This is a genomic window from Acinetobacter sp. V104_13, from assembly GCF_031798995.1.
GTDB classification, from domain to species: domain Bacteria; phylum Pseudomonadota; class Gammaproteobacteria; order Pseudomonadales; family Moraxellaceae; genus Acinetobacter; species Acinetobacter pittii.
This window is the reverse complement of sequence record NZ_JAVQNP010000027.1, coordinates 1-57671: the sequence shown is the minus strand read 5'-3', so window position 1 is coordinate 57671 and position 57671 is coordinate 1. Positions and strand designations below refer to the sequence as shown.

At 37.9% G+C, this 57671-nt stretch carries 48 protein-coding genes and 1 pseudogene (1 of these 49 running past the window's edge); 16 read left to right on the top strand and 33 right to left on the bottom strand.

Going from position 1 to position 57671, the window contains the following annotated elements; translation table 11 throughout:
• From RMB06_RS13065 to RMB06_RS13055, 3 genes are all read left to right on the top strand, one after another.
• On the top strand, positions 1 to 151 hold the final stretch of the coding sequence (locus RMB06_RS13065) for an SMP-30/gluconolactonase/LRE family protein (protein ID WP_032052115.1). Its footprint begins 773 nt before the window's first position; only the last 151 of its 924 coding nucleotides appear in the window; its start codon lies off the left edge, out of view; it ends in the stop codon at positions 149 to 151.
• A 44-nt stretch (positions 152 to 195) separates the two neighbouring features.
• Positions 196 to 1467 carry a CitMHS family transporter gene (locus RMB06_RS13060; RefSeq protein ID WP_032052114.1) on the top strand — a complete coding sequence of 424 codons (1272 nt, stop codon included), beginning with the start codon at positions 196 to 198 and terminating at the stop codon, positions 1465 to 1467.
• A gap of 165 nt (positions 1468 to 1632) precedes the next feature.
• Positions 1633 to 2394 (top strand): IclR family transcriptional regulator, encoded by a 762-nt coding sequence (locus RMB06_RS13055; RefSeq protein ID WP_032052113.1) that lies wholly within the window; start codon positions 1633 to 1635, stop codon positions 2392 to 2394.
• 31 nt (positions 2395 to 2425) lie between these two features.
• Here the strand turns inward: RMB06_RS13055 and RMB06_RS13050 are convergent, their stop codons facing one another.
• Both RMB06_RS13050 and RMB06_RS13045 read right to left on the bottom strand, forming a co-directional pair.
• On the bottom strand, positions 2426 to 3007 hold the full coding sequence (locus tag RMB06_RS13050; protein ID WP_014206801.1) for a recombinase family protein: 582 nt from the start codon (positions 3005 to 3007) through the stop codon (positions 2426 to 2428).
• A gap of 193 nt (positions 3008 to 3200) precedes the next feature.
• Positions 3201 to 3656, bottom strand: a complete 456-nt coding sequence (locus RMB06_RS13045) for an Lrp/AsnC family transcriptional regulator (protein WP_014206802.1) — start codon at positions 3654 to 3656, stop codon at positions 3201 to 3203.
• 161 nt (positions 3657 to 3817) lie between these two features.
• On the opposite strand from RMB06_RS13045, the gene RMB06_RS13040 reads away from it, so the two are divergent.
• Positions 3818 to 4444 (top strand): LysE family translocator, encoded by a 627-nt coding sequence (locus RMB06_RS13040; protein ID WP_014206803.1) that lies wholly within the window; start codon positions 3818 to 3820, stop codon positions 4442 to 4444.
• A gap of 72 nt (positions 4445 to 4516) precedes the next feature.
• Here RMB06_RS13040 and RMB06_RS13035 read toward each other — a convergent pair whose 3' ends face one another.
• Both RMB06_RS13035 and RMB06_RS13030 read right to left on the bottom strand, forming a co-directional pair.
• On the bottom strand, positions 4517 to 5284 hold the full coding sequence (locus RMB06_RS13035; RefSeq protein WP_050675381.1) for a tetratricopeptide repeat protein: 768 nt from the start codon (positions 5282 to 5284) through the stop codon (positions 4517 to 4519).
• Positions 5285 to 5364: 80 nt separating this feature from the next.
• Entirely contained in the window at positions 5365 to 5883 is a 519-nt protein-coding gene (locus RMB06_RS13030) for a GNAT family N-acetyltransferase (protein ID WP_032052109.1), read from the bottom strand.
• A 168-nt stretch (positions 5884 to 6051) separates the two neighbouring features.
• Between RMB06_RS13030 and RMB06_RS13025 the strand changes: the two genes are divergently transcribed.
• Both RMB06_RS13025 and RMB06_RS13020 read left to right on the top strand, forming a co-directional pair.
• Positions 6052 to 10665 carry a hypothetical protein gene (locus RMB06_RS13025; RefSeq protein ID WP_032052107.1) on the top strand — a complete coding sequence of 1538 codons (4614 nt, stop codon included), beginning with the start codon at positions 6052 to 6054 and terminating at the stop codon, positions 10663 to 10665.
• 35 nt (positions 10666 to 10700) lie between these two features.
• A complete protein-coding gene (locus RMB06_RS13020; RefSeq protein ID WP_311079806.1) occupies positions 10701 to 11495 on the top strand; it encodes a hypothetical protein in 795 nt (264 codons plus the stop codon).
• Positions 11496 to 11698: 203 nt separating this feature from the next.
• Here RMB06_RS13020 and RMB06_RS13015 read toward each other — a convergent pair.
• Positions 11699 to 11818, bottom strand: a pseudogene (locus RMB06_RS13015) (TetR family transcriptional regulator); the annotation flags it as partial.
• Positions 11819 to 11947: 129 nt separating this feature from the next.
• Here RMB06_RS13015 and RMB06_RS13010 point away from each other — a divergent pair.
• Positions 11948 to 12682, top strand: coding sequence for a hypothetical protein (locus RMB06_RS13010; RefSeq protein WP_002064743.1), 735 nt, complete (start codon positions 11948 to 11950; stop codon positions 12680 to 12682).
• A gap of 88 nt (positions 12683 to 12770) precedes the next feature.
• Here the strand turns inward: RMB06_RS13010 and RMB06_RS13005 are convergent, their stop codons facing one another.
• Positions 12771 to 13319 (bottom strand): TetR/AcrR family transcriptional regulator, encoded by a 549-nt coding sequence (locus tag RMB06_RS13005; RefSeq protein WP_032052105.1) that lies wholly within the window; start codon positions 13317 to 13319, stop codon positions 12771 to 12773.
• A gap of 793 nt (positions 13320 to 14112) precedes the next feature.
• Here RMB06_RS13005 and RMB06_RS13000 point away from each other — a divergent pair.
• Positions 14113 to 14553, top strand: a complete 441-nt coding sequence (locus RMB06_RS13000; RefSeq protein WP_032052104.1) for an HD domain-containing protein — start codon at positions 14113 to 14115, stop codon at positions 14551 to 14553.
• Between the two features lie 35 nt (positions 14554 to 14588).
• Here the strand turns inward: RMB06_RS13000 and RMB06_RS12995 are convergent, their stop codons facing one another.
• The 14 genes from RMB06_RS12995 to RMB06_RS12930 all read right to left on the bottom strand — a co-directional run bounded on the left by RMB06_RS12995 (position 14589) and on the right by RMB06_RS12930 (position 30818).
• Positions 14589 to 15233, bottom strand: coding sequence for a hypothetical protein (locus tag RMB06_RS12995; protein WP_068555757.1), 645 nt, complete (start codon positions 15231 to 15233; stop codon positions 14589 to 14591).
• Positions 15234 to 15245: 12 nt separating this feature from the next.
• Positions 15246 to 16217 (bottom strand): 5'/3'-nucleotidase SurE, encoded by a 972-nt coding sequence (gene surE, locus RMB06_RS12990; protein ID WP_311079804.1) that lies wholly within the window; start codon positions 16215 to 16217, stop codon positions 15246 to 15248.
• Positions 16218 to 16449: 232 nt separating this feature from the next.
• Positions 16450 to 17613 (bottom strand): hypothetical protein, encoded by a 1164-nt coding sequence (locus tag RMB06_RS12985; RefSeq protein WP_032052102.1) that lies wholly within the window; start codon positions 17611 to 17613, stop codon positions 16450 to 16452.
• Positions 17606 to 18934 carry a TolC family protein gene (locus tag RMB06_RS12980; protein WP_311079802.1) on the bottom strand — a complete coding sequence of 443 codons (1329 nt, stop codon included), beginning with the start codon at positions 18932 to 18934 and terminating at the stop codon, positions 17606 to 17608. Before RMB06_RS12980 ends, RMB06_RS12985 begins: the two co-directional genes overlap by 8 nt.
• Positions 18931 to 20517 (bottom strand): GH3 auxin-responsive promoter family protein, encoded by a 1587-nt coding sequence (locus RMB06_RS12975; RefSeq protein ID WP_311079801.1) that lies wholly within the window; start codon positions 20515 to 20517, stop codon positions 18931 to 18933. Before RMB06_RS12975 ends, RMB06_RS12980 begins: the two co-directional genes overlap by 4 nt.
• Positions 20514 to 21302 carry a hypothetical protein gene (locus RMB06_RS12970; RefSeq protein WP_311080710.1) on the bottom strand — a complete coding sequence of 263 codons (789 nt, stop codon included), beginning with the start codon at positions 21300 to 21302 and terminating at the stop codon, positions 20514 to 20516. The genes RMB06_RS12975 and RMB06_RS12970 overlap by 4 nt, the downstream gene beginning before the upstream one ends.
• Before the next feature lie 187 nt (positions 21303 to 21489).
• Positions 21490 to 23037 (bottom strand): DHA2 family efflux MFS transporter permease subunit, encoded by a 1548-nt coding sequence (locus tag RMB06_RS12965; RefSeq protein WP_005075961.1) that lies wholly within the window; start codon positions 23035 to 23037, stop codon positions 21490 to 21492.
• 24 nt (positions 23038 to 23061) lie between these two features.
• A complete protein-coding gene (locus RMB06_RS12960; protein ID WP_311079798.1) occupies positions 23062 to 24123 on the bottom strand; it encodes an HlyD family secretion protein in 1062 nt (353 codons plus the stop codon).
• Positions 24124 to 24853: 730 nt separating this feature from the next.
• Positions 24854 to 24976: a hypothetical protein gene (locus tag RMB06_RS12955; protein ID WP_000737387.1), complete on the bottom strand. Its 123-nt coding sequence runs from the start codon at positions 24974 to 24976 to the stop codon at positions 24854 to 24856.
• A 166-nt stretch (positions 24977 to 25142) separates the two neighbouring features.
• A complete protein-coding gene (locus tag RMB06_RS12950) occupies positions 25143 to 26537 on the bottom strand; it encodes a methylenetetrahydrofolate reductase C-terminal domain-containing protein (RefSeq protein ID WP_311079797.1) in 1395 nt (464 codons plus the stop codon).
• Between the two features lie 72 nt (positions 26538 to 26609).
• Positions 26610 to 27377, bottom strand: a complete 768-nt coding sequence (locus tag RMB06_RS12945; RefSeq protein ID WP_311079796.1) for an NrtR DNA-binding winged helix domain-containing protein — start codon at positions 27375 to 27377, stop codon at positions 26610 to 26612.
• Between the two features lie 60 nt (positions 27378 to 27437).
• The gene (locus tag RMB06_RS12940) at positions 27438 to 28931 is read right to left on the bottom strand and encodes a nicotinate phosphoribosyltransferase (protein ID WP_311079795.1); all 1494 of its coding nucleotides are present in this window, start codon (positions 28929 to 28931) and stop codon (positions 27438 to 27440) included.
• Positions 28932 to 28942: 11 nt separating this feature from the next.
• Positions 28943 to 29827 carry a phosphoribosyltransferase family protein gene (locus RMB06_RS12935; RefSeq protein WP_311079793.1) on the bottom strand — a complete coding sequence of 295 codons (885 nt, stop codon included), beginning with the start codon at positions 29825 to 29827 and terminating at the stop codon, positions 28943 to 28945.
• Positions 29828 to 30008: 181 nt separating this feature from the next.
• Positions 30009 to 30818 (bottom strand): sulfite exporter TauE/SafE family protein, encoded by an 810-nt coding sequence (locus tag RMB06_RS12930; RefSeq protein ID WP_233732752.1) that lies wholly within the window; start codon positions 30816 to 30818, stop codon positions 30009 to 30011.
• A 98-nt stretch (positions 30819 to 30916) separates the two neighbouring features.
• Here RMB06_RS12930 and RMB06_RS12925 point away from each other — a divergent pair, with 98 nt between their 5' ends.
• Positions 30917 to 31705 carry a helix-turn-helix transcriptional regulator gene (locus RMB06_RS12925; RefSeq protein WP_311079790.1) on the top strand — a complete coding sequence of 263 codons (789 nt, stop codon included), beginning with the start codon at positions 30917 to 30919 and terminating at the stop codon, positions 31703 to 31705.
• Here the strand turns inward: RMB06_RS12925 and RMB06_RS12920 are convergent.
• From RMB06_RS12920 to RMB06_RS12905, 4 genes are read right to left on the bottom strand one after another with little or no spacing between them, the layout of a single operon-like run.
• Positions 31700 to 32191, bottom strand: coding sequence for a GNAT family N-acetyltransferase (locus tag RMB06_RS12920; protein WP_311079788.1), 492 nt, complete (start codon positions 32189 to 32191; stop codon positions 31700 to 31702). The genes RMB06_RS12925 and RMB06_RS12920 overlap by 6 nt on opposite strands.
• Positions 32188 to 32952 carry an ABC transporter ATP-binding protein gene (locus tag RMB06_RS12915; RefSeq protein ID WP_311079786.1) on the bottom strand — a complete coding sequence of 255 codons (765 nt, stop codon included), beginning with the start codon at positions 32950 to 32952 and terminating at the stop codon, positions 32188 to 32190. Before RMB06_RS12915 ends, RMB06_RS12920 begins: the two co-directional genes overlap by 4 nt.
• Complete coding sequence (locus RMB06_RS12910; RefSeq protein ID WP_081312750.1) at positions 32949 to 33959, bottom strand: iron ABC transporter permease; 1011 nt, start codon at positions 33957 to 33959, stop codon at positions 32949 to 32951. Before RMB06_RS12910 ends, RMB06_RS12915 begins: the two co-directional genes overlap by 4 nt.
• A 2-nt stretch (positions 33960 to 33961) precedes the next feature.
• Complete coding sequence (locus tag RMB06_RS12905; RefSeq protein WP_032003678.1) at positions 33962 to 34981, bottom strand: ABC transporter substrate-binding protein; 1020 nt, start codon at positions 34979 to 34981, stop codon at positions 33962 to 33964.
• A gap of 323 nt (positions 34982 to 35304) precedes the next feature.
• Here RMB06_RS12905 and RMB06_RS12900 point away from each other — a divergent pair, with 323 nt between their 5' ends.
• A complete protein-coding gene (locus RMB06_RS12900) occupies positions 35305 to 36648 on the top strand; it encodes a PepSY-associated TM helix domain-containing protein (protein WP_311079783.1) in 1344 nt (447 codons plus the stop codon).
• A gap of 116 nt (positions 36649 to 36764) precedes the next feature.
• On the opposite strand, the gene RMB06_RS12895 is transcribed toward RMB06_RS12900, so the two are convergent.
• The 4 genes from RMB06_RS12895 to RMB06_RS12880 form a co-directional block, all read right to left on the bottom strand.
• Positions 36765 to 37637, bottom strand: a complete 873-nt coding sequence (locus RMB06_RS12895; RefSeq protein ID WP_311079781.1) for an NAD(P)-dependent oxidoreductase — start codon at positions 37635 to 37637, stop codon at positions 36765 to 36767.
• The gene (locus RMB06_RS12890; RefSeq protein WP_130121286.1) at positions 37637 to 39013 is read right to left on the bottom strand and encodes an MFS transporter; all 1377 of its coding nucleotides are present in this window, start codon (positions 39011 to 39013) and stop codon (positions 37637 to 37639) included. Before RMB06_RS12890 ends, RMB06_RS12895 begins: the two co-directional genes overlap by 1 nt.
• 33 nt (positions 39014 to 39046) lie before the next feature.
• Positions 39047 to 40018: a D-erythronate dehydrogenase gene (gene denD / locus RMB06_RS12885; RefSeq protein ID WP_311079779.1), complete on the bottom strand. Its 972-nt coding sequence runs from the start codon at positions 40016 to 40018 to the stop codon at positions 39047 to 39049.
• Positions 40019 to 40231: 213 nt separating this feature from the next.
• Positions 40232 to 41167 carry a LysR family transcriptional regulator gene (locus tag RMB06_RS12880; RefSeq protein WP_017392707.1) on the bottom strand — a complete coding sequence of 312 codons (936 nt, stop codon included), beginning with the start codon at positions 41165 to 41167 and terminating at the stop codon, positions 40232 to 40234.
• 111 nt (positions 41168 to 41278) lie between these two features.
• On the opposite strand from RMB06_RS12880, the gene RMB06_RS12875 reads away from it, so the two are divergent.
• The 3 genes from RMB06_RS12875 (at position 41279) to RMB06_RS12865 (ending at position 45922) form a co-directional block, all read left to right on the top strand.
• The gene (locus tag RMB06_RS12875; RefSeq protein WP_311079778.1) at positions 41279 to 42454 is read left to right on the top strand and encodes a fumarylacetoacetate hydrolase family protein; all 1176 of its coding nucleotides are present in this window, start codon (positions 41279 to 41281) and stop codon (positions 42452 to 42454) included.
• 87 nt (positions 42455 to 42541) lie between these two features.
• Positions 42542 to 44329 carry an IlvD/Edd family dehydratase gene (locus RMB06_RS12870; RefSeq protein ID WP_311079776.1) on the top strand — a complete coding sequence of 596 codons (1788 nt, stop codon included), beginning with the start codon at positions 42542 to 42544 and terminating at the stop codon, positions 44327 to 44329.
• 15 nt (positions 44330 to 44344) lie between these two features.
• Positions 44345 to 45922 carry an aldehyde dehydrogenase (NADP(+)) gene (locus RMB06_RS12865; protein ID WP_311079770.1) on the top strand — a complete coding sequence of 526 codons (1578 nt, stop codon included), beginning with the start codon at positions 44345 to 44347 and terminating at the stop codon, positions 45920 to 45922.
• A 79-nt stretch (positions 45923 to 46001) separates the two neighbouring features.
• On the opposite strand, the gene RMB06_RS12860 is transcribed toward RMB06_RS12865, so the two are convergent.
• Positions 46002 to 46622, bottom strand: a complete 621-nt coding sequence (locus RMB06_RS12860; protein ID WP_075383032.1) for a TetR/AcrR family transcriptional regulator — start codon at positions 46620 to 46622, stop codon at positions 46002 to 46004.
• A gap of 166 nt (positions 46623 to 46788) precedes the next feature.
• On the opposite strand from RMB06_RS12860, the gene RMB06_RS12855 reads away from it, so the two are divergent.
• Positions 46789 to 48366, top strand: coding sequence for an MFS transporter (locus RMB06_RS12855; protein ID WP_311079769.1), 1578 nt, complete (start codon positions 46789 to 46791; stop codon positions 48364 to 48366).
• Complete coding sequence (locus RMB06_RS12850) at positions 48363 to 49448, top strand: HlyD family secretion protein (protein ID WP_311079768.1); 1086 nt, start codon at positions 48363 to 48365, stop codon at positions 49446 to 49448. The genes RMB06_RS12855 and RMB06_RS12850 overlap by 4 nt, the downstream gene beginning before the upstream one ends.
• Before the next feature lie 58 nt (positions 49449 to 49506).
• Here the strand turns inward: RMB06_RS12850 and RMB06_RS12845 are convergent, their stop codons facing one another.
• The 3 genes from RMB06_RS12845 to RMB06_RS12835 all read right to left on the bottom strand — a co-directional run bounded on the left by RMB06_RS12845 (position 49507) and on the right by RMB06_RS12835 (position 54060).
• Positions 49507 to 50898: an amino acid permease gene (locus RMB06_RS12845; protein WP_311079767.1), complete on the bottom strand. Its 1392-nt coding sequence runs from the start codon at positions 50896 to 50898 to the stop codon at positions 49507 to 49509.
• A 104-nt stretch (positions 50899 to 51002) separates the two neighbouring features.
• Positions 51003 to 52571 (bottom strand): CoA-acylating methylmalonate-semialdehyde dehydrogenase, encoded by a 1569-nt coding sequence (locus tag RMB06_RS12840; RefSeq protein WP_311079766.1) that lies wholly within the window; start codon positions 52569 to 52571, stop codon positions 51003 to 51005.
• Positions 52572 to 52677: 106 nt separating this feature from the next.
• The gene (locus tag RMB06_RS12835; protein ID WP_081309573.1) at positions 52678 to 54060 is read right to left on the bottom strand and encodes an aspartate aminotransferase family protein; all 1383 of its coding nucleotides are present in this window, start codon (positions 54058 to 54060) and stop codon (positions 52678 to 52680) included.
• A 97-nt stretch (positions 54061 to 54157) separates the two neighbouring features.
• On the opposite strand from RMB06_RS12835, the gene RMB06_RS12830 reads away from it, so the two are divergent.
• Entirely contained in the window at positions 54158 to 55075 is a 918-nt protein-coding gene (locus RMB06_RS12830; RefSeq protein ID WP_311079764.1) for a LysR family transcriptional regulator, read from the top strand.
• A gap of 49 nt (positions 55076 to 55124) precedes the next feature.
• Here RMB06_RS12830 and RMB06_RS18270 read toward each other — a convergent pair.
• Positions 55125 to 57671 (bottom strand): Ig-like domain-containing protein (locus tag RMB06_RS18270; protein WP_404976476.1); only part of this gene is annotated, 2547 nt, incomplete at its 5' end.

Genomic DNA, 57671 nt, shown 5'->3' with positions numbered 1-57671 from the left:
TCGCATTAAATCGTGTGCTGGTAGAACGATTACCAATCTAGCCTTTGGTGGTCATGAAAATAAGCAATTATTTATGATCGATTCATCTACCGGTTCTATCTTAACTACCTATTTAGAACATTCGGGTAAGCCAATGTTTTCTCATCATTAATTTCTACTTAAAATTTATTTCTTAAGTAAATCAAGGATTGATTTATGTTAGTTTTTTTAAGTTACAGCATGATCGCTGTATTTATGTATGCGGTAATGTCGAAACGCTTATCCGCCCTTACAGCTTTAGTACTTATTCCAGTAATTTTTGCGCTTTTGACTGGTCATGTCACAGACATGAGTAGCATGATGATTGATGGAATTAAGCTACTTGCTCCCACTGGCATCATGATTACCTTTGCAATTTTGTATTTTTGCATGATGACAGATGCTGGCCTCTTTAATCCGCTGATTCAATTCATCATTAAAATTGTTAAAGGCGACCCGTTAAAAATTGTTGTAGGTACAGCTATTCTTGGAATTTGTGTCGGGCTAGATGGTGATGGCGCAACGACTTATATTATTGTCGCAACAGCCTTGTTGCCTTTGTACAAAAAAATTGGAATCCGACCACAAGTCATGGCAACTGTTCTATTACTGTCAATTGGGGTAATGAATATTTTACCTTGGGCTGGTCCATTTTCTAGAGCTGCGAGCGCACTTAAAGTCGACCCAACTGGACTTTTCTTACAAATGTTGCCCGTGATGTGTGCGGGTCTTATTTGGGTCATATTTGTCGCTTGTTACTTGGGTTTAAAAGAAAGAAAGCGCTTAGGTATTCATGAAATTAAACCTGATGACGATCTTATCCATCATGAGCAAAATACGAAAAGCTGGAAATCATGGTTTAACCTGATACTTACTATTCTTCTGGTTTTTTCAATGATTAAAGGTTATTTGCCTTTAGCGCCTCTGTTCATTTTAGCATTCTGTATCGGTTTAGTGGTTAACTTCCCAGAACTTTCTGAACAGAAAAAATTAGTCGCGAAATATGCAGATAGCGTTTTAGCAGTTTCTTCTCTGATTTTTGCTGCTGGCATTTTTGTAGGAATCATGACAGGTACAGGCATGATTGAAGCTATTGCTCAGCATCTCATCTCAATTATTCCTGCATCGTCTGGATCTTATCTGTCATCGATTACTGCTTTTATTAGCATGCCATTTACTTACATTTTGACGAATGACGCCTTTTATTTTGGAATTTTACCTATTCTTGCTGAAACTGCCTCACATTATGGGATCAGTGCAAATGAAATGGCTATCGCAAGTTTAATTGGTCAACCTATTCATTTGTTAAGCCCAATGGTTGCCTCTACCTATCTATTATGCTCTTTAACCAATGTAGATTATGGTGAAAATCAAAAGGCATCCATACTCTGGTGTACGGGAACTTGCCTAGTGATGTATGTTGCGGCTCTAGTTATCGATCTTATATAAATTAATAAAAGTGCTTTCAAAATTTGAAGGCACTTTTTATATCCTTCTATGTTTTATCTTGCCACACGCTTACATTCACTAAAAAATCTATTTCATCTTTTAAATTACAGCTATACTTATTTATTCCTAAAACACTTAAATTTAATTGAGTTTTTATATTTTTGTATGACGAAATCAACCCAAGATCCTGATAGCCAAATGGATAAGCAAAATTCAGGTGTAGCTGCCGTAGATAGAGCATTACTTATTTTAGATGCTTTTGATATCGATAGCCCCGTCTTATCTCTCGCAGAAATTTCACGCCGTACAAAGCTATATAAAAGTACTATTCTTAGATTACTAAGTTCATTAGAACGTCATGGTTATGTTGTTAGAAATGAAGATGGTCAATTTTCTTTAGGCATTACACCGTTAAAATTATCAAGAATTTATCAAAATTCTTTTAAGCTTAAAGATGTGCTTTATCCTATTTTGGAAAGAATCACCAAAGAAACAGGTGAAACTTCTTCATTTTATATTTTAGATAACGATAAGCGCGTGGTTCTGTTTCGCATTGAACCAGCTCGATCTGTAAAGGTTTCTATCTCTGAAGGAGATACTTTTCCAGTGAATGTTGGGGCTTCGGGTAAAATTCTTCGTGCATTTTCTCAAACTGAAGTAGATGAAAATCTACAACAAATCCAAAATCAGTTTTGGGCAAGTTCATTTGGAGAACGTGACCCAGAAACGTCTTCTTTGTCTGTACCTGTATTTAGCAATGGTAGACAGTTACAAGGGGCACTTACTATTTCAGGTCCTTCTGAACGTTTAACCCAAGAGAAAATTGCCGAAAATATTTCGCTTTTACTTGAATGTAGTATTCAGGTGTCAAAGTATTTAGGAGGAGAAATTAGCCCCCTTATAAAACTCATTAATAATATAAAGTAGCAAAAATTTGCTACCATTATAAATAGAGGGATTAAATATTACATTTATTTTTATCTAAAATTCTTCTGATTACAGTACGAGTAACAGAGAAATCTTTAGCTAAACAATAGATACTTTTTCCCTTTTTATAACTTTCAAGAACTTGGTTCTTTTGGGCCTCGGAAAGCTTTTCAGGACGACCCACTCTCTTCGTGCTTCTATTTATTTCACATACATTATGGTGAACACCTAATTTTTTTTCAAAATCAGTACAAAGCTTCAAAAAGTGTATAAAAACAGTTTTCAAATCACCGTTAATTTCATTTTTTGAATAATCCATACAAACCAACCGAACTTTCTTCTGTTCAATTTTATTAATTATGTTCAGAATCTCTTCAAAAGAATTACCTAAACAATCTATGCCCTTAACAATTAAACTATCGTCTTCCTCTAATGCATAATTAACTAAATTTGAAAACTTATCTCGATATGAAATAGATTTTTCAACCAGTACTTCCTCAACAATCAATCTGCTTTTTTGAATATGATAGCCACTTCCACCAAACGTAGAAATATATTTATGAAGATCTATTGTTTCATCAGGGTTTATCCTAATATAAGCAAATATACGCATTTTAAAAAAATTCACATTGACTTTTCTAATTAAAAGTATAATTGCAATAGATTAGATAATGGATGCTAATTTAACCAACATGTAAAATAACATTAGATTAAAAAACTAATAATTTAAAAAAATTTAGTTTTATACACTACAAATAACAATATAAGTAGTTTCACAAATTTTCAATTTTATTCACACAATAATGCTAAATTGGAAGACATGTGGTTTGCTTAATACTCCTCAATGGAATCTCTGTAACAACATTTTGTATCCCTTTGATTTTTGTAAGTGTTTCCATTTGGAACCTTTGATAGTCCTCTAAATCTTTAGCAATAACTCTTAAAAGATAGTCATATGTACCTGCCATTAAATGGCACTCCAGCACTTCTGGTGCTTGCTCCATTTCTTTTGCAAAATTTTCAATAGTCACTTTATCTTGACGTTCAAGCGTAATCCGCACAAATGCTGTAAATTTCAAATCTACAGCTGATGGATTTACTAATGCAACATAACCTGTAATGACAGATTGTTCTTCTAAAAGATGAACTCGACGTAAACAAGGAGTTGCAGAAAGCCCCACTTGCTGCGCAACCTCACTATTTGTTTGATTTGAATTCTTCTGAATCACTCTCAGAATTTTTTTATCTACTGAATCAACCATAATTAAACCAAAAAACTAATTTATAAAACAATATTAGATAATATAACCAATATCAAAAGAAATTAAAGTTAAATTAGCATCCAACATCTACAGTCTAGTTACTATAATTTGAAATTATAGTTTCACCTGCCTTCCACCAGATCCTTTTTAGGAGTTACTACATGCTTGAGCTCTCTCTTTTACCTTTTATTGCAACATCTCTTTTGATCATTCTTACCCCTGGTCAAGATATGGTTCTCGTTATGTCACGCTCTTTATCTAGTGGCACTCGTGTTGGAATAACAACAGCTGCGGGTATCAGTTCAGGATTATTACTGCACACCATATTAGCAATGTTAGGAGTTGGTACTCTCCTACAAGCCTCTGAATGGCTTTTTTTCATTTTAAAACTTATTGGGGCTATTTACTTAATATACTTGGGTTTTAAACTTTTCCGATCTACAGATGACCTAATATTAGTTAACAATCATCGTGCCCCAGACTCATCGTTTAAAATCTTTTTACAAGGTGCTTTTTCTAATATTTCAAATCCTAAAATTATGCTTTTTTACTTTGCCTTCCTTCCTCAATTCATTCATCCAAACTCAACCAATCCTATGTTATCTCTATTTATATTAGGTGCAACCTTCGCTGGCCTAACCTTTTTAGTTAAAGGCCCCATCGCTTTAGTTTCTGGAGTGTTAGCTAATAAAATCCAAAAAAATCCTTACTTTTTAACGTATATGTATAAAGTCTCTGGGACCGTACTTTTTATACTCGGTATTAAACTTGCTTTAGAGGATAAATAATTTTCTTCTTAAATATCTGATTATATATAAAAGCTCCTAACTAGAGGTTAAATGAGATAAGCTATTTTAGAATTATTTAATTTCTAGTTCTTTCAATTTTTCGATAGCTTCGTCACTGCCTCTCTTAGCTGCCTTACCATACCACTTTATTGCCTTGCTCATGTTCTTATGTGTTCCAATTCCATATTCATAGCATCTAGCTAATTCATATTGACCAATTCCATACTCTAACAATGCAGCCTTCCGATAATATTCAAATGCAAGTTTTTCATCTTTTTTAACACTAATTCCTTCTTCATAAAAAGTTCCCATGTAATAAAAAGCCATGAAATCATTTTGTGCAGCAGCGCTCTTGTACCAAAAGAATGCCTTGTCTACATTCTTATCAACACCTTCTCCATTTTGATACATTAATCCTAAGTTTACTTGAGCTGATACATCACCTTGAAGTGCCGCTTGTTTAAACCACTTAAAAGCATTTGTATCACTTTTTTCTGTGCCTAAACCATCTTTATACATCAATGCCAAATTATATTGTGCTTGTAACTCTCCATTATTTGCAGCTTTAAGATTCCACTTAAAAGCTTCGGTATAGTCTTGATTTGCACCAGTTCCGGTTTGATACATATATGCAATTCGAGCATCTGCTAATGGACTTCCTTGTTTTGCAGCCACTAAAAATAGTTCTAAAGCTTTAGCATAATCTCGCTCTTTACCATTAGTGCCTTCAAAATAATCTTTACCTTCATCTAGAAGTACATCAATAGATGAATCGGCCAACACTTCATTTTTTACAAGCATTAATAAAAAGACTAGTAATATAAATTTCTTTAAAATCATTAAAATTCCTTTTTTATTTTAGTTGCTTGCAGCACAACATATTAGAAACTAAATAATCTCTTGTTTCTAAAAAAATCAATTCAACCAAGCCTTTTATAATAAATTGCTGTGCCGTCGTAGTCCCCATTTGAACTTAATGCGAAACTTGGAATGACACCCACACGAACAAATCCAATTTTGCTATATAAAAGTTCGGACACATCGCCTTCACGTGTATCTAAGACAAGTAAGCGCAGACCCTTTTCTCTTGAAAATGTTTCTAACTCATTAAGTAATAACGTTGCTATTCCTTGTTTTCTTGCAGATGTCAGAACCATGAGTTTTTCAACTTCAGCTCTATGAACACCGTTCTTTTTACTCACCAAAGACAATTGAACACTACCTACTATTTTTCTTTCTTGAATGGCAATCCATAGACGGCTATTACCTTGTGCTAATTTATAGTTGACCTCACACCAATAATTTAAGACTTCGTTCTTTTCTATGGGAGTTAAGAAACCTATTGAAGCTCCGTTATTTACAGAGTCTTCTAACAATAACGATAGGCCTTCTTCATAATCGCCAATTTCATTTATTTCTAAAATTTCGATGTCTTTCATATTTTTTCTCGAAGTTATTTAACTAAAATTTACTAATTTAGAATCTTTACTTATTAAATTTAAAAATATTGAATTTCCAATATATTATCAACGTTAGTTATTGGAAAATTAGAAAAAAATATATAAATTATAATGATAAAAATATTTTAAAAAAATTGAGGAATGTTTGTGTCTTTAGAACCAGGTGGCTTTACAGAAAAAATTGGAAATCGTTATGAATCCTCTTGGGTGGCATATCAACTCTTAAGATTATTAGATGAAAAAATTTCTTATGTACAAGTAGAGCCTATTGGTCCAGATGAAGATGCTGTAGATGTTATTATTGGTAATTTGGATGGATCTAAAGAACATCATCAATGCAAAATTGGAAATCTTTCTGATAATGCTTGGACACTTGCCACACTCCAATCCAAACAACTTTTAACAAAAGGTTTACAACACATCTTATCTGGCTCTAAATCTTACAAAGTTGTATCTAGAATTGGATTTAGGCTACTGGAAGATATTTGTGAAAGTGCTAGAAACAGTACAAACTCTAGCTCTGAATTTTTTGAATATCAAATTAAAAATATAAGCCCAGATAGGCTAAAATTATTTAATGAATTATGTAGCCGTTTAAATTTGGATTCATCAAATTTAGATGATTTGGACAAAGCTATTCAGTTTCTAAAGAGTTTTGAAATAAAGAAATATAATGAAGATGATATAGATAATGAACTATGTATATTATTAGCTGAAAAATTAGTTTATCAGCCTCCTAGTCATCTTGTTCATTTCCTTCAAACTTACCCTGTTAAATGTGGTAAGTTAAGAACACGTATTACATCTCATACTCTTAAAGCAGATTTAGAAGTCCACCACTTTTCCTTTAAAACCTATCCGGGTCATCCTCATATATCCGATGTAATAGCAACGCTAAATGATGAGTTTGATCGCTCAATCGAGCCTTATTTAATATCACAACAAAACATTCAACGTGCCGAGTTCAGTACTACATTAGATACTGTTAATAATAACCCAATCATAATAATTAAAGCTGATGCAGGGGTTGGCAAGAGTGCTTTCTTATTAAATTTGAAAAAACATTTTGTTCAATCTGGGACTATCGTTCTTCCTATTCGACTAGATAGACGAGTTCCTGAAAAAAATCTCGATCAATTTGGAAAAGATTTAGGATTTCCATATTCGCCCATTGCATGCTTAGAAAAATATGGACAGGGTCAAGAAATTATCATCTTGCTTGATCAATTAGACGCTCTTCGTTGGACTGCTCTTCACTCATCAAATGCATTAGATATATGCATTAAAATGGTTAAAGAGATTCTTTTACTACGTCAATATGCCCATACCAATATAAAAATTATTATGGCAACACGAAATTTTGAGCTCGAAGATGATGTGCGTCTAAGAAATTGGATCAGTGAAATCAATAGTGATGTCAAACAGATGGAATTAAAACTGTTTGAGCCAGATCAGATTAAGCCATATGTTAGCCAATTTGAAGACTATGATCAGTTGAGTAATGAGCAACAGAATATTTTAAAAATTCCTTTATGGCTAGGTATTTATATGGATCTAGCCAATGATTTAGGGTGCGCTCCTAAATTTACAACCAAATTAGATTTAATCAAATCTTTCATCGATGATAGATTTGAACAACTCACTGATAGTCATGGTATTTCCACAGCAAATAGTGAAAACTTCTTCAATGAAGTTATAAATTTAATGAATCAAGCTAACAAATTAAGTGTTTCATCAACTCAATTATCAATTGGTTCATCAGAAATTAAGAAAGCTATGATTTCTGTCGGATTACTCACTGAGCAAAATAGAGAAATTAGTTTTAGACATCAAGCAATCCATGATTATGCAATAGGAAAAAAGTTATATTCGCAAGGTCTTAGTTCACCTGAAGATTTCTTACATGAATTAGGTTCAAAAAATCAACAAACCCTTTTAAAACGAGAGCATCTCAGATATGCACTCGCGATGTTATATGAAGCAGATGAAAGAGCTTTCTGTAATTGTATTGAAGCAGTTCTTTTTCATTCTGAGATTCGTTTCCACTTAAAATCATTGGTATTTAGTACATTACGGCATATAGAGAACTTTAAAGCTCCCCTTAAAAAGCTTATAAATAAGATCATTTCAGATTCTGATCTAGCACCTCATTTTATAAGATTAAGTTGTAGCGGTTGCCCTACACTCGTTCAATATCTTTCTGAAAATCAATATCTAAGTGATTGGTTAGATGAAGATGATGAGATGCAATCTAAAGCTCTAGAGCTTTTAAGCTCAGTTTCTGATAAAGCTCCAAATTTGTTAATTAATGAATTTTCTAAGTTTGTGAATCGATCACCTGAGTGGAATCAAAAGATATACAACTGTTTATGTTGGAAAATGAGTGATGATTCAGAGGAATTATTTAATCTTCGCATTGAGCTAATTCAAAATGGAGTCAGCAGTCGCTATATTTTTTGGGATGACTTAACCAAAGAATATCCATTGAGAGCTTTGCATCTATTAAAGCTCATGTGTAATGAAGAATTATATACAAGATTAAGCTCAAGAGAAGAATGGTCTGATTACGACACAGAGTCTATTGAGAAACTTGCTGAAAGCCATTCACAAGATGTGCTAAGGATTTTTTTACCTTTTTTAGATCAGTATTTTTCTGAACCTCTAATTGAGGATTTTGATGCTTTTAAATGGTCTGAAGAATATGCTGTAAGAACATCGTTTGAAACTTTTATATACAAAGCCTTGTTCACTCTCCTTATTAAAGCTTCTCAGAATATGGCCTTACAATCTACTGAACTTTTTCAATTATTAATTCCATTAAAAAATAATTCCAATCTAATATTTAATCGTATATATGCTAATGCTCTTTTAGATCTTGAGATAGATCATACTGATTTTGTAATTGAATGGCTGTTAGACAACCCAAATCATAAGTTCAAATTAGGAAATGATAACGAAGAACCTGTTTGGAAATTGGCTGGGAAACTAATTGAAAAATTTTCACCTCATTGTACACTAGAGAACTTTGAACTTATTCAAAACACTATCTACTATATTCACTCTGAGTATAATTTAGATCAGATTAAATGGCGTTTAGAAGCTACTCGTAAAAATTACTACGCTCCTTATTGGGGAAAAACTCAATTCTATTTACTGCCTAAATTGGATACCTCACGTATTTCCAATAAATCTACACAATTAATTAGTGTACTCAATCGTAAATTTGCAAAATATACAGATGATGATTTTTGCCATCGAAGTAATAGTCTAGTCAATACTATTAAATCGCCAATTAAAGATGCTGGAAAATTATCCAGTAAGGCTTGGAAAAAACTAATACTGACAGATCCAAAAGAGTTTAAAGGCTTTAAATTTGATCAGGAAAGTACTGAATGTAGTATTCAGCAGTTTTCAAGTAATTTTAGAAGTGCTGTGAATGCTGAACCTAAACGTTTTGCAGAATTCGCTTTAAAATTACCTAAACATATACATCAGGATTATATTGATGCTTTGTATTCAGGTTTAAGCGAAAATAATCTTGATCAAGTCCCAGATCATCTTAAAGAACAATGGTCACCATGCCCTATTGAGTGGATTGAGCAAGTTATCGACCATTTTCCTGCCAAAAACTACTCTAGAGCACTTCAACAATTACTTTCTGGAAGAGTTAAATTATTATCTACTAAATATCTAAAGCTATTAGAAGATATTGCTTTATCAGCGGATGACCCACTACTAGATAAATTAAATATTCGCAAAGGAGGTCAACCTAATCAAATAGATGAAATTTCAAGCCATGATTTATATGGAAATACCCTTAACTGTACAAGAGGAAGCGCATATAAAGGATTGGCTAAAAAATTTTGGGATGATAAAGAATATGCTCTTTCACACAAACATATTATTGAAAATGCTTTAAACGATGAACATGCAGCCGTAAGAATGGCAACTGCTGATCTACTACTACCTATGTATAATTATGATCGTAATTATGCTTTTCAAAAGTTTGTAGAGTTGTGTAAAAAGGACTTAAGAAATACTCTAAGCAATGGCTATTACTATTATTTTAATAAAGCTTTTGATATTGAATTTAAAGAGTCATTTATAGCTCTTGTACAAATGATGGTGAGTTCTCCATATCAAGATGTTAGAAAAGAAGGTCATAAACAAGTTATTGCTCGATGGTTATTCAATGGTTTATTTGAAGAAGAGTTGAAGCAAGGACTCGAGTCCAAAAATCATGAAAGTCTTTTGGGTTATGCTTCAGTAATTAGCCAACTTCTTGGTAATGATACAAAAGGATATGATCACCAAAAAATGAAACGGATCTTTAACATCTTAGTTAATTCAGAAAATGAGGAAATTCTTAAAAATATAGGGCGTTTTTTTAATCAAAAGTTTTGGTCGAAAAGATATGCTCGAGAGTTTTTCTATATATATATTCACTCAAAAGCCTTAAATCATAATATTTATAATGTTTTACACTCAATAGAAGAAAGTTCAATGAATATGGCTCAATTTAGTGACCTTATTATTATCATGATTCAAAATATTCTTAAGTTAAACACTCAAGAATTAGTAAGCCGCATGGATGTAGATACTATCACGAGAGTCATTCAACGATTATATGATCAAGCAGAAAATGATAAAGATGATGAAACACTAGATTATTGCTTAGATATGTTGGACGAATTATTAGCTAGTAATCATTCATTTACAAGGAATATGACAGATAAGCTTGATTTCGGACTTCTAGCATAAATAGTTTAGAAAATTTGAAAATTAGAGTTGATAATATGAATAAAAAATTAAATTTAAATGAGCTTTTTCAAAAGATTGATAATGAATTAATTGAAAGAAGAGTTCCTATTGCCCATAGATTTTTGGAAGCAACTACAGAAATTAGTAATATATTCAATGTACCAATATTACTTTATCCCAAGGGTAAAATAGATGACGGTTCTTTAGAATATTATTTAAGTTCATGTTTAGATAATTGGTATACAGCTAAATATGGCGATAAGCGAAAATTAAATATGGATTTAGGAGCTTTTTATATAATAATTAAACAAGAATTATGGAAATATCGCGTACCTCGTTTCTTTGGAACTTGTAACTTTTTTATAGAAACAGATTTATCTGATAAAGGAGAAAATCATGAAACAAATATTTTAAGAATGTGTAAAGATATGACCCAGTTTTATGTCAATACTCTTGACGACAATGAACTAATTTATATATTTAATGAATATAAAAAAGCAATAAATATCTTTCAAATATTCAATGGTTGGAGAGAGGAAGATGTCGCTATGTTAGAAGCAATTTATGCAGATATGAACAATATATCTATACAATTAGATAACACTTTTCCTCATTATGGACAAGCTTTATTTTCATATTTACAAGTCGGTGAAAAAATTATTAAGTCATGGTTATTAAAGTCTGAATTAACATTAAAAGATTTAAAAGAAAAATATGGTCACAAAATAGATAAGTTAGCTCAAGCATTTAATGATAGATATGTGGAGCAATTAGAAATAAATATTATTAATGGACTTATAAACAATCCAAATTTAAGGTATGGGAAATAAAAGGATTTTAATATTAAAGATATCATTAAAGCACAAGAAGCAGTATTTCATATTATATCAAGAATAGGTTTTTCACCTAAACTCAAAAACAATAATGATTAATTCTCAAATCATATAATTCTTTCTATAAAAAGAATATATTTAAATACCGTACCACATATTAAATTTAATTATTGGTACGGCACTTCAATCAAAATGCCACCTCACCCCATCCCCCTCAAAAACACCTCAACCACTCTCCCATCAACTTCACCCACACTTAAGCCCTGAATGACGGCGCCTTCGATCATATATAAAAATAGTTTGGCATCAGTAAAAATAACATAGTAGGCCCCTAACTCTTAATTATAAAGTACACACGTCAATTTATGACGCAATACTGACCTTTCTATCTATATAAATTTTAATTTTTTTGTTTAGATAAAGACTCATTAATAAATTGGAGGTTACATATGGAGTGGTTTAAAATAATAGTAGAAGCTTTAGTAGGGCTTGGCTTTTTAGGCACAGTTATTAAATGGTTTTTTTTACCAAGATTTCGTATTGACTTGAGGAAGAAAAATTTCGAAAAAGATAAGATAGAGTTAGATAATTATTTAGATTTATGTAAAAAATTCAGCCAAAAGCTATTGCAACCTATACAGTTCCAATATGCGACTAATCATTTTTTAGGAACTACTAGGTATCACTATAGCTTGTTCAATGAGCGAATTAATAATTTATGGAACTTCAATAAGGTTTTTTCAAATTTAAATCATGGCTATTTTTTTCTAAAACAAGTAGTAGAAAATAATCAAGCACATTTAGAGTATATCTTTAAAGAAAAAACGATCAAGAAAATCAGATCAATCTCAATAACTATTCTTATTTGTGCTGCATTTATTTATTTGGGGTTAATAATATTTGAAGTATTTTTCCTTAAAGAATTAATTTCAAGTAAAAGTATAAATAAGGACACCTATGCATTTTATAAAATTCTTTCAGGCGTAATATATGTCGTTCTGGTCTTAGGAGCATCATACTTTGGTGGTAAAGCAAGTACAGCCTTATCATTGAAAGATATTTTTGATATTAGGGATAAAAATACCAAAATTGAAAAATCCAAGATTAACACTAAGCTTATATTTTTAATTAAATTATTTAATTTTAGATATTTCATTAGATTATTTCAGAAACTTAATAAATAATACTAATATTATTTATAACTTATATTAACTATTGATAAAAATTAAATTTGATCAATAGTTAATATTATAAAATCACAGAATAGAGTTTTTATAATATCCCCCTCAAAAACACCTCAACCACTCTCTCATCAACTTCACCCAAACTTAAACGCTGAATAATGGCGCCTTCGATTAGATATAAAAATAGTTTGGCATCGGTAAAAGAAACATCGGTGTTAAGTGCTCCAAGCAGGCTATATATTTCATTGGTGAGCCATGTTCTATATCGCACGGCGGTTATGTACGCTTTTGGATGGGTCAGTTTTGTTTCAAAAATGGCTTTAAATAATAAGTAGTACAGCCCGTCTAGGTCTGCATGTAAAAAATAGAGCTTTTTGAGTTTATCGGCTGCGTTTGTGCCGCGGTCATATTCAACCACTGAAACAACTTTTTCTTTTAGGCGCTCTTTTTGCACAATCAGGCAGATTTCTATCAGCCGCTCTTTAGAGTGAAAGTAGTTATAAAAAGTTGCTTTGGTAACTTCACACTCTTTCACAAGTCTATCGATGCCGACCAGATGAAACCCGTTGTAGTGAAATAACTCAATTGACTTATTTACGACTTGTACTGCACGTGTTGGGAGAACTATTTTTGGCATATGTTTACCGTTATAAAATTATTGTTGTATATAAATGAGATATAAAAAACCGCTGCCTTTTGGGAGAAAAAAGGCATAGCAAAGCCGTAAAGACTGTGCACAGCACATCTCAAGGTTTAATTGTCTAAGTTTTAAGTAATAACGAGCTAAAGCCTGAAAAGCCTTACGGCGATCAAGCTGCGTTAAATGTTTTAAGCTGTGTTGTTATAGCTTTTGGCAATGGCTGCCAAGAAATAATGGATGTGCAAAGCCAACTCCTTATATATGGAGTTCTGCCAGACATTTTAAATTATGGTGGCAGAACGAAAGGGGTTCGCAGACTGGCTTCAAGACCCAGCACACCCGAGGGTGTCCCCCTCCGTTCCGCCATAGAGGGGGCACGAGGGTATACACACTAAAAGAATAATCTTTTAATGCTCTTGAAGAACGGTCTGCGACAACCGACTGGCAATGTAGGCCAGCCCGCAAATGGTAATCTCCAATATTTGAAGTGTCAATGTGAAATTGGCTAGAAAATATTTAAATAATTATTATTTTTCATTCAATTACATAATTAAGGATATTCTTAAGTAATATTTACAATCTGCTTTTATATCATTAAGTTAAATTTTAAAGTTGAAAAAAATTTAAGGTTGGGTCTTGTTCTTATCAAACAAGAATGAATAAATAAAAAGAGACACTACTGTTATTAAGGGATGTTTTTAAGAGTCGCTATCCAGTATAAAATTATGACTTAAGCGACCAATCTCACACATTAGGCCGTGTCATATACTTAAAGTGATAAGAGCAAAAAATGACTCAAAATAAAGTTGAATTAGCCGAGAAATTGTCAAAAGAATCTCATCAAGGTCAAAAGTATGGTCCTCATGATTACTTTGATTACCATATTAAAGGTGTCGTCAATTCATTAATTGAGCACCAATTTTCAGAAATCTACATTATTACAGCCCTTCTACACGATAGCGTTGAAGACACGCCTCTTACCCTAGCCAAAATCGAAAGTTTATTTGGAAAAGAAGTCCGTGATGCCGTTGATGGATTAACTAAACGGGAAAGTGAAACACGCGAAGAATATTTAATTCGTTGTAGTTCGAATCCGATCGCTCGAGTTGTAAAACTTCATGATGCAGCCTTTAATGCGCATAACTCACATAAGGACAATAATCACTCACGTGTAGATTATTATCTTCAAACCATGCTAATTGTTTCAACGGCGCAAGATAGGTTGGAATGAAAAGACAACGAAATGAATCCGTTGTCTTTTTATTTTTAAGATTGTGCAAATGCCCAAATGTCTTTTGATGCAACTGTGTCAGATACGAGTCTAAAACTCATAGGTTCTAAGTCATCATCTACCACAACATAACCTTTCGAGTTATTTTTTAGCGCATCACACTTGTTATCGGTCAGTTGATAATTTGCAGTATTGGCTAATGCACTTTCAGTAATAACGCCTGTAAACACACAACTTGGGTCTTTCGAGACAATTTTGCCTTGTGCATTGACCTCGGCATTTACCGTTGTTCCATCTGGGAAAGATAAATCGTAATTACCCACCAATTGATTCAGAGAAATTTTCTGATCATCAATTTTTTCATAATGTGCAAATTCAACAGTCATTGATTGATTAGACTGGTTGCTCTGCCAAGCTTTGGTTTTTGCGTCATAACTCATCACAATTTTGGCACGGTTTTCGTCATCATCTAAAACCAATAATTTAAAACCATCTGCGCCAGAATAGTATTTGCCCGCCATAGGCAACTCTTGATCAGTTTCGGTACTAATAATATAAGTACCGGCATCTAAGCTCGGAGCTAAGGCAGGTTTTTCAGTCGAGACTTGGTCATCATGATCATTGTCATTACAAGCCGCCAAGCCAAGCCCAAGAAGTAAAACCAACAAACAACGTTTCATGGTCTTTCTCCCTTACTTGTTAAATAGGCTTTTTAAACGAATTTTGAGCCATTCTTGAGCTGCTGGTCGCTGATCGTAAGCAACTTGCATTGCAGTCACAGCAATTTTGCTTTGCATTACGGCGCTTTCATCCGACATTTGCGCGGCTGTTGGCGCCGAAGGAGCCGCATCTATTCCTAAACCAAATTGGTTATTGCCTTTATTGTCTTTGGTTACTTGGAACTTCAATTTATATAAGTCATACGTCCCAATTTTTGAAAAAGCAAAAGGTGTGCTGGTTGTTAAATTTTTAGGGAAATTAACATTTAGCGTGATGCCTTTTGGCAACAATTGGCCCTTACCTGCCTTAGCTTGTAATTCTTTTAATAACACTACGGTTTGTTTTGCCACAATTGCAGAGTTAGGGTTGTTTAAAGTTTTGTCATCTACCGTGTTTGTATCTGCGCTTAAGGCAATAGATGGAATGCCGCGTCCTGCTGAAAACTGTACATTACCAATCGTGCCAGAGTGCACAACGACTTTTCCGACATTTTGTCCTTCATTCGGGCCAGATAAAACTAAGTCTGGCGCCTTACCCCAACGTTTTGGTGCAACCACATCCAGTCCATAAACTGTTGCCATGACTGGTGTGCCATGCGTGTAGTTCCAGTCGCCATTGGTATAACCCGCTTTGGTAAAGATTCCAGCCGCAGGTGCGCCAATAGGTGCAGCGCCGTTGTGACAACCGTTTTCAGCCGCAATTTGCTTATCGTTATCTGCGGTAATCGTCGTTGAGCTATACATCACGATTGCGCCACCGCGACCACTTTGTGGTGAACAAGGCACAGACACAAGCACGTTATGACCATTTGCTTTTAATTCATCATAGAGTGCTTTGACATTGCTGGTTAAACCGTCATCGTTAACCAATAGAATATTTAACGCAAAAGCTGGAGTTGTACACAACGACAGAATAAGGCCGCCCAATAAACTTTTTTTCATCACTTAACTACCATGTTCTTAAATTTCGTTTTGTATAGTAGTTGTGCTATATGTACGTTTAGTGACTATGCATTAATAAAAATTAAAATAATTTTCCATTAAAAATTAAATAATTATATTATCAATTATTGCTATATTTTCTTTTATAAACTGATCTTCAACTTCCTCGCTCATATTCAAAATGACAAAACCCACTTCCGTGGGCTTCATTCAAAGTATCACTTCAAGCTTTAAATTAAATACGTCCAACCTCTAAGTATGGAATCAAGTTTTTATCAAAATGTGGTCGTGGGTCACCTTCATAACTAATAAAACCATGCATTCCTGTTAAGCGTTCGCCTTTATAAAACTGGTTTAACTGATAACGCGGGTCTTTATGTGAAAGCGTAAAGCTCACCACACCAACGCCCTGCTGTTTTGACTTGTTATAGGCATCTTCAAGCATTTTATGATGCAAAGCCAAATCTTCGGGATGGCACATAAGCGTATGTAGCACATGATACTGAATCGAGTCACCCAGTTTAGGCAAACGCATGCCTTTAGTAATTGGAGTCAACAAGTTATAAATAGGTCTAAGCACAGCTATGGCCGAGCTATAATTTAGAATCTTAGTTTGCTTAATACTGTGCTGATCCCACAAACCAAACATACCCACTAGTTTTTCACCCTTAAAGTAAAGTGAAAAGTCTGCGAGTTTTATTCCTGAAAAATACTGATGACCTTGGGCAAGTTCTTCAAAGTTATAGGCGGGAATAAAGTTATAAAACTCTGCCATGTCGCTAATAAACTGATTCATGGCTTCCACATGCTGAGCTTCAGCAACACATGTACGGATTTCTTCAATGTCACTCTGCGGAGAAGTCTGCTTTAAAAAAGCCGTGATTTTTCGTTTTGCGCCAGTACTCGTCAGACTGAGTGTCTCGATAAGCCCTTCATCATAATAATCGGGCATTCCCGTTTTGCCCGTTTGGATGGCAGCGCGCGCGGCATGGTTATCATCAAAAATAATCATTTGGCTATAGTTCGGTTCATACATGGTTTGTTTTACATGCTTCGCCAAAACCTTAACCAGGGATTTACCCCGATAGTTGTGATCTACCCGTAAATCACCCGCGTAGCGTAAGTTTTGAACATTCCGATCGACATAACATGGGCGGTAACCGTTGCTATAACAAGCGACATTTTTCTGACTCTCGGTGTCTTCAATCACCACATGTAATTTATGCCGATAGACAATGTCAGACGCTCTAAAATAACTCGGTTCGCGCTGAAAGCTAATTTGTATGCCTTTGGTGGTCATCGGTACGGCGATTAAGTCTCTTAAAGCCTCGTCATCTGCCAGAGTTGCTTCTCGGGTAATGAGAGTGCTGTCAGCAAGTGGTGGATTTATTTTATTCATTATTCACCTGTTGTGCGGTCTGCATAGGAACCAAGTTATTTAAACGCCCCATTTGGTCGAGTAGCTGATAGACAAACACCACTTCGTCTTGATCATTTACGGTTTTTTGGGTTTGTACATCGAGTAGCTTTTGCTCTGTATTGAGCAAATCAAATGTGGTTTTGGTGCCAACATCGAACTCTTTACGTGTGTAGACAAAGGCAATAGACGCAGCCTCAATGGCATTTGCCAGTGCTTCTTTATTTTGTCGAATGGTTTGAAGCTGTGCATAAGTCGTGCGTGTACGCTTATTTAAGTCCAGCTCAAGACTTCGAATTTTTTGCGCAGCCAAATCTATATCGGCCTGCGCTTTTTTAACATTGGCCCGATTTAAACCATCGTCATAGAGCGGTACATTGAGCTGCACCCCAACCATATAGTTATTACTTTCAGAGCCAATATAACTCGCTTCATCTTGCTTTCCGGCACGGCTGGTCAGCATGACCGTTGGCCAGAGTTCGCGTTTAGTTAAAGCATATTGTTTTTCGGCAGCCTGCTTTTCATATTTAGCCTGCATTAAAGCCGGATGGTTCTTGGTTTGAGCCAATATTTCATCTAGGTTAGCGGGAATAGTAGGTAATTGATTGATTGGAACAAGGTTGTCAGGCGTTATACCTGTCACTTGATAAAACTGTGCTTCGCTTACGGTCAAGTTAGATTGCGCCTGTGTAATATCGGCTTGACCTTGTGCGACTTGAGCTAAAACCTGAGCCAAGTCTGCACGGGTAATCATACCGACATCAAAACGGCGCTTTGATTCATATAAAGACCGTTGCAGATTTGCCATGGTCTTTTGTCTGAGTTCTAAAATGGCTTTCTTCTTTAATACATCGGTATAGACCATCACGGTATTTAAAATGGTTTCCGATCTTTGATCTGATAAGCCTTGGTGTTGGGCTAAAAGCTGACTTTCGGCAATATCTATCCCTAAACGGTGCCGCCCAGAGGTATAAATCGGATAATCGGCCTGCAATTGCAAACTTCGGCCTTTACGGTTTCCTTCGGTTGGAAACAAGACGTGTGAAGGCGTATTTATTCTTTCATAGTCAAGTTGCCCGACTAAATTAACTTTGAGTCCATCACGTTGCTTGGCCTGTTCAAGCATAGCGGTGGACTGGTTCACACTTAAACGGCTCACTTCAAGCTGGCTTTCATGCCTTAAACTAGCTGACAAAGCCTCATCTAAAGTCATGGCATGTGTATTCGATACTAACAACACGCCTAGAAACAAGGCGTGTCGAAGTGTTAAAAACCGAGTATTAAATGGCTTCATCCCTTTCATAGTTGTTCCAAACTATTCAGGGTGACTTTTTTGAGTGGCTCAGGCTTGATATTGCCTTCGATAATGCCATCAAACATGACTAGTTTCTTGTACGCATTCCAGCCATTATTAGCTTGACGAATTTGAGGCTGGTCGAGCTGCCCTAAGTTTCGTGCAAGTTCATAGTGGAAGTTTTGACGCAAAATACTGTCGATATATTCATTGTTAATGCTGTGATGAATTTCACCTTCAAAAAGCACGCAATAAAATGGTTTAACCTGTTGCTGAGTATCAATCGCCAGTAAAGAAATTGCTTTTGATTCCGTTTCGTTTAACTGCGACAACAACTGTTGAGCAGTTTCAGGTGCTAACTTCTCACCGACCAGATCGACCCCAAAACGGCGGCCTTGGAACTCAAAACACGGAATTTGCTCTATAAAGCCAGTCACTTTTAAGCAATCATCCAAACAGTAACGCAGTAAGCCATTACCCGAAGTAATCAGCGGGCTGACCACGTCACCTTGTTTAAGCTGCCATGAAGGAACGATTTGACCTTGTTTCTCACCTTCTAAATATTCAAATTCATAGAAGTGACTTTGGTAAGCCAATGGGTATTGGTCGTTGTAGGGAATGGTCACTACACCTTCCGTCGCCCATAGTCCTTTGCCTTCAAACTGAACACTGGGTAATTTTTCTTTTAATTTTTCGGCCCACGCTTTTGAGCCTGCGGTGTCCCAACTCGACACTAAACTTAATTTTGGCCAAAGTTTTTTAAAGTCGATCTGTTCGCCGTTTGAACTTGCAATTAAGGCTTGAGCACTTTCAGAGCTATGCGGTGCAGTGACTTCTTTTAAGGAAGCCTGACGACTGCCCCATTTACCACTTTGTAAAACCTCAACCACGTCTTGTTGCATAGACTCCAAACGTTCAAGTAATTGCAAAGCAAACGTTGGACTCCACACCGAAATCATGGCTAAGTTACGGTTTGCGACCAAATAGCAAATGGTGGCAAACAGTGCGTCATCGGCATTGGCTGCAAAAGCAACGTTACTTGGAACCGCTTGGGTAAACTTAGACAAAATGCGCTTACCTACACCAAGTAGCGCACTATCATCATTTAGGTTTTTGTCTTTTAAAACTTCACGCTGACTTTCAGGTAACCATGACACCGACCAATAATGTGTACCCGAGCTAAGCTGTGGGCATTTACGGTATAAACTCGCCATCCACGGCGCAATTGCATGGTCAAGTTCATCTAAAAACAGCTTGGTGTATGGAATAAACTTAATTTGTTCACTCGAACCACTGGTCGGCTGGAAACGAACCAATTTACTGCTAGAGAGTGAAAGCTTTTGTTCACGGTAACGCTGAATGTCTTCTCGCCATGCGCCGTAACGTGTCGCAGGAAATGCTTTTACAAACTGTTCATAGTTTTGAACCTTTTTATCTTTGGCAAAGGTAGAGGTCTGTAATATTGAATGCAAAATTTGACGTTGCGTGGTCTCTAAAGCATTAAACTGTTTTTGGAAGTTACGGTCAGATGCATCACACCATTTTTTTAAAATCAGATGCGAACCCAAAGTTAGCCATTCATTAGTTTTCATTGGATGGCCTCTCTACGTTTTGTTTTATGTGTTACGCAAGCTTCAAACTTTCCTTTACTGGTCGGTTTAGTCATCAGCTTTACGGGGAAACGGGCTATGTCTTTCCAACCAAGACGACCAATACACGGTAGTTCTGTGCCAGCTTTCCATGTTGGATTCATCTGCTCAAAGAAATGAATATTTGGGTTTTTCTCTCTCATTTCGGCAGTAATTGGTGCGACTTCACCTTTTAATGGCTGATAGTCATCACCAAAATTTAAAAGGCCTGCTTCACGGTCATAGTATTCGCCAAAGAATTTTTCACAGTAGTGCTCAACGACTTCGGAAAGATGCTGGTTTTCGTCTTTAATATTTGGGTAATAGACATAGTAGTTATTGGCGAGCAGTAAGTAGGTTTTATAACCTTTAGAAATGAGGAGCCAATAGAGTTCGTTAAATGGATATTTGATTCGAAGCTTAATCATGAGTTTTAGCATGGTACTTTGCAGACTACGCGTACCCCAAAACTTCTTCAAAATGACCGTATCACCGCTAAATAACACGGTGTAGTCTTTACCGTTTAAATAGAAATGCTGCACCACCACAGTCGAGAAACCAACAATCTCATCTGTTTCCGAATCAAAAATTAAGATCGCACCGCTTTTATTTTGGAAATCATCTACGAAAATAGAAAATCTCGTATTTTCATAATACTGTTCGTAAATGGAATACATCACTTTTAATCGCTCAGTATCGATTTGCTCTTTTTCAAAATATTGACCATAAGTCGTGTTTTTCAGGTTCAATTTTGAAATTAGTTTATACGTTGTATTAATCATAATCCTTTAACCTTCCACCTCTAATTTGTGAGTTCCCCGATCTCATCAACCGATTTTAGAAAACTCAGATCAATGTTCTTTTTCTATGAAGGGATACGTTTTGATATGCCCTATTGTTTTTCATTCTTTGAAAGCTGCCTTTATTTTTTAATATCTACATATTCATTTTCTTCCCCCGATCCATAAAGATGGTTAAAAATGCAGTCACAAACATGATGATTGCGAGCATGCGTAATAGATCATTAAAACTCGATGTCAGTGCCTGAAAATGAATGTCGCGATAGATCACACTCAGCGCGATTTGCTGAGCATTTGCACCGACTTCCTGATATTGCGCCGTGAGTTGATCTAGTCTTTCTGTAAAAATCCAGTTTTGCGGTGTCATTCCCTGATTAATCTGGGTGACATGAAGCGCAGTGAGCCAATCTAAAGATGAGTTAATGAGAGCTAGTCCAACCGCGCCGCCAATATTACGCATCAGGTTATAAATACCGCTGGCATCAGCCACTTTACTCAGCGGCAAAGTACTCATGGCTAAATGCGACACCACAATCAGGCAGATCATGAGACCAATACCACGGTAAATTTGCGGCCAAAACATAAAGTCGTAATCGCTATGAATGCTGAGGTGTGAATTAAGCCAAACACCAAAGCCAGCCAGAATCATTCCAACAAATACCGTTTTTCGGGTATCAAAATTGGGAATAAGCCACGCAAGAAACGGCGCAAAGCAGAACATGACAATACCTGTCACCATCATGACGTGACCAATTTGGCTACTGTTCATTTCACGGACTTGCCCAAGAAACACGGGAATCATGTAACCCAAGCCATAGAGTGCCATGCCAATCACAAAAGTCGTGATGGCACTTAAGGTAAAGTTTTTGTTTTTAAATACGGACAAATCGAGTAAAGGCTTAGGCTGGGTAAAACTTCTAGAGAAGAAAATCATGCCGCCCACAATGCAGATCATAAACGCAATCCGAACACCTGTGTCTGCAAGCCAGTCATGCCGTGCACCTTCATCAAGGAAATATTCAAGCCCACCCAAAAACATCGCCATACCGACTAGACTGAACCAGTCCATACTTTTGATGAGTGAGTAGTTCGCGCGGTCGATATTTGGACCTGAGTAAATGACCGTAGCAATGATAATGCCCGGAATAATATTGATCAGGAACATCCAGTGCCACGAAAAGTTATTGGTGAGCCAGCCGCCAATGGTGGGGCCAATGGCCGGACCCAAAGTACTGATCATTCCAAACATCACCAAAGGCAATGAACGTTTTGGTTCTGGAAAAAGTAAGTACAAGGCAGTCATGGAAGTCGGAATCATACCGCCGCCCATAAAACCTTGAATGCCACGGAACACTAATAAACTTTCTAAATTCCATGCCAAGGCACAAAGTAAAGAACTGATCGTAAACCCAATTGCACAGATGGTGTAATACACCCGTGTTGAAAGCACCCGCGAGACAATACTCGACATGGGAATTGCAATAATCTCGGCAATTAAATAAACCGTTTGCACCCAAGTGACTTCATAACGACTTGCACTCATACCAGCTTGAACTTCGTTTAGAGAACTCGCCACAATCTGAATATCAAGAATCGCCATGAAGTTGCCAAAAATCATGGCAGCAAAAATTGCCCATGCAGTTTTTGCTGGAAATCTCCACTCGGCCTCAAGGTGCTTATTCATTGGTTATTACCTAAAATTTTATTATTAAGTTCTTAGGTCAACGGTGGCACTCACCGACATTCCAGGTTTTATCAAATCAATATGTGGGCTTGAATCTATGGCAATACGCACAGGAATACGCTGAACAACCTTGTTAAAGTTGCCTGTGGCATTGTCTGGTGGCATAAGTGAGAAAGTCGCGCCTGAAGCTGGTGAAAAGCTCTCAATTTTTCCGCTATAGGTCAGGCTTGGGTAGGCATCAAGTTTTAATTTAACTTTCTGACCAATATGCATTTTTTCAATTTGGGTTTCTTTGAAGTTGGCTTGTACATACAAACTATTTTCAGGAATGATCGCCATTAAGCGGGTTTGCGGAGAAACACGTGAACCTTTCTGGATTGCAAGGCTACCGATCTTACCGTTTACAGGACTGACCACTTTTGATGAAGCCAAATCGACCTGATACAGGTTTAAGTTTGCATTGGCACTTTGAATATCTGCTAGAAGCTGCGCGCGACTCGCTTGTAAGCTTCCCAACTGAGCTTCTGCTGCATTTACGGCGGCTTTTGCCTTGCTTAGTTGAGCTTGCGCTGTTAAATATTGAGACTGAATCCCTTCAAAGTTTTGTCGGGTAATCACCCCATCTTTTAATAAATCTTGATAACGCTCAAACTCTTTTCTTAAACGAGTTAAATCAGCTTGTGCTGCCACTACGCCACTATGAGCTTCAATAATTGAAGACTTGGCAGACTTTTCATTTTGTTGCTGTACACCCAGTGCAGCTTCTTTCAAGCTGACTACTGAACGAGCTTGATCATAACGAGCTTGATAATCACGGTGATCTAATACTGCTAAAGTTTCTCCTTTTTTTACTACCTGATTATCGTTAATTAATAACTCCATCACTTCGCCTGAAATCTTTGGCATCACCCAAGTGACATCGGCTTGCACATAAGCATTATCCGTAGATTGATAGAATCGATATACAAAAAAATAATATAAGATACCAGCAACTAAAAATAACAGTAGGACACTAAAAACACCCCAAGTTATTTTCTTTCGACTTTGGAAATTAGTATCAGTTTCTAGCTGAGCTACGTTATCCATATTCATTCCGCTTATTTGTAATATTCGATTTTTTATTTAAGTCAATAAAACTATTGATTTCTTTTTTACGTAACTTTTCACTTGGTTTTATTCAATGAATCGTGACATCGTAAAATTTGGTGCAAATTATGGTTCTTAAGTGAATTAAATATCATTGACCTATTTGCCAGATATTTTTTCTATTTATGTCAATAAAACATATTATATAAACTATATTAAAAAATTATGTAATTCTAATTTGTAGAGATTTTTGGTTAAAAAAATCTCAAAAAAACAAAGATAAGCACCTGTTAATAAATAATTTATAAGAATAGTAACAAATAGAGGTATATGTTTGAATAGAGTGATTTATTTCACTAACATTAAGAATAAGTTTTATTGTGTAACCATTAAGTATTATTAATCAAAACAATATTTAATTTAAAAATGAGTTAACAATCAAATTTGTTATACTTATAAATATAAAATATATATAAGTTATAAATATTATATTTTTCAAAAATAACAATATCCATAAAACAAATAAACGTTATTTTTAATAAATAAGCCATTCTGATGACTAAAATAACTTATATTTTCCAGATAAAAATAGTTTCAAACCCTTTATTTAAAAGTCAAACAAACCTTTAAAAATAGTGATTTAAGTGATCTTTTACTTATATAAACCCTTAAAAATTTCTTCTAAAGTTATTCCAAATGAAAACCCACTCATTGAGTGGGCTTTTTATTACTAACCGTTTTGCCTGAGGTGATCTTGGAACTCTTGGTCGTGTATTTTGTTGTAATTAACAGGGTCGTAAACGCATCCAGTTAAAACAACAATTACAGTAAGTACAGCAACCAATTTTTTCATTGAGACAGCCTTTCCTTTAACGCAAAAGATTTGCTTTAAGTATACTCCTCGATAGCCATTTTGATTGGACATAATTAAGGCAAACAATTGTTATTTTTAAATTATCGCCGTGCTTTAGCATCTCATTTAATTTTTTAGCAAGACAAATCAACGGTTAATACAAAACTTAAGCCTCAGTCGCTAAATACCAGTTTTTCCAAGAACTGGTCCCTCTAATTTCAAGAGGCACAGTTGGAATCAATTTCTCTTTTAATATTTCTGTTTGTGCAACAGCTTTTGCAAGTCTTGCTTTGACTGAGTGAATACATTCACGGTCACCAAATTCACAGCGGTCTAAAGTTGTACCACCACAAGGGCCGTTGGCTAAACCTTTTGGACACGTTTCAGGGCAAATGTATAAAGTATCGCTTAGGCGGCACTGACCACAGCTTTCACAGCCCACTAAGTTATGTTTACTGAGCACTTCGGTTTTAATTAATACCTTAGCGACTAAAGCATTTTCCCAAAAAGATGCTTTAAAAATAAAGCGTCCAAGCCCCTTGGCAATTTTTGATCCAAACATTGCTTCATGCATAACATGTAGCTGACGATATTTAATTAATTGTTTAGAGGTTGGCTGACGTGAAAAATACGTAATTTCAGGTGAAAACTCTTTGCCTGACGTGACTTGCCAAAGTGAATTCCAAAGCTCTTCTAAGGCTTTAAGCTCCAGATGTCTGTATTGCTCAATGTAGCTTTCAAGCAACATTTGCTCTTCTGGCTTATGACAGGCAGATAAATGAATTCCTGAAAATCCTAAGTGTTTACATATCAAAATCTGTAAAGCACAGCGTAAATAAACGCGGTCTGTATGCCCTGCCTGTTTTTCTTCTGCCAAGACTTTTAACATGTGCGGGGTAATCACAATACCTGCGACTTTATGCTTCACCATAAAATTGGCTCGGCCTAAAGTCAGAGGCATCACACAAGCCAGTATTTGCTGCGAATAATCATGCTTGGTTAAAAATGATTTGGCTTGTTTTAAGGCTTCAATGTCATAACCCAATTGGGTAATGATAAAGTCAGCACCTGCTTTAATCTTCTTATGCAGTTTTAAATACTGTGCATCACGCTCAGCTTCGACATATTTAAATGGATTAAAAGCAACCCCAATGCGAAATCCGCCGTGTTGCTTGGCAGCCATTACGGCGTTTACCGACTCTAGGTATCGGCTACGCGGCTGTCCATCTCGACCATGATGATGTTCTTTGAGTTTATCGCCCGTAAGCAATAACAAGTTTTGAATATTGGCTGCTTGAGCTTGTTCTAAAAAATGCTCAAAGTCTTGTATGTCCCGAGCCTTACCTGAAAAGTGTAAGACTTTATCGATTGAGTCTGGGTAACTTTTGCTGGCTTCAAGTGGCGCAATATCATGATCTGAATGTACACGATCTGCCAATGTCATTGCAGCCGGATATCCTGCAAACTCATGTTTCACAGGATAAATTTCATGCAGTGAAGTGAGATATTCCACCAACACAAAAAACTGATTTTGTTGGAAGCAGGGAGAAACGTGTGACATAGGCAAAGTGCTGATCAAAACATGACATCAATCATAAGCGCGGCATTATAAATCAAAGTGCATCAATATGCGCTAGTCAGAAAGCTCATTGTTTTGCTTATCTTCACCCTCTTTATTTCTGGGTAATTCGAGTGAACGTGGAAATATAAAATCGAAAGAATCGAGTGCATAGCGATAAAGCTGAGCTGGTCGTTTGCCCACAATTTTACTGTGGTTGGTTTCTTCAACTGCACCCGCTTCTATCATACGGCGTCTAAACGCTTTTTTATCTAAGGATTGCCCAAGAATAATTTCATAAATAGTTTGTAGCTCAGTTAGCGTAAATAACTCAGGCATAAGACTGGCTGGCAATACGGTATAGCGAGTTTTATTGGTTAAGCGCTCTAATGCTAAGTTAAGCAATTCATTATGATCAAACGCCAATGCTAAATCTTTTGCTTGGGCGACAGATACCCATTCACTGTATTCAGCTAATGCTTGATGTTGATAGGCATTAAAATCAATTAAAGCAAAATATAAAATCGTCACGGCCCAGCCACGCGGGTCACGTTTAGCATTACCGACAGAAGCAACTTGTTCCAAGTAAGGTGAAGCAATTCCTGTTTTTTCGACCAGCTTACGATATGCCGTGGCCATCAAGTCTTGATCATGAGTTAAATCGGCAAAACCACCCGGTAAAGCCCATTGGCCTTTGGCTGGAAAGTTGGGGCGCTTAATGAGTAATACCTGCAACTGACCATTAAATACCGAGAAAATAGCCATATCGACCGTGAGTAAAGGTGCGTCATAATCTCGGCGATCATAACTGGCAAGGAATTCTTGTTCAGTTTGAATAGTCACGTTCAGCCTCTCAATAAAAATGATGAGCCGATACCCATGTAACGACTCATCTAAACTTAGTTATGCGATGGATAAACGTTCGCGAATTTGATCCAAAGTACACTCATATTGAAGTTTACCATTTTCAAAGACGGTTTTTAGTGCTCCGCCTTGTTCTTGTTCGGCTGTTTGCTCATCAAACAAGGTAAAACCATTTTCACTTTCTTCGATGCGTAAAAGACCTTTCGCAGATTTTTTTACGCCTGAGTCTGTAATTGGGTCTTTAAACAGCTCACGGCCTACACCATTCACTTGTCCCCAAGTCGCTTTTACAGCAAACCCAAAGGTATCGCGAGTTAAATAGTTATAGGTAAAACTGCCGATCCCAAACACCAAGTTGTTTGATGCAAAACCTTTGGCTTCTAGCCCTTCCAAAATACGCTGTGCACGGTCTAGGGTAATGGAGTCACCGTAAATTAAACCAACACGTTCATTAAGCACTTTATAGCCTTGCTCAGTTGTAGTACCACCAAACACTTCCCATAAACATTCAACTGCGCCTTTATAAGCTGGGCTGCCGACTTCGGCGTCTGGGTCACCACAAATAATTTTAACAGGGTCGCCAGAGTCTGGACGGAAAACCAATTTAGCCAAGCCTAAAGCATTAGGTTGTCTTGCCAGAATTTCAGGTTTTAAAGCCACCGTAAACTCGGTAATCACTCGCCAAAAATCCCATGTATCAGATACAACACTAACCACACCAGACGGATAAAGCTCGCAAATTAAACGCTTAAATGTTTCTAGCTCACTGTTTTCTGTGCCCATACACATCACACTATGTTCGGTCGCTGGTACAGATACACCAATCACACCTGTTGCATTGTAATATTCTTCAGCGTAGTCGATTGAAGCAACTGAGTCTGTTCCAATAAAACTGGTTAAGTGACCCACACCAGATTGCGCCGCATCATAAATTCCGCTCATACCACGGCTACTAAAATCGTGTCCTTGCACAGGTACAAAATCAAGCGGTGCGCCAGTTTTTACAGCATATTGAGTTAATAAGCGTTTGTACTCATAGGCAATCGTTGCAGTAGTACAGCTTTTCCAAAGCTCAGCACTTAACACCGTTTCAATATAATTCGTTAACCAAAAGAAACGCGGGTCGGTATTAATAACGGTAAGCACGGGTACACGCATATTGACGCGGCTGCCTTCTGGCAAAGCTTTAATGCGTAATGGTAAATAGCCCAAGTCGTGTAATGCTTCAATGTGATCAACAGGTACAGCACCTTCACCTAATGAACTATCCATACGGCGTTTATATGCAGCTACCACTTTGTCTTTAGGTTGTTTGAAAAAGCCTTCATTCCAAGTATCGATTAAAAAGTGTTTGATAAAACCCTGAAGACCAAAGACCACAACTTTATCGTCAAAGTCAGGCAACATTTTAGCAAGTCGAGATGAACGCGGTGTAAAGTTTGCGTACACGTACTCTGTACCTGCTGGATACTGACGTCTGTGATCAGCTTTATAAAAATCGATAGCGTTTAATGGATTAAGTTTAATAGTCATCTTTATTCTCTTTATTTTGCTGCAAAAGCAATTACTGAAATTTTGTCTGTTGCTTGTTGTGGAAAGCTGTCCGAGGTAAATAGCTGGTCAAGCAGCCCTTCAAAAACCTCTATTCCTTTACTAAAAATACCGTGGGTCACATATAGAACGACCTTATGACAATTAAGACGACGGAGTTCTTTTGCAATACCAATAAAGGTTGCACCGCCGTCACAAATATCATCGGTAATGACCGCTGTGAGGCCTGATAAATCAGTTGCATGTACGTGCGTACCTAAAATTTTGCCAGTCACAGGGTCACGTTTTTTATCACACTGAACAACAGTAATTGGTTGTTTGCGCTCAACATTAAAAGCATCTGCAACCATTTGTGTGCGTGCTTTTGCACCTTTGTCTGGGCAAATCAGTACTGTTTTTTCATCTTTTAATAATGTATTTAGCGCTTCACTCTTTGCGATGATGTCGACTGAACTGATGTTTACAACTTCACTAAAAGAAGTATTGGCAGCAAGTAATGCTGTTGTTACTTCACTATGGCAGTCCCAAACAGTCACCTTGCCTTGTTTGCCCGCTTTTTTGTCAGCATTGATGTTGAGTAACTTGGTCATCACATCGAGTGAGAACGCTTGGCCTACTGCACAAATACGGTCCTGACGGGCGTATGGAAAATATGGAATTTCTAAGTCAATGGTTAAGCCTTGATTTAGCAATATATTTTCAAGTAACAAATAGTCCATCACATCATGACTTGAGGTCATTTTGGCGCGAACCAATACGTTGCCAGATAGTGAGTTCAATGTTTTCTCATCAATTTGAACATGACGCTCGCCACCAGAAAACTGCGTGAATTTCACTGGAATTTCATTTCTTGCCGCATCTAAAAGCTGGATAGCCATATCATTCTCTTTTTGTCTGATGACCTTCGATGAATATATAGTGGCATAAAGCCACTATATATTTCAAGTCTAATTTTTAAACTTTTTCCAACGCCCTTTAAGACATAAAATTTGCAGTTTTAGAACATTTAGAGATTCGACATTTAAGAAAAATTATTCTTTAACCAATTGAAATAAAAAATTAATTCACAAAAAACATGATGAGTACAACTATTATTAAAAGTAGCGGATACAACTTTGCCCGCCATAAATCAGGTAGTTTTGAAATAAATTTTTCTGAAAAATATAGCCCGATCCATGTTCCAGCAACCAAGAATAAAGCAGCTTCAAACCAGATTAGACCGATAAATCCACTAGGTGCCCATTCAGATTGCCAAATTGACAATACACAATAGGTCAGCGTTGCAGTTAAAGATAAAGGCAACGTGAGAATATTTGCAATAGCCGCGGCCTCTGCCATAGAACTACCCCGCCGCCGTAATAAAGGAACCGTCATTACGCTTCCTCCAACACCTAGAAGTGCTGCAACCCAGCCGATAACTCCGCCTTTAATGAGTTCGCTGTTCTGCCCATAATTTTGCTGTTGCCTTGATGTCACAATAAACCCTGGTCGGTAATAACAATCAATAATCGTTATGAACACATAACCCATAAATATCCAGCGAAGCCAGCTGCCATTAAACAATGAGGCCATTACCGCACCGACAATTCCGCCAAATGCGATACCACCCCATAAAAAGCGGATCTTTTGCCAATCTATATATCCAGAACGATAGTGCCGAAAGGTTGCAAAACTTGCCGAGCACAGCATGACAAAAGCTGATGTAGCTACGGCGATTTGCATGGCATGTATGCCGACACTACTTTCACTGCTCCACTTTTGAATAATGACTGTATAAAGCAAAGGCACAGCAACAAATCCGCCGCCAAAGCCAAATAACCAAGTGGTTATGCCTGACAGTAGTCCAAATAAAAATAGCTCATATAGCATCGTTATCTTCCTCATATTTATAGAGGCATGATATAAAATAGCCTTATGGCAAACTAACGTAGAAAAGCCATCTTTTTATTTATTTCAGCCAAAAATATATGCGTAATATTCCAATTATCGATGTAGATCATCTACCGCAAGTGGTTCTAGCGTTAGGGTCAGACTATCCTGCTGATACTTTGTTAGATACGCATAGCCATCGTCGTGCTCAGTTCTTATATGCACCCGAAGGACTCATGAAAGTTGAAACTGAAGATGGTCAATGGCTCGTTTTACCATACAGCGGTGTATGGATACCCGCAGGCAAACCACATCGGGTATGGCTATCTAAAGTCAGTACTTATAGTTTGTATATAGAAGCGGGCCATGCGCCAAGACAGGCAACATATTGCGAGGTTATCCAAGTCTCGCCTTTGTTACATCAACTGCTCATTCAGGCAAATCAGCTACCTATTGACTACCAACGTGCAGGCCGTGACGGCGCTCTTATCGATTTATTGTTATATGAATTAGAAGCTGCACCAGCCCTACCTCTGTTTATTCCTCTGCCTCACAACACATTGTTATCTAAACACTGTGCTGAGTTTATGCAGCATCCTGATATTCATAGCAGCCCTAAAAATTGGGCACATGACCACAATAAAAGTGAACGGACTTTTCATCGTTGGTTTAAGTCTGAAACTGGCATGTCCTTTCAGGCTTGGCGTAATAGAGTCTGCATCATCTATGCTTTAAATGCCTTAAAAGAAAATATCTCGATTACTGAAATTGCTTTTAGTTTGGGCTATGAACACTCGGCAGCTTTTACCGCAATGTTCAGTAAAATTATGGGTTATCCGCCTACCCATTTTCAAAAAAGATTTCATACGCATGATAAAGCGCTATAAAGATTTACTCATGTGAATGGTGTCATACGTATCAATCCATTCCCGTTGAATAATCTCAAAACCTTGTAGAGTCCAAAACTCTTCAGCCGCCGGTAAAAATGGATGAGTATGCAAATAGAAACTAGTAATAGCATGGTTTTTGGCATGGCTAAACAACATGTTGCATAGTTGGGTTGCGATGCCATTACGTCGGTATTCAGGCAATACAAATAACTTAACCACCTCAACCGTATTAAGCGGCAAATCTAAATCAAAGCGATGGTCATAAGCTCGATAAGCAATCGTGCCAATAATGCGGTTTTGGTCTCTTACCGTAATAAAACAACCCAATGGATCATGGACATAAAATTGTTCAAAATTTTTTAAATCTTTGGGGACTTGCCCATGATAAATTTCTGGAAATAAGAGCTGCCTTGTATAAAGCGCAAACTCTACCGCAGGCTCATAGTCTGTTTTTCCAACCACCTGATAATTCAACATATTCATAGCCACGAATGATCAGGAATCACAATGGTTTTGTCTTGAATCATGGCTTCATGAAACTCAACATCATAAACACTTTTTAAAAACTTCGGATCAGTTATTCGTGTTTTAGACCCAGGCTTAACCACCTCATGTTGGCGCATAAAAAACAGATGATTTGCAAATAAAAAAGCTAAATTGGGATCATGCATAATCGCAATCACCGTAAAATTTTGCCGCGACAACTGACGCAATTTTTTCATTAAATAAGACTGATAATAAACATCGAGATGGTTGGTTGGTTCATCGAGCAAAATAACTTTTGGGGCTTGCACTAAAATACGGGCAATCATGACCAATTGTCTTTCGCCACCCGATAGCTCGGTATAAGGTCGGTCACGTAAATGCTCAATGTCTAAATCAAGCAAAGCTTGGTCTACACGTTCCCAGTCTGATTTTGAAGGACGATATCGGCTAAAAGCAGCACGTCCGGTAATCACTACATCTTTAACCAAAAATGGGAATACGGTTTTATGAAACTGCGGTAAAAAGCCGAGCAATGCAGCCCGATCTTTCCCTTTAAAGTCCGATAGTAGTTTTCCAGAGTAACGAATCAAGCCATCTTTTACAGGTTCTAGGCCAGCCATCAATTTAAAAAGTGTCGATTTTCCACAACCATTACGCCCTAAAATGACGGAAAACTGATTTTCAGGAAACTCCAGATGAATGTTTTTGAGAACCTGTTTGTGCCCATAGGCATAATTTAACTGATCAATTTGAATCATGCCCAATGAGTCCTCTGTGTTTTCATTAATAATAAGAAAAATGGTGCGCCAAGTAGCATGGTAAAAATACCAATCGGTATTTCAAACGTCAGTAAAACCCGAGAAAAGTTATCAATCATGAGTAGAAAACTACCGCCCAACACCATATTGGCAGGAATGCTGTAGCGGTGATCTGGCCCAACCAACATTCTCACAATATGCGGCATAAAGAGCCCATATAGACTAATAATACCTGCCGCAGCCACAGAAGTTGAGGTACATACAGTCACTAGCGCAATTAAAAGAAGTTGTTCCCACCTTGGGTTAACACCCACGGCCTGCGCTTCTTCAGCACCGAGTGCCATTAGGTTTAGGCGCCAACGCATCGCAAATAATCCAGCAAGACCAATACAAATAGGCAGCACGGCATATTGAACCTTTTGCCAAGACGCCTGATGTAAGTTGCCCATGGTCCATTGCACGATCGCTTGTAATTTAAATGGATCACTTAAATATTGAATAATCGTGAGACCTGCTAAAAACAGCCCCGAAACAATCATGCCCGATAAAATTACCATGACTAAAGACGTCTGGCTTTCGTGTTTTTGATGCGCAAATAAATATGTTAAGCCAACAGCACACACACCAAAAATAAAGGCTGATAGATTTGGCGAAAGCCAACTTAAAGAAAGTGCTAAAGCTGCACCAAACGCCGCACCAGATGAAATACCGAGTACATATGAGTCAACTAAAGGATTACGAAACAATGCCTGTAAACCATTTCCCGCAGTTGCTAACGCAGCTCCCACCATAAAGGTCAGTAAAATTCTGGGTAATCTCACATTTACGAGAATGTTTTGCATCAGTCTAAATTGCTCAGCATCAAAATATGGCGTACCAAACACCGCTTGCACACCCCACCGCAAATAATCCCATGCACTCAATGTTTGAGTTGGCCCAATAAGCAGCGAGATAAAAATCATGAGGAAAGGTAAAGGGTAAAACCAATAATATTTCAGTTTTTCCATTTTTATTGCACCAACGCTTTGGCAAGGTGTTCACCATACAACTTGGTTAAAATACGCTGTTGTAAAGCACTTACAGGTAAATCGGACTGTTCGGGATAAATACTGTGATTCAAATAAATCGCCGTAATAATAATTTTGATGGTGTGTGGGTTATATATAAATGCAGGACTCAAATTAAATACCTTTCGGTTTTGCACAGCACTTAAACCCTGTAATTCTTTTCGTTCATAAATTAGTTGGGGGTTGGTATTCCAAAGCACAATATTGTCGGGGTTCCATTCAATTAAAGTCTCGGGATTTACATTGGGTTGATTCGTATTGGTCTGAACAATGTTGTAAGCACCCGCCAGCTCAATAAAGTCATTGGTAATCGACTGACGTCCCGAGGTAGAAAAAATTCGGCCACCAGACCAAGCATAGTAAATCGATTGTTTATTTGGCTGACGTGCCGTTTTGGCTGCAACCTCCGCCACAATTTCATCAGAGAAATTTAAAATTTCCTGAGCTCGCTTTTGGGCACCGCTCAGAATAGCAATTTCAGAAAGTTCTTCTTTCACTTGCTGGTAAGTACTGGACTCCATGACATATACAGCAATGCCAAACTGCCGTAACAGCTCAATTGTTTGAGTCTGCCCGCTCCCTACAATCACCAGATCAGGTTTTAACAACACAAGACTTTCAATATTGGTTGCATTTGCTCCTTGTGAAGGCGTCGCAAGCTGCTTATTGGCAATACGCTTATCTATTTTTGAATAGGCATTAAACAATAAAGGTTGGATGTATACTTCGGCCGGTATGCCAATCACTTTATGACCTTGCCCTAGCATATATAAGCCATCTAAACCCGACTCAAACAAAGAAACAATTCTTTGGGCAGGTTTGGCTACACAGACTTTTGTATTTGTACTATCAAAGACACATATCGAATGGGCCGCTAACTTTTCTTGCGCTTTACCACTTTGTTCAGATGAAGAACATCCACATAGAATGAGTAAAGATAGTAATGAAGCTAATAACTTCATTACGGCATGCCTTGCACAAATATAGTGCAAAATAAAAAGACGTGTCTATTTGGTGCATTTTTCATGTAAAAAAACACCATAAGGGAGCAAGACGGTTTGAATTATCATTTATACAACAATCAAATAAAGTATGTTAGATAAGGTCTTAGATAGTAAGCAAAAAAAACGCCAAATTTACCAAGCAATAAAAACTATTTAATTATTGGCTTAAAAAGTGCACATCAGAGCTATTTAAATAATTTAATAATGGCTACAGCTCAATCAACATTAAAATAAATAACTCGTTATAATCCAGCCCAAAATCTGATAGACATTATCTTCCGATGCTGACCCACTCATCTTTCTGGCGTAGTCTTTACCGTTTAATTCATATTTATGCCGGTATTTTTATTGCACCATTTATCTTGTTCGCAGCAATCACTGGTTTACTCTATGCAATTACACCACAATTTGAACAAACCATTTATAAAGATGTTCTATATGTTGAGCCACTGAATCAAACACCACATAAGCTGAGCCAGCAAATTGAAGCTGCAAAGCAAGTAATGCCAAAGTCTGCACAGGTAATTGAAGTTAGGCCAGCCCCAAGCTCTGATCAGACAACACGTGTAATTTTTTCAGACCCTATCCACGATTTTACAAGTGAAGCCGTTTTTATTGATCCTTTTACACTTAAAGCTCAAGGTCATCTAGCGGTTTATGGTACGAGCGGGGTTCTACCGTTTCGAACTACGCTCGACCAGTTACATAGTAATTTATTACTAGGAAAATGGGGCCGCTTTTATAGTGAACTGGCAGCAAGCTGGTTAGCCATTTTGACTTTAACTGGACTGTATAATTGGTGGAAACGGCGTCAAAATCTTAAAATCAGGCAAACACAAAAAAATAGATTATTAAGATGGCATAGCACGTTGGGTTTAACTTTATTTCCTCTCTTATTAATAATCGCCGTTACAGGTCTTACATGGTCTGAATGGGCTGGCGATAATATTCGAGTTGCTCGTCAGTGGCTTAACTGGCAAACCCCAACTTTAGCAACTTCTCTTCAAACAGATAATTTACCTACAGTGATGCACCATGAACATCACGAGATGCCTCATAGTGAAAATCTTAATTTAAATATTGTCTCTACTGAGTACGATACTGCTCTTTCAATCGCCAGAGCACAGGGCATTGATGCAGCACAGATACAAATCAAACCACCGACTAGTGGAAATCAAGCTTGGACTATAGCCGAAATTCAGCGTAAATGGCCAACTCAAGCAGACAGTATCGCCATTGATATGGAGCAACACAAAGTTATTGATCAACTTGCTTTTAAAGATTATTCACTAGTGGCAAAACTCACTCGTTGGGGAGTTGATGCGCATATTGGGGTTTTATTTGGCTGGATAAATCAATTGGTACTGGCACTTTATGCCTTCGCACTCTGTATTATGATTATTTATGGATATAAAGCTGCGTTTAAAAACTCGAATTTAAAACTCATGACAACTCACTTCGTTGGTCAAAGCTTATTGATTTGGAATCGTGCAACTGGATCACAAAAAATATGGTTAATATTGGTAGGAATCGTGTTAGGTCTCAGCTTACCTGTTTTTGGTTTTAGTATTTTATTTACGCTGTTTATCTTTGCTATGCGTAAATATATTCCGTCTAAATCTTAAATAAAATTTCAATAACCACTAATTATTTTTCTTATTACAAAATCTAAGCATCAACCATAAAAAAAGCGGTACTTGATTATGTCTATTCATCAAGTACCGCTAAATTTAAAGCAATTTCACAATGGGTTCATTCGCTCAAGTTCACGGATTAAACCAGAATGATCAAGCTCACCGTCTCCGGCAGCCAGCATATTTTCAAATAATTGGCTGACTTGTTGGGCAACAGGTAAATTCAATTCTAGTGATTTAGCATAGCTAACGGCTGTATGAATATCTTTATGCTGGTTTCGAGCAGTGCCTCCCGGTTTAAAATTTCTACTTAGCATACGCTCGCCATGTTGCTGTAAAATTGGAGAATCTGCAAAACCTCCTGTGAGTGCTTGTTTGAGCTTAATAGGATCAGCTCCAGCTTTACTGGCAAGCAATAAGCCCTCGCTTACAGTTGCAATGGTAGTTGCTACTATCATTTGATTGACAAGTTTTGCGAGCATTCCACAGCCAGCCCCGCCCACTAAAATTGGGCGTCCCATTGCACTTAAAATAGTTTCAGCCTGTGAAAATGTTTTAGCGTCACCGCCCACCATAATAGCAAGACTTGCATTTTGGGCACCTTTTTCGCCTCCAGAGACTGGAGCATCTAAATATTTAAACCCTCGTTCTCTACATTTGTCACCTTGTACTTTTGCAACTTCAACAGGTATCGAACTCATCACTATGACCGTGCTTTCGGGTTTTAGCTGTGAGATTGCACCACGTTCTTGAAATAGAATTTTATCGCAGGTTTTTCCATCGCTAAGCATACAGATTAGAAACTCTACATCTTTCCCGACTTGTTCAAGGTCAGAGCAAACTTGGGCACCAGCTTCTTTTAAACTATCTGCTTTAGATAAAGTTCTATTCCAAACCTTAATTTGATGGCCTGCTTTGAGTAAATGCATAGCCATCGGCATGCCCATAATGCCTGTGCCCACAAATCCGATGGTCGCCATTATTTCAACTCCGTAGCAGTTCGAACTTTAAGTTGCTGCTGTTCTACTTTTAAGCTATTCGATTTTAACTTTGCTAATAACAACAAGCCCAAACCACCCATCGCTACAAAGCCAGCAATTGCAAGGAATGCCACTGTATAGGTGCCTGTGGTGGTATATAAATAGCCAGTTAAATATGGACCAGTAAAACCACTTAAATTACCTACCGAATTAATTAATCCAATTCCAGCTGCGGCACCCACACCCGTTAGAGTTTGCCCAGGAATGGTCCAGAAAATGTTAATTGCGCTAAATACACCAATTGCGAGCAGAATAAATCCGACAATAATTGCCCAAGGCTGATTCACAATAAGTGCAATCGCAATGGCTAACGCCGCCATAAGTGCAGCACAAGCACCGTGTTTATAACGTTCTTGTTTACGGTCAGAACGGCGGCTCCATAAAACCATTCCAACAGCTGCAAATGCATATGGAATTGCTGTAAGTAAACCATTTTGAATAAGGCTAATTTGCATACCAAATGTGTTACGGAATGACTCTAAAACACTTGGTAAGAAGAAGAACATTGCATTTGAACCGGAAGTAATTCCAAAATAAACAACCGCCATAATCCAAACTAAAGGATTTTTAAATACTTGTTTAATGAGTTCACCCTTAGTTAAAGCAGCATCGGCAGATTGCTCTTTTTCTCTTTCTTCACGCTCTAGTGTGGTCATTAACCATTGACGCTGCTCAGCTGTTAACCACTCTGCTTCTTTTGGGTTATTGGTTAAATATTTAAGGCAGATTAGTCCTAAAATAATGGAAGGAATCCCTTCTAGCACATACATCAAACGCCAGCCTTCATAACCAATGGTATTACCCCATTGCATAAGGCCAACTGAAATTGGTGCACCAATAATTTGAGCAATTGGCAATCCAAGATAAAACGTTGCAAAAACTCGGGCACGATATTTTGCAGGAAACCATAAGGTTAAATAAAAGATCACGCCCGGAAAGAAACCCGCTTCAGCAATACCGAGTAAAAACCGTAAAACAATAAACTGCGTGCCGCTATGAATAAAACCCATCAGTGCGGCAATGATTCCCCAAGTAATCATGATTCGGGCAATCCAGATTCGCGCTCCAAACCGATGAAGTAAAATATTACTTGGAACTTCTGCAATGAAATAACCTAGAAAAAATACCCCCGCACCTAGACCAAAAATGGTTTGAGTAATTCCAAGTGCATCATTCATATGTAACGCAGCAAAACCAATATTGGTTCTGTCTAGGAATGCCATAATGAATAGAATAATGAGAAACGGGATAATTCGGTTCGAAATACGTTTAATTGTCTGCTCTTCTAGAGCAGTTACATTCTTGATATCTTCCATAATAAATCTCACATCAACTGGCGATCACTGCCATTAATTTTGGGTATCTTCTATATGTGCCTGAATCACGCTTTCAAAATTTTCGTCTGCTTGGAAACCTAAAGATGCGGCATATTCAGCTTTCACCTGAACAGGCCAACTTTGGACAATACGTTGAATGGTCTTATCTTCTTGCCATTGCACCAATTCAGTTGCTTGTTTGCCCGCAACTTTTTCAAGGGCCTCAAGCATTTCGTTAACGGTGACTGTTAATCCCGGTAGAGGAATAATTCGGTTATCTTGAAGTACATCTGAAGAAATTGACGCAGCTTTAATCATTGATTCAACACAACGTCGCGGTGAAGTAATAAAAACTGGAGTATCTGACTGGACTGGGCAAACGGCCGTTTCACCTTTTAACGGTTCGCGAATGATTGAACTAAAAAATGTCGATGCCGCTTTATTAGGTTTACCAGGACGAACCACAATAGTCGGTAGTCTTAAAATACGGCCATCAATAAAGCCTTTTCTTGAGTAATCCGAGACCAGCAATTCTCCTACTGCTTTTTGCATGCCGTAAGAAGACTTTGGTGTAACCACTGTCTCATCTGTCACAACCTCTGGTAATTGGCCACCAAATACAGCACAACCACTGGCAAAAATGACTCGAGGCGTGGTTTGTTTCTTTCTGAGTTCTTCTAATAAATTTAAGAGCCCATACAGATTAACATCCATACCTAAATCAAAATCAGCCTCCGCTGCTGAGCTCACCACAGCAGCCAAGTGCCAAACGACATCAATATTTTCTGTAATATGAGCAACTGTAGTTTTATCGGTAATATCACCGACAATCACTTCAACTCTTGGATCTTGTGGCATATCATCGCCAGCAAATGCATCAAACAGAATAATTTTATCGATGGACTGCGGTTTATTGTCATCTAAAGTCAAACTGCCAGCCTTTAAGATCTCTTTAGCAATTTGTTTTCCAATAAAACCTGTTCCACCAGTGATTAGCACATTCATACAGAGGTCCTTTCCTAGTTTTTATTCACTTAAAAACTTTTGTAATTGTCGTGAATTAAACGATAAGGAGTCCCTGCAATAATTTCCAATGAATAATTTCTAAATATTGATAACTTTTTAATATCAGTTTTATGTTTATAAATTTACTCAATAAAGCAAGTTATCTTTCAACTTGAAAACCTCAAACCGCCCCATGGCTTGAGGCTGAATACTTTATTTACGTTTCGCATTTTTAAGTAAGATATTAATAAATGCTGCTGCAATATCAGACACTGGTTCATCTTTACGCGTCAAAATTCCATAATCCTGTGCATCTAAAATTAGATCTGTTTCTAAAATCTGTAATTGCCCTTCTTTTACCTGATCGATCACCATAGCTTCGGGCAACATTCCTACCATAGGCGCACCTTTTAATATCTGCAAAAAGGTCTGCATCGACATGGTATTTACCGTATTTAAGGGGATTTTGACTTTTGCTCGGGCAAATGCGCCTTCCATCCGTTGTCGAATTGGCGTGCCTTTAGGATAGAGTACCCACGGCCAATTTAATAATTCTTCTAATGTACAAAACTTCTTCTTAGCACATGGATGAGCATTATTAACAACAATACAAAACGGCTCTGGGCCTAAAGGTTGGAAATCAAAAAACTGGCTTTGCGTCACATCGGTAAAACGACCTATGGCTAAATCTAAAGTATGCTCACTTAGCATTTCCATTAAATGGTCACTGGTTTGCTCAACAACATCGATAGAAAGTAACGGCCATTGTTTTTTGATCTCAATAATTGAGTTTGGAATCACCACTGCGGTTGCGGCAAAAATACCACCAACTTTTAAAAAACCGTGACCACCTAATCGTAAAATTTCAATATCTTCTACAAAATGCTTTGCATCATTTAACACACGCTGGGCATATCGAATGACATGTTCACCCAATGCTGTTACTGGCATATTTCGGGGTAACCGTTCAAAAACAGGAAAGCCCAGTAATCCTTCTATTTCCTTCAGCATTTTACTCACCGCTGGCTGACTTAAATTCATCTGCTCGGCGGCCAAATGCATGTTATTGGTTCTCGCCAAAGTTTCCAACAACACCAAATGTTTAAATTTCAACCAATTATTTAAGCTTGTGTAAGTCAAATCAGCCATTTTCAAAAATCCTTTTCGATAACTTTTCGTTATTAATAATTAAATTATTACGATTGGTGTTTATTAAATAAGAAACATATCATGATTTCAAATAAAAGAAGGATGCTTTAAATGAACTTTACGTTAAATTCCCAGAACTCATTACCAGACGACGCTACCCAAGGATGTTTAATTGGTCGCGCGTGGATTCCAAATCAAATTTCTGGTCCATCTCCGATTCTTTTAAAAGGTGATCAGGTTTTTGATATTTCTGAAAAGTTCCACACGATTTCCCAGTTACTTGAGAGTTCAGATCCTTTAAAAGCTTTAGCTGAAATTGAAGGAAAATTAGTTGGCTCAATTGATGAATTGTTTGCCAATACAGTCGCTGAACCAGATACAAACAAGGCATATTTTTTAGCCCCTATTGACCTGCAAGTGATTAAAGCAGCTGGTGTTACTTTTGCCGCAAGCATGCTAGAGCGTGTGATTGAAGAACAAGCGGGCGGCGATGCACAAAAAGCTCAATCGATCCGTGCAGTTGTGCAAGGCGTAATTGGTGATAATTTAAAAACAATTGAACCCGGTTCTGAAAAAGCACTTCAACTTAAAGAATATTTAATTGAACAAAAAATGTGGTCTCAATATCTTGAGGTAGGTATTGGTACCGACGCTGAAATTTTTACCAAAGCACCTGTTTTAGCAGCTGTGGGAACAGGCCAAAATATTGGTATTCACCCAAAGTCTGAGTGGAATAATCCAGAACCGGAAGTCGTATTAGTTGCAAATAGCCACGGTAAAATTTTAGGCGCTACTTTAGGTAATGACGTTAATTTACGGGACTTTGAAGGTCGTAGTGCCCTACTGTTGAGTAAAGCAAAAGATAACAACGCATCTTGTGCAATTGGTCCATTTATTCGTCTTTTTGATCATACTTTTACTTTAAATGATATCCGTACTTGTGATGTTGAACTGAAAATTGAAGGGACAGATAACTTTGTGCTTAATGGGGTGAGCTCTATGTCGCAAATTAGCCGAGACCCTGAAGATTTAATTCAACAAACCCTCAATGAAAACCACCAATATCCAGACGGTTTTGTTTTGTTCTTAGGTACTTTATTTGCACCTACTCAAGATCGAGAACAAGCTGGCGCTGGCTTTACCCATAAAGTCGGAGATGTGGTCCGTATTCATTCACCTAAACTCGGCACTTTATACAACACAGTCATGACCAGTGATAAAGCAATGCCGTGGAATTTTGGCATAAATGCTTTGATGCACAATTTAAAACAACGCGAATTACTATAATTTTCACGTATTATCGACTGGTTCAATCGTAATATTCATCACTTGAAAAATTAAATTGCTGAGCGAGATCAGTAGAAGGATCTAAAAATGAATGATCAAGATAAACGGATTTTTTTACGTAGCCAAGAATGGTTTGATGATCCTACACATGCTGACATGACTGCACTCTATGTTGAGCGTTACATGAATTATGGCCTGACCCGTGCCGAGCTACAATCAGGCCGCCCTATTATTGGTATCGCACAAACTGGTAGTGATTTGACCCCGTGTAATCGTCACCACAAAGAGCTTGCTGAACGTGTGAAAGCAGGCATTCGAGATGCGGGCGGTATTCCTATGGAATTTCCGGTTCACCCGATTGCTGAACAGTCTCGTCGACCTACTGCTGCACTCGATAGAAATTTAGCTTACTTAGGTTTAGTTGAAATCTTACATGGCTATCCACTTGATGGCGTGGTACTAACAACGGGCTGCGATAAAACGACACCTGCTTGTTTAATGGCAGCCGCAACAACAGATATACCGTCAATCGTGTTATCTGGTGGGCCAATGTTAGATGGTCATTTTAAAGGTGAGTTAATTGGCTCAGGCACGGTACTTTGGCATGCAAGAAATTTACTTGCCACAGGTGAAATCGACTATGAAGGCTTCATGGAAATGACGACTTCCGCCTCACCTTCAGTTGGGCATTGCAATACCATGGGTACTGCACTTTCAATGAATGCATTAGCAGAAGCTTTAGGTATGTCTTTACCGACATGTGCAAGCATTCCAGCGCCTTATCGCGAACGCGGGCAAATGGCCTATATGACCGGCAAAAGAATATGTGAAATGGTTTTAGAAGATTTACGTCCATCTAAAATCATGAACAAACAATCATTTGAGAATGCCATAGCAGTAGCTTCAGCATTAGGCGCGTCGAGTAACTGCCCTCCTCATTTAATTGCAATTGCTCGTCATATGGGTATTGAGCTGAGTTTAGAAGACTGGCAACGCGTTGGAGAAAATATTCCGCTCATTGTGAACTGCATGCCTGCGGGTAAATATTTGGGTGAAGGTTTTCACCGTGCTGGCGGTGTTCCTGCTGTTTTACATGAATTACAAAAAGCGGGCGTTTTACATGAAGACTGTGCATCCGTCAGTGGCAAAACAATAGGAGAAATTGCTAAAAATGCAAAAACTTCAAATGCAGATGTCATTTTCCCATATGAACAACCATTAAAACATGGTGCAGGTTTTATTGTGCTGAGTGGCAATTTCTTTGATAGTGCCATCATGAAAATGTCTGTAGTGGGCGAAGCATTTAAGAAAACCTATTTATCTGACCCAAATAGTGAAAATAGCTTTGAAGCACGTGCAATCGTTTTTGAAGGACCAGAGGATTACCACGCACGAATTAATGATCCAGCCCTAGATATTGATGAGCATTGTATTTTGGTCATTCGAGGCGCTGGAACAGTTGGCTATCCAGGTAGTGCGGAAGTGGTAAATATGGCCCCACCCGCAGAATTAATTAAAAAAGGAATTGACTCTCTGCCTTGCCTAGGCGACGGCCGTCAAAGTGGAACATCTGCTAGCCCTTCTATCTTAAATATGTCACCTGAAGCCGCGGTAGGCGGCGGCATTGCTTTATTAAAAACTAATGATCGTTTGCGCATTGATCTAAATAAACGCTCAGTAAATGTCCTCATTGCAGACGAAGAGTTAGACAAACGCCGTCAGGAATGGAAACCCACTGTCTCTACATCTCAAACGCCTTGGCAAGAAATGTATCGCAACATGGTTGGCCAATTATCAACAGGTGGCTGTTTAGAGCCTGCAACGTTATATATGCGTGTGATCAATCAAAATAACCTGCCACGGCATTCTCATTAATTTCAGGATTCTATTATGACCATTATCGGACACAACTTTATTGGCGGTTCACGTAGTGCACAAAGTTCCACTTTACTAAAAAGTGTAAATGCAACGACTGGCGAAACTTTGCCTTATGAGTTTCTCCATGCAACCGAACAAGAGGTTAATCAGGCCTGTGAAGCAGCCAGTCAAGCATTTAAAACTTACCGCCATACTTCACCTGAACAGCGTGCTACCTTTTTAGAAAATATTGCCGATGAGCTCGATGCTTTGGGTACAGACTTTCTAGAAATCGTCTCACAGGAAACCGCTTTGCCACTTGCACGCTTACAAGGTGAACGTGCCCGTACCAGTGGACAAATGCGTTTATTTGCCAAAGTGCTGCGCCGTGGCGACTTTTTAGGTGCTCGTATTGATACCGTTTTACCTGAGCGTCAGCCTTTACCTCGCCCAGACCTGCGCCAGATTAAAATCGGTGTTGGTCCTGTTGCGGTCTTTGGGGCAAGTAACTTTCCTTTAGCATTCTCAACTGCGGGTGGCGACACTGCTTCGGCACTCGCCGCAGGTTGTTCGGTGGTAGTCAAAGCGCATAGTGGGCATATGGCGACAGCGGACTTTGTCGCTCAGGCAATTGAACGTGCAGTAGAAAAATCAAATATGCCTAAAGGCGTATTTAACATGATCTATGGTAATGGTGTGGGTGAACCTTTAGTGAAGCACCCTTTAATACAGGCTGTGGGTTTTACAGGTTCATTACGTGGTGGACGAGCTTTATGTGATATGGCCGCAGCCCGTCCACAACCGATTCCTGTATTTGCAGAAATGAGCAGTATTAACCCGATGTTGATGTTGCCAGAAGCCTTAAAAAACCGTGGAGAAAAAATTGCACAGGACTTGGCAGATTCAGTAGTGCTCGGCTGTGGTCAGTTCTGTACCAATCCGGGTTTAATTTTAGGTATTAAATCAGCCGAATTTACTCAGCTCATTAGCAACCTGACTGAAATTATGGGTGCTAAGCCTGCGCAGACTATGCTGAATGCCGGCACTTTAAAAAGTTATACCGCAGGTCTTGACCATTTAACTGAGCATCAAGGCATTAAACATTTGGCAGGTCAAACCCAGCAAGGTAATCAGGCGCAGCCACAACTGTTTAAAGCGGATGTTGAGCTTTTACTGGCGGGTGACCAACTTTTACAAGAAGAAATCTTTGGGCCAACCACAGTCATCATTGAAGTTGAAGATAAAGCCCAACTCATTCAGGCCTTACAAAGCATGAATGGTCAGCTGACTGCGACTTTAATTGCCGATGAGGCAGACTTAACCGAGTTTGCAGATGTGGTTCCTGTGCTAGAGGAAAAAGCTGGTCGATTACTCATAAATGGCTACCCAACAGGTGTAGAAGTTTGTGATGCCATGGTACACGGCGGACCATACCCAGCCACTTCAGATGCAAGAGGCACCTCAGTCGGAACCTTGGCCATTGACCGTTACTTAAGACCTGTGTGTTATCAAAACTATCCGCAAAGTTTGTTGCCAGAGGCTTTAAAAGATAGCAACCCGTTGCAGATTTTAAGATTGGTGAATGGTGAGATGACCAGAGAAGCGATCTAATAAATAAAAAAGAGACCACAAACTGGTCTCTTTTTTATTTCTACATCCAGATCTTATAGATAGAATAAAATTTCCTAAATTAATTTGGTTTGTAATTGATATTTTTTAAAAACAAATCAACCGCATACTCAACCCAAGTACTAATTTCATTCTCTGATATTAAATAATCAGGATGCGTCAAACATTTTAGATGAGCATCACTTCTTAATAGCGATAAAAATATATTCGCAGCAACTTCTGAAGAAGAGCTTAATTCAATTTCGCCCTGTTTAACGGATTTTACTAGATATCCTGCAATGATATTTGCTAGACGCTGTGGACCCAACTCAAAGAATTTTTCAGATAACTCAGGGAATCTTACCGCTTCTGCAATACAAACCCTAAAAAAAGCCAAGCCTGAATGCGATAATATAAAACACAGATAGGTCTTCCCAATTTCAGTTAGAGCTGAGCGTAAATTGTCGGCTTTTGTCTCAACTAAAATAATTTGTTTTTGCATGTTGGTACATTGACGTTCGATCACCGCTGCAAACATCGCTTCTTTATTCTTATAGCAACCATACATGGTAGCTTTTGAAACCCCCGCTTCCTTTTGAATCATGTCGGTCGTTGTTCCACTAAAGCCGTGGATCAAAAAAAACTTTGTTGCTGCATCCAGAATTTTTTGATCTTTTTCATGAGCTTTCGTTAAACCAGACATATTGACCTTATAAAAATTTTAGCGATTTCGTTCTAAGTGTAACTCATCGAAAAGTTCAAAATCGAGAATTGACGGAAATTTAATTAAAGAGTAGAGTACCGATCGGTACAGTACAGTAAATATCTACTCCGTGCAATGAATTGATGTTTAAGATTTAAGGTAAAAGATGAATACAAAGCCACTCATCGGTTTAGCAGGTGCAATATTTGCTGCAATGACTGTTGAATTTAATAACCGAATTACCAGCATTACTTTAGTCGACATTCGAGGTGCAATGGGCATTAGTGTCGACTCGGGTTATTGGGTTAACAGTATTTACGCAAGTGCAATGATTATTGGAATGATCCTGTCTACGAGTTGGGCAGTCATTTTTTCTATGCGCAGAGTTCTTCTTTTTGCTATAGGACTTTGCCTTTTTTCTAGCGTTTTAATTCCTTTTAGTCCAAATATCGAAATCTTTTATCTATTACGTGGCTTACAAGGCCTCGCCAATGGTTTAACCATTCCTTTACTCATGGCCTGTGCGCTTAGATTTTTAGGACCTGATATTAGACTATGGGGATTAGCCTGCTATGCATTAACTGCGACGTTCTTTCCCAACTTAAGTGCCGCACTCTCTGCGTTTTATTTAGATGTGGTTGGTTGGAAAATGATATTTTTCCAAACCATTCCGTTTTGTGCGCTAAGCGCTGCACTGGTTTATTTTGGGATTCCCCAAGATCCATTGAATTATTCAAGAATAAAAACTTACGATTGGATGGGTGCCATTTTAGCGATTATTAGCTTAGCGAGCCTGAGCACAATGTTGTTGCATGGCAATCATTTAGATTGGTTCCATTCCCAATTAATTTGTGTACTAGCCTTAATTAGTGCGATTACTTTACCTTGGTTTTTCATACATGAGTGGCGTTATCCGTCACCACTCATTAAACCGCAAATGCTCGAAATCAGAAATTTTGCTTATGCTGTTTTTGCACTCTTTTGCTTTGTCATTATTGGTATGTCCACCAGCACATTACCACTCAATTACTTAAGTGCAGTGCATGGCTATAAACCCACTCAGACCATGTGGATTGGCTTACAAATTGCGGCATTGCAATTTATCTATATTCCTATTGTTGTGAAGCTTTTAAATCAAGCTTGGGTGGATAGCCGATACGTACACGGGTTTGGTTTACTTCTGGTCATTGCTGGTTGCCTAGGTGCAAGTCAACTTGATACCACATGGAATCAAGACCAATTTTATTTTTGGCATGCAATCTCATGTCTGGGGCAAACCTGTGTCGTGCTCTCGCTCTTAATGATGGGTACAAACAGTGTTCACCCAACCATGGCAATTTATGCATCCCCTATGATTAATACCCCGCGTGCGATTAGCGGTGTACTGTGTGTGTGTATTTTGGACTGGGTCAATCGAGTGCGCGGTGAATATCATTCAACACGACTGATTGAAAATACTGCTCAACATGTTTTCCAAAATATTCAAGGCCCTGTTATTAACCCACTTACTCCACCTGTGCTCACTGCAAATGGTGCAGATCGTGTTTCAGGTGGTTTATCTGCCCTAAATTCTGCGATTCAGGCCCAGCAATCTGTCTTAGTGATTAGCGATCAATATCTAATCTTAGCTGGCCTTACTGCTATTTTGTTCATTGTGATGTTGATTTTGCCAGTTCGAACTTATCCGCCACGTATTGCTCTCATTAAGTTAATGAATAGTCATAACTCAGGAAAATCTTTATGAGTACTCTCGAAGCCCAAGACACCCCCCATACCGAACCGCCCAAGTTAACCAAGGTGCAATTTCTCAAAAAGCATTGGGTTATGGCTATTGCGTTTATTATTGTCTTAGCATCTATTTTGTGGGTTTTAAAACTTATATTTTTACCATCTTCGATTATTGAAACAGACGATGCGCGTGTGGATGTAGAGTACTCAACCATTGCCTCTAAAGTGTCTGGCAATATTGAAGAAATTTATATTAAAGACCATCAAACCGTAAAAAAAGGCCAACTTTTAGCAAGAATCGATGCACGTGATTATCAAGCTGCTTTAGCTGAAGCTGAATCTAATTATGCAAAAGCACAAGCTGACCTGAGTGAAGCGATGCTCGCAGTTGATAGACAACCGACTGTTATTAGAGAAACTGAAGCACAGCTAAGAAAAGTAGAAGCTGGAATTAAGCTCACAAAAGACAATACGGCGCGTTATGAGCAACTACAAGCACTTGGAGCGGAATCTAGATTAATTACCCAGCAGTCTAAGACTACATTGACTGAACAATATGCTGACTTAGACAGCAGTAAAGAAAAAGTGATTGATGCACAGTATCAGCTCAACCAATACAAGATTCAGGTACAAGCCAAACAAGCTGCCCTTAAACAAGCCCAAGCGGCACTTGATAAAGCAAAACTGAATTTGAGCTATACAGAAGTACGTGCACCTATTGATGGCATGATTGGTCAAAAGTCAGCTAACGTAGGTAACTTTGTGAGCGCTGGTAATCCACTCATGGTGATTGTTCCTTTAGATCAGGTTTATGTAGAAGCTAACTTCCGTGAAATTGAGTTAAAAAAGATCAAGATCGGACAACCAGTTAATGTCTATGTAGATGCTTATAACGTTGAGCTAAAAGGTGTGGTAGACAGCTTCTCTCCATCTACTGGCGCATTTTTTTCTCCGATCTCGGCGACCAATGCAACAGGTAACTTTACCAAGATTGTTCAGCGTCTACCTTTACGAATCAAGCTTATTGAAAATCAAAAAGACGTTAAATTATTACGTCCAGGTTTATCGGTTTTAGTCTCTATTGATACGACTAAATAATTAGTCTAAACCTTGGAATATGAGAGAAAAAAGAGACCTTTTATGGTCTCTTTTTTAATTAATCTAAATTCATGGCAACCGCTCTGGTTGCTTTACGCTTTCGCGTAACGAACAACCCACAAACAACCACAAGCGAAGTTACCCCTAAAGATAATGTGGTTTCATAACTATATGCTGGCGATAAGAACATATAAGCCAACACACTTAAAATAATAATAATCACAAACCAAGTAAGCCATGGGAATAACCACATTTTAAATGGTATTTCGGCTCCAGCTGCCTCGAGCTTATGTCTTAAACGTAGTTGTGAGAACGCAATAACTAAGTACACCAGTAAAGCAATTGACCCTGTGCTTGAAAGCAATAAGCCAAATACTTTTCCAGGGAATACATAATTAATGATACAGCATACTAAACCAATAAAAGTTGAAGAAAACACAGCTATTGCAGGTACACCCGCATAATTGATTTTAGTTACAGCTTGTGGCGCTTCACTACGAGTGCCCAAACGAAATAGCATACGAGAGGACGTATAAATCGCAGCATTCATACAACTCGCAACGGCGATAAACACGACCGTATCAATCATGAGTTTAGTACCCGGTACGTTCAAGCTCATTAAAACATATTGGAATGTCCCGTATTTCTGTAAATCTGGTGAACGCCAATCGACAAGTGAAACGGCAATAAACATTGAGACCACAAAGAAAAGGATAATACGGTACAACACCAAATTGGTAGCGCGTCTGATTTTCTGTTTAGGGTTTGATGACTCTGCTGCGGCAATCGAGACAATTTCTACACCAAAGAATGAAAATGCCGTAATTAAAATGGCAGATAAAATGCCTCCCATACCGTGCGGCATAAACCCAGCGTTGTTATATAAATTGGCAACTCCACTAACATTTTTAGCTAAAGGCCAAATACCTGAAATTGCCAAAATACCAATAATAATGAAACCAATAATGGCCACTACTTTGACTAGAGAAAACCAGAACTCAAACTCACCAAAACTTTTAGTACTAAAAAAGTTGGCCAAGCTTAAAAACACAATAAAACAGAACGCATAGATAGAAACTGAAACGTTCGGAAACCACGAATGTAAAATTTCAGCGCCTGCAATGGCTTCAACCGGAATCGCAAGCACCCAAAACCACCAATATAACCAACCAATGGTAAAGCCTGCCCAAGGACCAATCGCTTTACGGGCATATGTAGAAAATGAACCAGTGTCCGGCTCTAAAACGGCCATTTCACCTAACATTCGCATCACCAGAAATACCATAATGCTGGTAATGAGGTATGCAAGAATTACTGCTGGGCCCGCCTTGGCAATTGCAGAGGATGAACCGACAAATAAACCTGCACCAATAACACCGCCAATACTAATCATTGTGATATGGCGATTTGAAAGTCCTTCGCCTAATTTTTTTGTTGTATCATTATTCATATTTCAATCCTTAAAAATATATTTATAAAAACAATCTATTACATGTTTAAAATCCTACGATAATGAAAAAGGGAAAACTTATTGTTTTCCCCTTGTTGCAATAATTAATTTAAAGTTGGCATTGAAAATTGTTTTGCTTCACGGACCTGAGCAGATGGCCAACGTTGCGTAATGGTTTTACGGCGTGTGTAAAAACGGACACCATCTGGACCATAAGCATGTAAATCACCGAATAATGAACGCTTCCAACCACCAAAGCTATGGTAAGCAACAGGTACCGGTAAAGGCACATTAATACCAACCATACCAACTTGAATATGACTGCTAAAATAACGTGCTGCTTCCCCATCACGGGTATAGATACAAGTACCGTTGCCATATTCATGGTCGTTAATGAGTTGCATGGCTTCTTGCATAGTATTCACACGCATAACTTGCAACACAGGACCAAAAATTTCTTGTTGGTAGCTGGTCATGTTCGGCGTGACTTGATCAATTAAAGTTGGACCAACAAAGAAGCCTTTTTCATAGCCTGTCGGTTTTGCATCACGACCATCTACTACAATTTTTGCGCCTTGCTGTTCTGCACTTTGAATATAGGCTTGTACCTTGTCTTTATGTGCTTGGGTAATAAGTGGCCCAAAGTCGTTGCTTGCATCTGCATAGTTGCCGAACTTCAATTTTTTCATTTCTTGAGTTAGCTTATCAATGACTACATCGGCAACTTCGTCACCAATAGCAACTGCTACCGAGAGTGCCATACAACGTTCACCTGAAGAACCAAAAGCTGCGCCTAACAATGAAGTTACTACGTTATCGATATCGGCATCAGGCATGATAATCGCGTGGTTTTTTGCCCCACCTAATGCTTGGCAACGTTTGCCCGTGGATGTTGCTGTACGGTAAATATATTCAGCAATTGGTGTTGAACCCACAAAGCTAACCGCCTGAATACGCGAATGATGCAATAAGGCATCTACCGCTTCTTTGTCACCATTCACCACGTTAAACACGCCGTCAGGTAAACCCGCTTGTTTTAATAATTCTGCAAGGTATAAAACCACAGAAGGCGCTTTTTCAGAAGGTTTTAAAATAAAGCAGTTACCGCAGACCAGTGCCATTGGGAACATCCATAAAGCCACCATGGCTGGGAAGTTAAACGGTGTAATTCCAGCCACAACACCTAAAGGTTGGAACTCGCTCCATGAGTCGATATCTGGACCGACATTTTTTGAATATTCCCCTTTTAAAAGCTCTGGTGCGCCGCACGCGTATTCAACATTTTCAATACCACGTTGTAATTCGCCTTGAGCATCATGGGAAATTTTACCGTGCTCTTGCCCAATCAAAGCACAAATCTTTTCAGCATTTTGTTCTAATAGTTGTTTGAACTTAAACATGACACGCGCACGTTTAATGACTGGTGTATCGCGCCATGCAGGAAATGCTTGCTCGGCTGCCTGAACTGCTTCATTTACCGTTTGAGTATCTGCAATTTCGACTTCTTTACTAATTTCACCCGTCGCAGGATTGTAAACTGGCTGTTTTCTTGCCGTTTTAGATACAATTCTTCCTTGAATGAAATGCCCTAGTACTTTTTTGGCTTGTTCACTATGCGTACTATTTTCAGTTGAAACTTCTTCATAGCTAAAATCTTCTAGGCCATTTGTCATTGTTGTTACTCCTTACTACAATTAGTTTTTAGATCAAACTGCTTTTTCATTTGGTTTTTAAAGAACATCTATAACGCTACCAATGCTCTTAAAATGTCTATAAGCCTTAATTCACTTGATAAAGCGCATCACCCACGGCATTCATTAAGCGGTCAATATCTGCTTCTGTACTGTTAAACATTGGGCCGAACTGAAGCGTGTCGCCTCCAAAGCGAACATAGAACCCTTCCTTCCAAAGTTTCATACCAAGCTCAAAACCTCGGATGGTGGCATCGCCATCACGCGGAGCTAACTGCAAAGCACCAATCAAACCACAATTACGAATATCTAAAATGTGCGGTGCGCCTTTTAAGCCATGCAACTTTTTTTCAAAGGTTGGTGCTAACGCCGCAGATTGAGCTAACAAGTTTTTCTTCTCTAAAACTTCAAGCGCAGCTAAAGCAGCCGCACAAGCAACCGGATGTGCCGAATAGGTATAGCCATGGGTAAATTCAATGGCATGCTCTGGTAAGTCTTGTTGCATAAAAGCTGAGTAAATTTCATGGCTTGCCACCACACCACCTAAAGGAATAGCACCATTGGTCACCTGTTTCGCAAAGTTCAAAATATCTGGTGTTACCCCAAAGTACTCTGCCCCTGTCCAAGTTCCTAAACGCCCAAAACCTGTAATTACTTCATCAAAAATTAACAAGATGTCATGCTGATCACAGATCTCTCTTAAACGTTGTAAATAGCCTGTTGGCGGTACAATACAACCTGCTGAACCAGAAACAGGCTCCACAATGACGGCTGCAATATTTGAAGCATCGTGCAGCTCAATTAACTTAAGCATTTCATTGGCAAGTTCTACTCCACCTGTTTCTGCACAGCCTTTGGTAAAAGTTAAATTCGGCTGCAAGGTATGCGGTAAATGGTCTACATCCATAAGCTGACCAAACATTTTACGGTTGCCACCAATCCCACCTAAGCTTGTTCCCGCAACGTTTACACCATGATAGCCACGTGCACGACCAATCAGTTTGGTTTTGCTCGGTTTACCTTTAATACGCCAATATGCACGTGCCATTTTGATGGCAGTATCTGCCGACTCTGAACCTGAGTTGGTAAAGAAAACATGTTGTAATTTTTCAGGCATATGCTGAACAATTTTATCTGCCAACTTAAAAGACAACGGATGACCAAACTGAAAAGCTGGCGAGTAGTCGAGCTGACCTAATTGAGCACTCACCGCTTGTTGAATTTCAGGAAGCGTATGACCAGCACCACAAGTCCATAAGCCTGAAAGTGAGTCATAAATTTCACGGCCCGAATCATCAATTAGGTATGATCCTTTTGCACCCACAATCATGCGCGGGTCTTTAGCAAAGTTTCGATTTGCTGAAAAAGGCATCCAGTGCGCCTGATAATTTATATGCATATTATTATTAGTTTGAACCGCATCCAAAGTATGCTCTGAGTCGCTGAATTTATCCGTATCAAACATAACCATTCCTGTTTATTTTCAAATTATGGTTTGAGTGTACATAGCGTGATAAGTTTGATAAATTCAAATTATCTTGAGTTTAGATTTAAAAAAACAAAACTAAATGAAACCTAAAAAATTAAATCAAGTCACTGATTTTGATATTAAATTACTTAAAATATTTAAAATGGTTTGCGACTGTCACAGCTTTACATCTGCCGAAAGTATTTTAGGTATTAGTCGTTCTGCAATTAGTTTGCATATGAGTGATTTAGAAAATCGTTTAGGCATTCGACTATGTCAGCGAGGCCGTGCTGGGTTTGCCTTGACCGATGAAGGACGGGAAATTTTAGAATATATCGAAGTACTCACAGCGGCGATTGAAGACTTTCGTTCTAAAGTCAATCAAATGCATAACCGCCTTAAGGGTGAGTTTAATATCGGGATTATTAACAATCTTGTGACTATGCCTAGAGGCTATATCACCAATACGTTGACCCAACTTGCAGAGGAACATGCCGAGGTTATTATTAACATTAGTATGAGTACTTTGTCAGATATTGAATGCCGTGTACTCGATAACCGTTTGCACGCAGGTGTTATTCCACTTGTTACACCTTTGTCTGGTCTAGACTATTTCGACTTATATAGTGAAAGTTCATTTTTGTACTGTGGCAAAAACCATCCGTTGTTTAGCCAGTGCAGCAATATGAATCTAGATGAGTTAAAAACATGGCAAGCGGTCCTTCCTAATTATGCGATCACACCAGAAGCAGCAAAGTTGCATCAGCTTTTAGACTGTAAGGCGACAGCAAGTGACCGTGAAGGCATCGCATTTCTGATTTTAACTGGAAAATTCTTGGGTTTTTTACCCGACCACTATGCAAAAAAATGGGTTGAAGATGGTTTTATGCAAGCTGTTTCAAAGGAGAAAATGCATTACAGCACACCCATTTGTTTAATTACTCACAAGGGCAAAAACCACAATATTATTTTAAAAACTTTTATGGAGATGCTTGAGAAGCGGATCGTTGGGAGTTAAAAAAAAGAGACCATTAACTGGTCTCTTTTTTAGTCTATTATTAAACAACTTAGTGAATAAAGGTATTTGAAGCTATTAAGTTCTCTAAAGTATCATGCTTACCAGTAAGCAAAATTAGTTCTTGCGAATGATACGTAGATTGACTAGACCCATCTCTATCAACTGAAATAATTAGCCCCACCTCAGTATCTTTTACAGAAATATAATCTTGAAGATTTCCATTTTCATTTATAAGCAATTGAGACAAATCAATTTTATCATTCTCTACGAGATTAAAATCCGTCCACTCACTCTTAGCATTTCCGCCTAAATTATCTGTATTATCAAGAACATTAAAAATTAACGTGTCTGTGCCCGCATTTAAAGTATATGAATAAGTTTGATCTGCTGTAATTGCCTCAAATACATCATTACCAGTTGTACCCAGTACAGTTTTGGCAATATGTTGCTCAATTTGTGCCTTATCCCAGACTGTTCCATCATCAAATACAATAGATGATAATTGTCCCTCACCAAAATGAATGGTGGCAGTTGAATCATTGAACGTAATAACTCTATCCGCGCTAGCCTGTTTTAAAATAATTTCATCAGCTGAAACTGATTTTAAATAAAGTGTATTTTGTTCATTTGTATTATCTAAGATATGAACATAACTTAACGACCCTAATAATGCTTTATCTACAATATAGGTATCATTCCCTGCTTCGCCAATTAATCCTGTATATACATTCGGGGAATTACCACCATAAATCAGTGTATCGTTCCCGGATCCACCGTATAAACTATCAGAACCTCCATTAGAAATTAACGTGTCATCTCCATTGCCACCATATAGATAATCATTCTGACCACCACCTTGTATCGTATCATTACCACCTAGACCATAAATTACGGAATAATTAGCATCTGCCTGTAAATGATCATCTCCATCTGAACCTAATAATCTACCGATAATATTGGCTTCAATTTGTGCTTTATTCCAAACTGTTCCATCGTCAAATACAATTGAGGATAATTGCCCCTCACCAAAATGAATGGTGGCAGTTGAATCATTAAATGTAATAATTCTATCTGCACTAGCTTGTTTTAAGATAATTTCATCAGCTGAAACTGATTTTAAATAAAGTGTATTTTGTTCATTTGTATTATCTAAGATATGAACATAACTTAACGACCCTAATAATGCTTTATCTACAATATAGGTATCACTCCCTGCTTCGCCAATTAATCCTGTATATACATTCGGGGAATTACCACCATAAATCAGTGTATCGTTCCCGGATCCACCGTATAAACTATCAGAACCTCCATTAGAAATTAACGAGTCATCTCCATTGCCACCATATAGATAATCATTTCCTGTAGATCCTTTAATAATTTGAGTAAATGTAGAGTCTGTTGGCTTGTAAGTTCCTGATACAGTATTAATTATAGTAGTTAGTGGTTGAGAACTATTCCCAGCTTGATCTGTAGCAGTTACCCTATATTCTACATTTAACCAATCGAATTTTTCCTCAATATTTACGTGAACCCAAGCACCATCAATTTTTTGCTCAACAGCATAACTATCACTTGGCGCATTAAAAATAATTTTATCTGTACTAACATCGTAATTAAACAAATTAGCCAATATAGGTGCCGTAGTATCAGGTGCATTTATATTAATTGAACTTTCATTACCTTTAGCATCCGCAGCAATTACTTTTAATAGTTCACCATCTTCATAAACCGTATTCAAAATTACATTGTAATACCCAGATGCATCAGCTATTGCCGAACCGATTACATCACCTGCAGCATTTTTAACAATTATTGTGGCATTTGCTTCAGTTGTACCTTGTACTGATTGCCCTTCAGCCCATCCACCTTGAATAGTTGGTTGATGCAAAATTGGTGGCGTACTATCTGGTGCAATAACCTCTTTCGCTTCAGTTTTATTATCCGATTGATCTGCTGCCGTTACGCTTAAGCTTTCGCCATTTAAGTAAGCTTTATCAAGAGTAATAGAATAATTTCCTGCCTCATCTGCATGAGCTGTGCCTACAACTTTTGTTTCGTAATGGTCTACTTCTAAAATAGTTTTTGGCACTTCTTGCGTTACATTTACATTTATAACAGGGACCATTGAACTAGAATAATTTACTGTCAAAGTATAGGTTCCAGATGCTAATACTGAACCTTGTGCTAGATCAATACTGTAATTTCCGTTTCCAGCTTGAGAGATACTACCAGTTAGACTTGTATTTAAACTCGCACCAGAAAGAGTTGAGCTATAACTACCAGAAAGTGAATTAGTCGAAGAGCTCAAATTTAAAGAAACATGTGCATTTGTACCTGTAACTTCGAAAGAATATGTTTTCGATAAATAATTTGACTGTACTGTCTCATTCAAAACAGATTGGGTTTCTAAAACAGTTACTTCTTTATAAACAGCAGTTACTTGTTCTACTGTCACTCTTGCACCTACTTCAGTCGTACCTGTAACCACTTTACCCGCAGTATCAATCGTTGCAGTTAAGCTTGAAGGTGCAGTAGTGTCTGGTGCAACAATGGTTTTTGGTGCTGTAGCATTACCTGATTTATCTGCTGCTGTAGC

What these genes read in the sequence shown, in the direction of transcription:
- RMB06_RS13060 (WP_032052114.1), top strand. Translation starts at nt 196, where the DNA reads ATGTTAGTTTTTTTAAGTTACAGCATGATCGCTGTATTTATGTATGCG.
- RMB06_RS13055 (WP_032052113.1), top strand. Translation starts at nt 1,633, where the DNA reads ATGACGAAATCAACCCAAGATCCTGATAGCCAAATGGATAAGCAAAAT.
- RMB06_RS13050 (WP_014206801.1), bottom strand. Translation starts at nt 3,007, where the DNA reads ATGCGTATATTTGCTTATATTAGGATAAACCCTGATGAAACAATAGAT.
- RMB06_RS13045 (WP_014206802.1), bottom strand. Translation starts at nt 3,656, where the DNA reads ATGGTTGATTCAGTAGATAAAAAAATTCTGAGAGTGATTCAGAAGAAT.
- RMB06_RS13040 (WP_014206803.1), top strand. Translation starts at nt 3,818, where the DNA reads ATGCTTGAGCTCTCTCTTTTACCTTTTATTGCAACATCTCTTTTGATC.
- RMB06_RS13035 (WP_050675381.1), bottom strand. Translation starts at nt 5,284, where the DNA reads ATGATTTTAAAGAAATTTATATTACTAGTCTTTTTATTAATGCTTGTA.
- RMB06_RS13030 (WP_032052109.1), bottom strand. Translation starts at nt 5,883, where the DNA reads ATGAAAGACATCGAAATTTTAGAAATAAATGAAATTGGCGATTATGAA.
- RMB06_RS13020 (WP_311079806.1), top strand. Translation starts at nt 10,701, where the DNA reads ATGAATAAAAAATTAAATTTAAATGAGCTTTTTCAAAAGATTGATAAT.
- RMB06_RS13010 (WP_002064743.1), top strand. Translation starts at nt 11,948, where the DNA reads ATGGAGTGGTTTAAAATAATAGTAGAAGCTTTAGTAGGGCTTGGCTTT.
- RMB06_RS13005 (WP_032052105.1), bottom strand. Translation starts at nt 13,319, where the DNA reads ATGCCAAAAATAGTTCTCCCAACACGTGCAGTACAAGTCGTAAATAAG.
- RMB06_RS13000 (WP_032052104.1), top strand. Translation starts at nt 14,113, where the DNA reads ATGACTCAAAATAAAGTTGAATTAGCCGAGAAATTGTCAAAAGAATCT.
- RMB06_RS12995 (WP_068555757.1), bottom strand. Translation starts at nt 15,233, where the DNA reads ATGAAACGTTGTTTGTTGGTTTTACTTCTTGGGCTTGGCTTGGCGGCT.
- RMB06_RS12985 (WP_032052102.1), bottom strand. Translation starts at nt 17,613, where the DNA reads ATGAATAAAATAAATCCACCACTTGCTGACAGCACTCTCATTACCCGA.
- RMB06_RS12980 (WP_311079802.1), bottom strand. Translation starts at nt 18,934, where the DNA reads ATGAAAGGGATGAAGCCATTTAATACTCGGTTTTTAACACTTCGACAC.
- RMB06_RS12975 (WP_311079801.1), bottom strand. Translation starts at nt 20,517, where the DNA reads ATGAAAACTAATGAATGGCTAACTTTGGGTTCGCATCTGATTTTAAAA.
- RMB06_RS12965 (WP_005075961.1), bottom strand. Translation starts at nt 23,037, where the DNA reads ATGAATAAGCACCTTGAGGCCGAGTGGAGATTTCCAGCAAAAACTGCA.
- RMB06_RS12960 (WP_311079798.1), bottom strand. Translation starts at nt 24,123, where the DNA reads ATGGATAACGTAGCTCAGCTAGAAACTGATACTAATTTCCAAAGTCGA.
- RMB06_RS12955 (WP_000737387.1), bottom strand. Translation starts at nt 24,976, where the DNA reads ATGAAAAAATTGGTTGCTGTACTTACTGTAATTGTTGTTTTAACTGGA.
- RMB06_RS12950 (WP_311079797.1), bottom strand. Translation starts at nt 26,537, where the DNA reads ATGTCACACGTTTCTCCCTGCTTCCAACAAAATCAGTTTTTTGTGTTG.
- RMB06_RS12940 (WP_311079795.1), bottom strand. Translation starts at nt 28,931, where the DNA reads ATGACTATTAAACTTAATCCATTAAACGCTATCGATTTTTATAAAGCT.
- RMB06_RS12935 (WP_311079793.1), bottom strand. Translation starts at nt 29,827, where the DNA reads ATGGCTATCCAGCTTTTAGATGCGGCAAGAAATGAAATTCCAGTGAAA.
- RMB06_RS12930 (WP_233732752.1), bottom strand. Translation starts at nt 30,818, where the DNA reads ATGCTATATGAGCTATTTTTATTTGGACTACTGTCAGGCATAACCACT.
- RMB06_RS12925 (WP_311079790.1), top strand. Translation starts at nt 30,917, where the DNA reads ATGCGTAATATTCCAATTATCGATGTAGATCATCTACCGCAAGTGGTT.
- RMB06_RS12920 (WP_311079788.1), bottom strand. Translation starts at nt 32,191, where the DNA reads ATGAATATGTTGAATTATCAGGTGGTTGGAAAAACAGACTATGAGCCT.
- RMB06_RS12915 (WP_311079786.1), bottom strand. Translation starts at nt 32,952, where the DNA reads ATGATTCAAATTGATCAGTTAAATTATGCCTATGGGCACAAACAGGTT.
- RMB06_RS12910 (WP_081312750.1), bottom strand. Translation starts at nt 33,959, where the DNA reads ATGGAAAAACTGAAATATTATTGGTTTTACCCTTTACCTTTCCTCATG.
- RMB06_RS12905 (WP_032003678.1), bottom strand. Translation starts at nt 34,981, where the DNA reads ATGAAGTTATTAGCTTCATTACTATCTTTACTCATTCTATGTGGATGT.
- RMB06_RS12900 (WP_311079783.1), top strand. Translation starts at nt 35,305, where the DNA reads ATGCTGACCCACTCATCTTTCTGGCGTAGTCTTTACCGTTTAATTCAT.
- RMB06_RS12895 (WP_311079781.1), bottom strand. Translation starts at nt 37,637, where the DNA reads ATGGCGACCATCGGATTTGTGGGCACAGGCATTATGGGCATGCCGATG.
- RMB06_RS12890 (WP_130121286.1), bottom strand. Translation starts at nt 39,013, where the DNA reads ATGGAAGATATCAAGAATGTAACTGCTCTAGAAGAGCAGACAATTAAA.
- denD (WP_311079779.1), bottom strand. Translation starts at nt 40,018, where the DNA reads ATGAATGTGCTAATCACTGGTGGAACAGGTTTTATTGGAAAACAAATT.
- RMB06_RS12880 (WP_017392707.1), bottom strand. Translation starts at nt 41,167, where the DNA reads ATGGCTGATTTGACTTACACAAGCTTAAATAATTGGTTGAAATTTAAA.
- RMB06_RS12875 (WP_311079778.1), top strand. Translation starts at nt 41,279, where the DNA reads ATGAACTTTACGTTAAATTCCCAGAACTCATTACCAGACGACGCTACC.
- RMB06_RS12870 (WP_311079776.1), top strand. Translation starts at nt 42,542, where the DNA reads ATGAATGATCAAGATAAACGGATTTTTTTACGTAGCCAAGAATGGTTT.
- RMB06_RS12865 (WP_311079770.1), top strand. Translation starts at nt 44,345, where the DNA reads ATGACCATTATCGGACACAACTTTATTGGCGGTTCACGTAGTGCACAA.
- RMB06_RS12860 (WP_075383032.1), bottom strand. Translation starts at nt 46,622, where the DNA reads ATGTCTGGTTTAACGAAAGCTCATGAAAAAGATCAAAAAATTCTGGAT.
- RMB06_RS12855 (WP_311079769.1), top strand. Translation starts at nt 46,789, where the DNA reads ATGAATACAAAGCCACTCATCGGTTTAGCAGGTGCAATATTTGCTGCA.
- RMB06_RS12850 (WP_311079768.1), top strand. Translation starts at nt 48,363, where the DNA reads ATGAGTACTCTCGAAGCCCAAGACACCCCCCATACCGAACCGCCCAAG.
- RMB06_RS12845 (WP_311079767.1), bottom strand. Translation starts at nt 50,898, where the DNA reads ATGAATAATGATACAACAAAAAAATTAGGCGAAGGACTTTCAAATCGC.
- RMB06_RS12840 (WP_311079766.1), bottom strand. Translation starts at nt 52,571, where the DNA reads ATGACAAATGGCCTAGAAGATTTTAGCTATGAAGAAGTTTCAACTGAA.
- RMB06_RS12835 (WP_081309573.1), bottom strand. Translation starts at nt 54,060, where the DNA reads ATGGTTATGTTTGATACGGATAAATTCAGCGACTCAGAGCATACTTTG.
- RMB06_RS12830 (WP_311079764.1), top strand. Translation starts at nt 54,158, where the DNA reads ATGAAACCTAAAAAATTAAATCAAGTCACTGATTTTGATATTAAATTA.